This window comes from Ornithinibacillus caprae, assembly GCF_009728145.1.
In the GTDB taxonomy this organism is placed as follows: domain Bacteria; phylum Bacillota; class Bacilli; order Bacillales; family Amphibacillaceae; genus Ornithinibacillus; species Ornithinibacillus caprae.
Genome location: NZ_WOCA01000001.1, coordinates 1 through 57,671, shown reverse-complemented (window position 1 = coordinate 57,671; position 57,671 = coordinate 1). Strand labels below are relative to the sequence as shown.

Genomic DNA, 57,671 nt, shown 5'->3' with positions numbered 1-57,671 from the left:
CATAGGAGAGACTGACTCGTAAAGCAGACTTTGATCGCTCGATACCTAATCCACACGCTGTTACAATTCTACTTTCATCTAAATGCTTGGATGAACAAGCTGACTTAGTTGATATATAAATATCTTGCTCACCTAGAATGTGAATCATAACTTCAGGTTTGATCCCTGGAACAGAAAAGTTCATAATATGTAGAGCTCCATGTGGCGGAGAGTTAATTTCTACACCTTCTATTTTTTCTAGTTCTTCACGTAAATAGCGTTGTAAATTATATAGTTTATTTTTTTCATTTTTTTGGCGTTCTTGAATCAATCGTAATGCTTTAACCATTGCAACTGCCCCAGCTAAGTTTTCTGTACCTGACCGCACATTCCCCTCTTGCTCTCCACCATGAAATAATGGGAAGAGTTTCGTACGCTTACTCTTATATAATATCCCCGTTCCTTTCAGACCATTTATTTTATGTCCAGACATGGTACATAAATCAATGCCATACCTCTTAAGATCGACTGGTATTTTCCCTAATCCTTGGACATGATCTACATGAAAGAAGAGCTTAGGATACTTATTAGCAATCTCTCCTATTTTTTTAATTGGCTGTATGGTTCCTATTTCATTATTAACATGCATAATACTAATCAAGATCGTATCGTTACGAATTGATTTTTCTAATTCTTCAATAGATACAACACCATTCTGGTCTACAGGTAAATAGGTGATTTCAAATCCTAGTTGTTCTAAACTTTTGCATGCTTCATAAACGGAAGGATGTTCAATTTCAGAAGTAATAATATGTTTTCCTCTACCTTGATGCTGTAATGCTATTCCTTTAATAGCTATATTATTTCCTTCTGTACCACCGGATGTAAAAATAATTTCTTCTGGATCAACTTGTAGGATTTGAGCTGCTTGTTGCTTTGCCTTCAGTAATAATTTTTCCGTTTCTCCCCCAAGATGATGAATAGAAGAGGGATTAGCAAAGAACTTGTCTGAAACTTGTTGAAAGCTCTTTAATACTTCTGGATGTGGTTTCGTAGTTGCACTATTATCTAAATAGATCATCGATGATACTCCTCTCTTCTTATTATCTTAGCCTTTTTTACGAAATTTAGAAAACCTAGTGATTTCGTTGCATGATTGTAGCATAAATTGAAATATTAATCAGTGGTGGAGATCTTCATACCCACTTATACTTCGGGATTCCATTATATCCGGGATAAAAAATTGCTCAAAAATAGAAGGCTGTCTTTTGAAAAGATGTTATGCACTCTTTTCATAAGGCAGCCTTTGTATTTAGCATGTAAAGTCATTAAACCGAAGATAGAATCGTATTATTTTCCTCTATCCGCTTTAGTGCACCAGGCTCTACTTCCTCTATAGCTACAGCAGCCTGTTCTAAAGCTAATTCATATTCATAGGAACGGAATAAATTCTCCGCTTCTGCTAATTTTGCAGCAAGAAAAGGGTACTTACTCCGATATCTATTTGCGTATTGTATTACTTGTTCTGTTAAATAGGCCTGTTCAAGCATATTATCTGTTTGTTCCATTACATTGTCAATCATTGCTTTTGATTCAGCTAATGTCTTTTGTACTTCAGAAATATCCAGTGGTTGCTTTTCCAACGCTTCAAGTACACGATTACTTTTTTCTGTTGCTTCCTCCATTAAATCCCAAATAAAAGTTGGAACTCCGGGAATATTACTTTTCTTTAGTTTTCTAGATGCATGGTAAATTTGATCACGCATTTCTGATAGCTGTTCTTTTGCTTCTAATTCATCTTTACGTAAGTTAAAAATACTTGCTTTAAACTCCTCATGATCCTGTTGCAGTGATTCGAGTTGCTCAAATCCCTGATCTAATTGAGTTCTTAATTCCGAGTGAGCAACGTCTGAAACTAACCCATCTTTCAATTCCACAAATTGCTTTTTAAGTTGTGATATTGATTTGTCTAGGTTTAGATATTTTTCCATATCCTGATCATCAAAATAATACGTCTTTTTCAATTGCTCTACTTCATTTTTTGTTTCTTCAAAGGTAGAAGCTATTTGCTCTAATGACGTTTGATAGGTAGGGACTTTTGATTCCATATAACTTTTAGCAAGAGCTTCTTTTTCAAGAAGATGGTACATTTCTTGAATTCTTTCTTCTAACTCGGTAATCAAAGCTTTAGGTTCAGAAAAATCTCCTTTTTCGAGTTCTTTCACACTATCTATTAAACGCTCTTGGTACGAATGAATTTCTTTTTCAAATCCTAAATGTTCAATGCGATACCCGTCTTCCTTCATCTCTTTTAATCCTGCATATAGTTCATCCATTTGACCAGGAAGTTCATTTTTACATGCTTTATAAAGGGATGGAAATTCTTCTATTTGTTCATTTAATATTTCTAAATCTGCTTTTAATTTAGCAACTAACTCTTTTGCCTCTATGTAATTTCCTGAGTCAACTAGCTCATGGTACTGCATTAATTGTTCATCTAGTTCATCTAATTCAACCTCAAAACGCACTTCCGCTTTACCGTACTGATAACGATTATGTAAAAGCTGTTTTCGCATTGATTTAATTAATGGTTGAATGTGCTCTATTTCTTTTCTACTAGACTCCTCTGATTCCATTAATTCTTCTAACTCAAGCAGGATTTTTTCAATATCCTTTTCGATAGATTGTAAGATTTGATCTGCTTTACGGAGCGTTTTCTTAGCACTTGAAAACCGATAACGATCAGCAGACTCCTCTGCATCAAATAAATATTCTTCAATATCTGGTAATTCCTTTGTGAGTATAGACTCCCATCGCTCTTTCCACGATTCAAACCTTTCTTGTGTTTCACCGGACAAGTTTAAGTTCTTAATTCGCGAAAGTTCTGATGTGATATTTCGATTCATAATATCCATTTTCCAGCTTTCTTGGCGATCAACCTCATCATATACGCGCTTTCGTAAAATTAATCCAGCAATAATTAATGTAATAACAACTAATACAAATCCTATAATATATGCCATATAAAGCCCCCTAACTGAATCCCTAAATAAGAGGAAGATCCTTTTTTTCATAATATACTTTTTTAAATATACACATTTTAACTTTTTAATATTATAATCTCTATGATACCATGTAAAAGTCTTTTATGGCTAAAAAAAACAAATAAAAATGACGAAATATGTATTTTTTTGGTGTTGTTTCGAAGCCATTATTTCGTAAGTGGATTAGATGAAGTAGAATTACTACACAGTAGATGGAACGATGACAAAAAAATATAACTAAATATTAATTATGATTATTTATGCGCTATCTTGGTGTACTACATAATCTATCCAGTTATGAATTGTTTGGACATATTTATTTATAAATTGTGTATGGGAATAATCCCCAATCACTTGGTCCTTCCATTCATTATGTAAAATATAAGGTGTTACTAACATGCCCTTCAATTGCATTAATAAGAACTGACGGTCTAAATTGTTTTTCTTTTCATCTTTAATCGCATCCATAAAAGCCAGCCTTATTAAATAATTTTCCTTTGCTAAATAAGTAACAGCCATCTCCCTTACAAATACAGAATCCAAAGATAACTCTCGGTGGATAAAACAAGAAAGTTGGAGGTTACTTTGTTTGTACTGTATAATGGAGTATATTAATTTTTTCACCTTTTCTAACGGTGACATCGACTCTGAATGCTGCAAGGTTTCTTCCATTGTTTCCAAATAAGCTTCATAGTAATGGGTTACTGCATATTCTAACAATCCTTGTTTACCTTTGAAGTAATAACTTATTAAGGAAACATTCACAGAGGCTGCTTCTGCAATATCTCGGACCGATGTTCCATGAAAACCTTTCTGAAAAAATAATCTAGAAGCTGCATTAATAACTTTTTCTTTTGTAGGATTGTTTTTCATATTTTTCAACTCCTAGTCATGAGTTTTGATGTTGAATATGGATTACCCATCTATATCTTAAATACGACAAAGATGACAAATATCCTGCATTTTTTCATCGACAAATCTCTGCATTTTTGTCGAAATATAATTGATAGAGAGGGATACGTATGTTTCAAACAACAGGCTATTCTGGAAATAAAGTCCAGGATTATGAATTACTAATCAAGCAATTAACTTCTTTATTAGAAGGAGAGAACGACACAGTTGCCAATCTTTCCAATGCAGCTGCATTACTCAATCAATTTTTAGATGACGTTAACTGGGTTGGTTTTTATTTATGGAAAAACGATCAGTTAGTACTCGGTCCATTCCAAGGTTTACCTGCTTGTATTCGAATCCCGTATGGTAGAGGTGTTTGTGGGACAGCAATAAAAGAGCAAGCTACGCAACGAATTGAAAATGTTCATAACTTTCCGGGACATATAGCTTGTGATAGTGCTAGTCAGTCAGAAATAGTTGTGCCCATCGTTATACAAGATGAACCGTTTGGCGTACTTGATATTGATAGTCCAAAACTAAGTCGTTTTGATGAAACAGATCAGCTTTACTTAGAAAAATATGTTCAAGCATTAATAAAATTTCTTTAATCCGAGGCGGCTAAATTAACCGCCTTTACTCATGTATTACTGGTTCTTCTTCATCTTGGCTTTTCTTAACTACACAATTCTTTCCATAACTTTTTGCCTCATACAACGCCTTATCTGCACGGACAAAGAATCTCTTAGCAGTATCGTTACTTTTGTTTGACCATGAAGAAACACCTGCTGAAAGTGTGACGGACGGTGAAGTAAAATTTGCTACTTGTTTACTAATGACTCCTGCGATCTGTACGCCATCATTTAAAGTTGTATTTGGTAAATATATCGCTAATTCCTCTCCTCCCCATCTTGCTGCTACATCCTCATCTTCAATATTCGTTAAAATAATTTCTGCAATTTGTTTTATAACCTCATCGCCAATATAATGTCCATGTGTATCATTGACCTTTTTAAAATCATCAATATCAAATAAGATCAGTGTACCCATCTCACCAGTTTCCATATGATCGCGAATTTTCTCATCTAAATAACTTCTAGCATATAGCTTTGTTAAATAATCTGTATGGACAGCTTTTTCTAATTGTTCTTTTAAAATGGTATTCGCTAATGCTAGTGTTGAGTGTTGTACTAAAGACTGGATAAATTTAAAATTATCAAACGAAAAGAAGTAAGGTTGTTCATGCAAAATAATAACGATACCAGTTATCGTTCCAGAATGTTGCATGGGAACAGCCATAACTGAACGATAAGGAATGTTTAATTCACTTTGGAATTCTCCTGCAAAAATTGCATCCTTGGTCTTCAGCAACTGATCCCATAAGTATTTAAATAATGACCGACCTTCAATACTTTCAAAATAAGACGTACTTCCATCTAGAACCTCAAAGCTATGATTATTTTCTTTATTAACATAAATAAATCCTAGCTGTGACGCATGACAAATATTAATAATCTGATTTTTTACTACTTTCGTGATTTCCCTTAAATTCAAATTTGAATTTAATTGGTGTGTGATTTCGTTAATTAGTTTTAAATCCGCCACTAAATGCTTTGAGTCTTGATATAACGTGACATTTTCTATTGCTTTTCCAGCAGTATCAGCAAACCTTTTAATAAATTCAATATCAAAATCTGGAAATTCTACTATAGATGGAGTAATGATTTGTAACACGCCGTATATCCCTTGCTTCCCTTTCAAGGGAGCATACATATACGTTTTTTTGTCTAACAAACGATCTTCTATTTGAATTTCGCCACTGATAAAAGCTTGGGAACTTACTCGTTTGGTAGAATCATCACTATACTCCAATGCCTTAATAGGTAAGGAAGAATTATGATCATAATCTTGCGATAGCAATAAATAATGTGAAAATGTTGGATATATCTTTTTAATGGATTCTAAGATCTCTTTCAAAATTTTGTTTTTATCACTAGTAGAAAAAAATTGGGATGTACGTTCCAGTAAAAATTGTTCCTTCTTTTCCCTCTCCCCCATAATATTCATGTCATTTATTATATTAAGGACTTTTTCTGTTTCCGTCTTTATAATTGGTAAAACATCATCTTGAAGCTGACTCGTAGCATCGTTTTGTATTAGTAAAAAACATACTGGCCCAATTTTAGGTTGTAATGGAATCGTAGCATATGTAAGCGAAAGATCCTTTGTTTTTATGATATCATGATCTTGATGAAAGGTTTGACAGGTATTATTCATCATAGCTTCTTTGTAATAATGATCATGATCATTTATCTCGACTTTTATATAATTGTTCTTTTCATTCATTAATAAGAATGAATTATTCCAATGATTATATTTATAAAAACCAATATAAGAAACGTTTAATAAACGCTCTAACAAACTTGTTAATTCTGTATAAAATATCCACTCTTTTTCATCATGGGTATCTGTAAGTAATGTAAAATAACTACTTCTTATTTTTTCCGCTAGATTTTGAAATCTTTTCATATATATATCACCTATTATAGGAATTTCTAACTATTACTTTTATATTATATAATAAGAATGATATATTTCCTATCCCAATACAGAAGTTTTGGAAAATTTACATACTATATTCCACTAAATATGGAAAAACTAATCTTAGCTAGGTGATTATAGTAAAATACAGGAATATCTAAGAAAATCATTGACTTACATCTGTATAACTTATATACTAGTCTATGTGTAAAATAATAAGGTAGCCTATGTGAATCACCGCATGCCCCCATTATGTACCTCTTTTAAAGAGGTGTATCGTGTAACTCTCTGCTGCTGGAGCGATGGTACATGAATACATAATGGACATCGGAGGAGTCACGGTCGAGTTTTATTTTATGCAAATAAAATAAAAGGAGGAAATGTCCTATGGCACGATATACTGGATCTGTATGGAAAAAATCACGTCGTCTTGGCATTTCATTAACTGGAACTGGCAAAGAGCTAGATAAACGCCCATATGCTCCTGGGCAACATGGAGCAAACCAACGCAGAAAGATGTCTGAGTATGGTTTACAATTGCAAGAAAAACAAAAACTACGCTTTATGTACGGATTGAACGAACGTCAATTCCGTAACCTATTTGATAAAGCTGGTAAAATGAAAGGTGTTCATGGTGAAAACTTCATGATTCTTCTTGAATCTCGCCTTGATAACCTAGTTTACCGTTTAGGTCTTGCTCGTACTCGCAGACAAGCTCGTCAGTTAGTAAACCATGGTCATATTACAGTTGATGGTTCACGTGTTGATATCCCATCTTACCTTGTAAAGCCAGGTCAATCTATTGGTGTTCGTGAAAAGTCTAAAAATCTAGATATCATTAAAGAAGCAATCGAAGTAAACAACTTTGTTCCTGATTATGTATCATTCGATGAAAACAACTTAGAAGGAACTTTCACTCGTTTACCAGAGCGTTCTGAACTTCCAGCTGAAATTTCAGAACAACTTATCGTTGAGTTCTACTCTCGTTAATCTGCATTATTTGCAGGATAACACACACAACCCCTTGAAATGTTGTTATATCAACGTTTTAAGGGGTTTTTTATTTTTATTCAGTTTGCAAATTAATGCAAGTTAATGCACTAATTTGGGGCCAAATTGGGACCAAATTGGGACCAAAAAGGTTCTTTCCGAACCTGCAATGATGTCTCGTTTGCATGCAGGATATCATGTTGTAAGAGATGCCTGTACATCGCATTGCAAATCAACTGAAGCCAAGCATTCGCGCCATGCATAATCCAGTTAGCTAATGTTTGACGCGGGATAAATACGCCCAAGCGTTTCAGCTGCTTTTCCTGCCGGTACAGGGGCATGCTTTCTACATACTTCTACGACACCGTATATGCTATTGCTGATGGAGATGCCAAACTGCCTGGAAATACAGGAGTTGGCATTGACGCTGTTTTAATAGGTGTTTCGATTTCATTGCGTTCGCAATGACGGCAGCTATAGACGTGTCGAACATACTCTACGACTTTTACTTCGGCCGGTATAACTTTCAATTCTTTACGCACTTCCATGCTCATTTCGTGGAGTGAACCACCGCAGCACGAACAAATCTGTTCCTCTTCAGATAAACGATATTCAATCGTCTCTGTAGGCAGGTTTTCAAGTTTTTGTTTACGTTCTCCGCGCTGTTTTTTGCGTTTATATGTAATCGTTTCAACTGTTGGCTCTTCCACAGTTGAATCTGCCGTATCCTCAGCTTCATTGAAAAGGGATAGTTGGTCGGGATTGGTTTTCTCACTGGAAGAACCAAATCTCCGTTGTTGGCTTAGACGTAATTGCTCCTCATACCACTTTAGTTTTGCCTCCAATGCTTCCTTTTCCATTTCAAGCTTTTCATTGCGCTCTTTGTAATATTCAATTGTGTCTTGAGTTGTTTGCGCATTATTTTCCATAAAATTAGTATAATTGAGATAGGGGGAGGTGACTAACCTCCTTCCCCCTCAGACCACCGTACGTACGGTTCCGTATACGGCGGTTCCAGATTATGTCGAACGTAGAATTTCATATCTCAAAGTTAAACTCTTTAGCCCTTGTTTTCGCCAATAGGCGGTACCAAGGGTTTTGTGTAGAATTGGACTTTTGGCTACTCGCCAGTATCCTTTACGAGAGTTTCCCCATTCATAGGATTTTCCTCCCCCGCCTAGTTTGGTGAGATTTCGGACTCTCGTCCGAGGATTCTTCCATTCTTTCCACAGAATAATTCTCAACCTACGAGTTAACCATCCCTCAAGATTCTTTAATACAGTTGTTGTATCTATAAGTTGGTAGTATCCTATCCAACCAACAAGATACTGATTAAGTTTACGGATTCGATCTTCCATCTTCATAAATTTCTTCCTAGAAGTTATTTCCCTAACCCTTGCCTTAAACCTCTGTATTGATGTTTTCGATAATCTGACCTTAGGATGTTTCTTGTTCGAAGTAAAACTAAACCCCAGAAACTTTCGTTTCCAAGGTCGATCTACCGCACTCTTCTCACGGTTGACCTTTAGTTTTAACTTCTTCTCGATAAAGTTAGTTATTGCTTTCATTACCCTTTCGCCCGCTCTTTTCGACCGCACATAGATATTACAATCATCTGCATAACGAACAAACTTGTGTCCACGTTTCTCTAATTCTTTGTCCAATTCATCCAACGCAATGTTAGATAGTAATGGGTTCAAAGGACCTCCTTGCGGAGTCCCTTCGGTATTTGGCTGACAAGTCCCTGCTCTAATACTCCTGCTTGGAGATAACGGCGGATGAGTCGCAATAGTTTTGGGTCTTGTATGCGTTTATTGAGCGTCGACATCAATCGGTCATGATGAACTTTATCAAAGAACTTCTCTAAGTCCATATCGACTACCCATCGGTAACCTTCCTTAATGTAGTTGCGTGCTTTATTGACTGCATCATGTGCTCGTCTTTTTGGACGGAATCCATAGCTACATTCCGAAAAGGTGGGATCGTATACTTTTGTTAAAACTTGAGAGATTGCCTGTTGAATAAAACGGTCCGTTACTGTTGGGATTCCTAATTTTCTCTTCCCACCACCTGGTTTTTGGGATTTCGACTCGGCGAACGGGTTGAGGTTGATAGGTGCCCTCTAGTAACTGTTGTCTTATTAGGACCCAGTTCTCGTGAAGGTAAGGTCGTAGGGATTTTACGTCCATGCCATCCACTCCGTGGCTTCCTTTGTTTTTCCTTACTCGCTTTTCGGCAAGTAAGACATTTTCATTTGAGACGACTCGTTTCATTAACATCGATATTTCCTCCTGCGTAAGTCCCTTTCCTTCTTGTGTCATACATATTCTCCACCCTCTCTAATGTCCCCAGTACATTCATTACTTCCTCCACTAGATGAGGCATCTAACGTTTTCTGTTTCAATGAATGGTATGTACGCCAAGGCGTGACTCTCCATAATTGGTTCAGTCCTTCCCTAACATCTTAAGCTATTAAGTACTATGACCTCTGCTGACGTCTGTCGTTCAACGCACCCGTTTCGAGTACGCTTACCGTGTAGGCACGGCGTGCCGACAGATTCTCCCCGGGTAAGAGTACAGACTTTCCTTCCATGTCTCCGCCTCATTTACTCTGTGACATCTTCGGCAGTAAGGACTTTGTCTTGTTCGGCAGACTCATCCAGTGCCACCTAGCCTTGTATGAGATTCGTGTCCCTCGGAGCAGAAGTTTGCCGCCGACTGCCTTCAGCCATGGAGGTCACCCTTCATGACCTTGTCTTAAGCTACAGCTACTACTGCCTTCACTGTTCGAACTTTCACCCTAGAGTCTGTACCCATGCCGGGCACACCGAAAAAGAACCCGGTGTGCTTGTTTTTGGTCAATAGGCAGCCCATCTAACAGCCAACGCAGTTGGCGAGGACTGATATCCATTGGTGCTTGGTCCTCCGCAGATGGCCATTGAAAGGTACTACGTTCTAATCTGCGGTAATGCAACCAAACCCCATTGTGCTCCCACTGAAGGATTTTAAGCTTATCTCGCTTCCGATTACAGAAGACAAATAAGCAAGGAGAAAATGGATCAAGGTTGAAACATTCCTTTACAATGACTGCCAGACCATCTATAGATTTGCGAAGATCTGTACTGCCTCGCGCTAAATGAACACGTTCGTATCGTGTATTAATTATCATTGTTTATGCAGCACATGCACTACATCGGAAAGTAATGCCATATTAGTACCTGGGCGCACTTCAATAGAAAGTTGACCGACATGTATAAAAACGGATTGATCACTTATATGGCCTGTTGTCTCACTTTGCATGTCTACCGCAAGCCACTGTACTTCTGATTCAGAATCTATCTCATCTTCAAATCTACGAATCCAGTAATACATCTGATGATCTTTAACACCTTCTACCCGGCACCATTCAGCAACACTCAAGCCACTGGCTTTCCAGGCATCAAATCTTGCTTTCCATTCTATTCTTTTTTGAGCTTTCGTCATTGCATAACCTCCCGAAACTTTTTCTAAGAAGATTATCGAATGAATAGATTATCATATAAACGTGGGGACTATTTGACGCTTACGTTTATTTTCTACTTCTGTTACATCAAGCAGCCCATAAGGTGAAATGCAGTAACATTTTATATATTGAGCGACAAGAATGCGTTAAATCAAGGTTTTGTATATTTCCAATTTGTAACATCTTTAACGTAATTTAACGTTCTAAATTGCGTAAGCAAAATATTAGCATTTCAAAACTTATTAATTTACTATAATATTTCCCCGTATTTGGCATACCCAGTATTCCTTCTTCAAAAGTCGCTTTATTTCCCAAAGTACTTTGAAAGGTAATTACTCAAAACAATTTCTATAATGTGAAGAAATTTTATAGTTCTTGAAACTTAATAAAGCTATGTACAGTCTAATATATAGTTACAGTTAAAAACGGGGTGATACAAATTAGAAAACTAGTAATCAAAGCTCAGAGTGGAGATGTAGAATCTTTTTTAGAGTTATTTCAACTATATAAACATCAGCTATATAGGGTTGCATTTGTATATACGAAAAACAAGGAAGATTCCTTAGATGTTATACAAGAGACAGCTTATTGTGCATTTAAAAATATATCGACTTTAAAAAAACCAAAATTTTTTAAAACTTGGATTATCAGAATAACGATAAACTGTGCGTTAAATATATTAAAATCAAAGAAACATACAGTCCATTATGAAACTAATCATTTAGAAAACTTATCTTATGTAAATGAAGACGTCCCACTAAATATTTCAATAGAACAACTCCTATCGACATTAAATCATAAGGAAAAAACAGTTATCATTCTGAAATTTTATTTCGATTACACCTTTAAACAAATATCAGAAACCATGGAATTACCATCAGGATCTGTAAAGTCCTTATATTACCGTTCATTAGAAAAGTTAAGAAATAATGCGGAAAGGAAGGATTACTATGAAAAATAATGTCAAATCAGAGATTAATAAAATTGAAGTCCCCAAGCAATTAGATTCCTATATACAATCAGGCGTTGAATCTGCAACAAAGAATAGAGGTGAGCAAGTGAATAAAAAAATACGTTTATCTTTTGTCCAGATATTCAAAAATAAAAAAATTCTATATACCCTAGGTGCTGGAGCAATTGTTTTTATTTTATTACTCACTACACTGTTACAATCAAAAACGATGTTAGTATATGCTTCAGAAGTACCATTCATTTCAAGTATGTTTAATCTTAAACCGTTGCCTGAACAAATAATCGATGAATTAGAAGAAAAAGATTATTACACCGATAATATCGACATAAGCGTCCCTGTTTTCTCTGGAAAAGAAATACTCATTTCTCTAGGCGGGACATCGAATTATCAATATTCTATTATGGACGATATTAGAATAACAGTAGAAAGATTCCTACACAACAATCAGTATGATTCATTTACAGTCAATGTGCAACAACAAGATGACCAGGCATCCTATCACATTACAAATGCTCAACAAACGGAGAAAGAGAATATGGAACAGGAAATTAAAGGATTAGTATCTGAACTAAATATTGACATAGAACATGTCTTTGTAGAACCACTAGATAAATATATTTCAGTTACCGTTAATGCTTCTATTAACAATGAAAAAGAATTACAAGAATATGCTCAATCTATAAAAAAAGAATTACTGGATCATACAGATTTCAAAGAATATGAGTTCCATGTAACTGTATCCGGTCCTGAAGTATCTGTAGGAAATGATGGATCAACACTCAAGCCATTAACAGATTTAGACAAGAAGATTGGAGGTCTTGCAGGTATGTTAACAGGGAATGAAATGTATAAAGTTACTGGATTTTCTTATAAAGAAGACCCTCTTATATTTGAAATCAAAACTTCTGTAAGTTCATCCGAAGAGGAACATGGAATTTATCTTCAAAATGTAATTGGAGATTACTTTAACTCAACTAATGTTCCTCCAGTGATAGAAAAAGATTCATATCAACTTTATATATACAGTAAAGATGGAAAAAAGATAAATTAAACTACGATAATAATCCTCCTTGTTAGGAATCAGAAAATTACCAATTAAATTATCATCAAAGGGAACTATTTTTAACACGGAACCGTCTATATAATGAAAATATATAACAGGGAGGAATATGGATGATGAAAAAGTGGCTACTAGGATTATTTCTTATCGGATTTTTTGTAGTATCTTTAGAAGGGTTAAAAGTTTCAGCTGATGAATTAAACAACCATGACCCTGAAGATGATAAAGTTTTTGTAAAGACAGGTGAAAAAGTAATTCTAGAAGATGGAAAAACGTTTGTATTGGATAATGGAGTAGAAATTACTGCCAACAAGGTTACAGACAATAATAACAATGAGTTTAATAGTAAATCGATTGGTATTAATTCAACACCTCCAAATGGGCAGTGGGACTATATTGGTGGAAGTCTTTTTACAAACGAATCCCATATATTTCATTCAACGGGGGGAGATATTAGAATAGATATCTTTATAGATCATTTCCCTTCATCGTTAGCTATTCCCTACGTATTTCAGTTAAGAGAACAAGACACTTTTTCTAGTTATTTAGTTAAACAGATAGAAATTAAAGAACATAGAAGATGGGAAGTAAGTGTAAGAGGGTTGAATGATGGAAGTAATGGTAAATCTGAGCTTTTTTTACGTAAATTAACTTATCCGAGTAGAAGTGTTTACACAGAATGGTACGATTAATGACAAGATAGAAGATCAAAAGTATTATATTTTCCTCTTTAAAAAGTGCTATCTAAAAAGATAGTACTTTTATTTATACTGAGATGATAGAATATATATATGAAATAAACATTTTCAGCTACAAATTTGAATTTGGAACAAAATGGATAAGTATTTAAACAAGATATATTCTCATATAGATGATCAACATTTTCTACACTTATTGTAATAAAAATTTATACAAAATTGGTTAAAAGGGGATTATAACAAATTTCTCTCAGTGCATTCCCGTATATCTTCTACATTTAACTTATGTTTCGCACCCAATAAAACCACTAAAATAAGCATAAATAGTTTACAAAAAAACGCAAAAAACCGCAAGAACACAGGGTTTTTGGTATGATTAAGATACAACTTCAAATCAACCAAAAACGAGGTGTTATCATGCGGAAAAATGTAAACGAAATTCAAAATGTACTCAAAACTCATGGTTATTCCATTACTACGATTATAGGTAATGTGATGAAATCCTTCAAATTAAAATCACTGTGTCATCAGATTAAATTCAAGAAGGAAGATGGATATAGTGCGACAGAAATTCTTGCGCTCATAATCATGTTCCCATTGATGTTGCTAAACAGTGTCCCGCTCTCTATCGGAGTCAATTTGAGAATGTCACAACAATGAAAAAAGATGCCAGCTACCGAATGAAAAATAATGAAAAGATGTCCTGGGGAAGCCAGTTACTCGGCGTTGGTAAGAAAATTTAAATACTTGGCCAAGCCTCAAAAGGAAGTCTCTGACAACTCTGCGCTAATTGTTGATGATACCACGGATATTCGCGTGGGTAAAAAGATTGAAAATGTCTCGATGGTGCACGATCATGTGGGTAATAAGAAAGAAAGCAATCTAGGATTCAAAAATATAACATTAGGGTTCTTTGACGGGAAAAGATTCAATCCTTTAGACTTCAGTTTGCACATGGAGAAACGGTTAAAGCAAAGGAACGGAAAAAACAATATAAAAAGGTATGTGATCCTCGTACGCACGGAGCGAAACGCCGCAAGGAATGCAAAGTTGATAAAATCACTAATGCGTTAACTATGATCAAACGTACGGTGAAACATGGGTTTAGGGAAAAGTATGTGCTCGTGGACAGTTGGTTCAGTAGTGAAGGGTTTATCCAAGCCATTCGTGAGATTAAAGATCAATCCTTACACGTAGTATGTGAAGTAAGAAAAAGATAAACGAATGTATACGTACAATGCGACAAGGCCAACGCTAAGAAACTCTTGACTATGTTAAAAAAAGAACAAAAAGAAAAGCGCTGCCGTAAGCGAAATACTCTTAGTAAGAATCGATAAATAGGCTTGTCAAGTAAAGTGTGTAAGTTCAAATATACTTAAGCACTTTATCCTTCAATCGGTCATCAACTAATAACTGATTCATAGCCAGAGACCAATCCCGTATATGCCCACCTTCCCATTTTGTTTCTAATTCTTTTACTCGTAGGAATAGAACCTTTAAGAGAGCGTTCTCGTCTGGGAATGCTCCTTTTTTTGTGACTTTGCGGAAACTGGAGTGTATACTTTCTATCGCATTGGTAGTGTACATGATTTTTCGTACTGCACTTCCGTAATCAAAAAGCTGTTCAACGTGATCAAAATTCCGAATCCATACATCTATGGCACCAGGATAGGCAGACCATTGTTGTTTAAAGGATTCAAAAGCAGTATAGCAAGCCTTCATGTGCTCCATATACTTTTCTGAGCGATTTTGTAAATGCTTTATAGTCTTTACTAGGTACGTATTTTATGGAATTACGAATTAAATGAACAATGCATCGATTCACGATAATATCAGGGAAGATCGCACGAGCTCCATCTTCAAGACCAGATACTCCATCCATAGATAAAAAGAAGATGTCTTCTACTCCTCTAGCTTTGATTTCGTCAAAGATTTGCATCCATTTGTGCTTACTTTCTGTTTCATTCAACCATAAGCCAAGGATTCTTTATTTCCTTCCATGGTGTATCCTAAGATCGTATATACGGCATACTTTTTAGTTTCATATTGGTTTCTGATGGTTGTAAACATACAATCTACAAACACAAAAGTGTAACAATTACTTAAAGGACTGCTTTGCCAATCTTCTAATTCTGGTAATACATTATCAGTAATATTGGATATCATTTCATAAGATACAGAGAAGCCATAGATATCCTCTATTGCGGAGGAAATGTTCGTTGAGACATACCTCTGGCATACATACTCATTACTTTGTCTTCGATCGCAGAAACATCTTTTTGTCGCTTGGGAATAAGTTGCGTTTCAAAAGAACCATCACGATCACGAGGAACTTCTATTTCAACATCTCCAGTACTAGTTTTAACGGTTTTCTTGCCATATCCATTTCTTCTATTGCTAGTTTCTTTTTCTTCCTTATCATTTAATTCATAGCCCAAATGGTAATTCATTTCAACTTTTAACCATCGATTCAAACATCAGACCAAATGTGTCTTTTAATGCATTTTGCATATCCTCTACAGAACTTAGGTTGATACTGTTCAATAATCTTGTTAGCTAATTCTACGGAGTCAGGATCTCTTTTTAGCTTCCCCACTTAAAACACTCCTTTAGCTTTATATTTATTGTTTTACCAAATAAAAAAAACTGTGTAAGTAAGAAACCGTACGCATTTCTTACTTACACAGTTTATATTACACTCCCAAAATTACAAGGTAACCACTTAACTATTAAGCGATTCTATTTTTAATATCTGATCAAAAAATTTATATCTACGTTCTTCATCAGCCATAGTTTCAAAAATCTCCATTGTCGTTTCACCAATTTTTTCTAATTCTTCTTTTACAACCTAATTATTGCTATTGTTAGCAAAATATCTCGAGTAAACACTTATATTTCCAGCTACATGCGTTTCAAAATCAAATTGTGTTGCAGCATTTATAGACATTTCATTCTCTTCTTCTAAAGAATTTATCGTATGATTTATCCATTCATGTATAGAACTAAACTCTGGAATGAATTCATTTGCTAACTCTTCCGATTCTTTTACAAATATTCTTTTCACATACTAAATGTTCAAACTTATCTTAAAATTAAATTACTAATAAAAAATGCGCAAAAAAATGTTGTTTCATAATAGAAAGACAAGTATGGTGGAAATAAAAGGAATTTGCAGTACTTAATTTAACCGGGAAATTAGTTGTAGAATCTACATAGTTATCTTGCGAGAATAAAATTTTTTTTTGATAATAGCATTTGCTTAAATGTTCTAAAAAAAATGATTTATGAGAATCTTTTTTGATAACCTATCGTCTATAATTAAGAGATAGGAATAGGAGGAAGATAAATGAACGATCACGAACTCATACGTGAGATTCTTAGAGGTGATCAACTGGCTATTCAGGAATTGCACAGTCGATATGTCGATCATATTTTCTATTATATTTTCATACAGACGAATAGCTATCACGATTCAGAGGAACTGTTGCAGGATGTTTTCTTTAAAACAGCAAGACAACTTCACCAATTCGAAGGAAAATCATCTTTTAAGACGTGGATTTTTAAAATTGCCCGAAACGTCGTGATTGATTATTATCGAAAGAATAATAAAAGACAATATCCCATAACAATGGATCAAAACTTTATGGAGTGTATAGCTGGTAAGGATGAATCTGCTGAAAAAACAGTCCTCAGAAATTTACATATAGATGAAGTGATGCAAACACTTGATAAACTTCCAAAACACTATCAAACTGTTCTGCATTTGAGGTTTATTGAGGACTTTTCTATTAAGGAAACAGCTGAAATTATGGGGAAAACAATCCTTTCTGTGAAAGCTTTGCAAAACCGTGCAAGAAAGGCACTCTCTGAACAAATCAATCTGGAGGTGAGTAGTTGATGAATGAGCGTAAACAAAAAGATGATAAGTTATTCTACTTACTGATGAACAAGAAAAAAATGAAAGCTTCCAAAGAAGCACGTGATAAAAGTCTTCTTGTGTTTCAAGATGGGTTAAACGATCGAGCTGATTTGTCAAAAATGGGTTCAAAGCGTCGTAAATTTCTTCAAAAAGTCGTTGGTAGTTCTGCTGCTGTAGTTGTTGCTGGAATTGCTGGGTTGTTATTCCTTAGTACCGATAAATTAGAAGGGGATAGAGATGAGGGAAGGAATGCGGAGATCATCGAACAAGAAAATATTGATTCACAGCAGAATGAAGAAAGTACGGAAGAACATTCAAATGAAGAAAACTTGAATCTATTGCATAAAGTACTTAACAGACCTTCCTTTGACTTATCCGACATAAATGCGATGAAATCCAAAAGGATTTTTAATGAAATGTTAGCAGTTTATCTTCCAGATGGTTGGACGATCGAAGAAGAAGAAGGCGAACAAAAACATTCCATTCAAATGATTGGTAGTCAAGGGGAACGAATGAATCTCGTACTTTTTACTGAAGATTACTCCCAAGAAGTATTTGATGCTCAACTCCAAGAATTATCTGCTAATCTTACCAAAGCAGAAGAAATTTCTATTCCAGTAGAATTATTTGTAAGCTCCATTACAATGGATCATGAGATACCATTTCCCTACCCGAATGTATTTCCATTTGATATAGAGGGTGCAAAGTTATCGGCATTTTTTGATGAAGACAACAACAAGTTCAGGGAACTGTATATTTCTGAATTGTTTGGCTATCCGATGATCTATACTTCTGAATTGCCTCTTGATGATGTTGAAAGCTGGACGTTGCCTTTGAGCTTCTTTACTTATATGGAGATTGTCGATTCACCATTCACCATTCATGGTTCTGAAGGTGCTCTTCATCCTGAGTACAAGAGGCCAGTTGAAAAAAGCGTTGCTTTGAAAGTAGGTGCCTTTGGAGTACAGCAAATTGATGTGGAGTTGTATGGAAACAATGAATTAGGTATGAGTAGTTATCTTCCTAGCAATACTGACATTCAACGAATAGACCACGAATATTTTACAGAATGGCGTTTTACAGAACCAAATGTTTCAGAAAATAGCTTTTACTCATTTGGTAAGCTAAAGGATGGATTTCCTCTTGAGAAAGGAAAAGAAATCATGTTTGAAGCACTGAACATCGACCTTTCATATTATCAAGACCTTGATGGAGATGAACCTTACCATTTTTCCTATCAAAGTGGAATGGATGGAGAATTTATCGATGGTCATTTTCAACTATTTGAAATTTCGGGTGAGTGGTATTATCTGCAAAAACACGCTGACCGTAATGATTATAATGGTGGTGTATATATGGAAAGATTAGAAATGTTTATTGATTCTATCGAATGGTATTAATTGGTTTTCTAACCACCTATTAGGAAATATTTACAATCGAAGCTTTTGGGAATCCCAGAATAACCGAAAAAGGATGGGTCACCTTTATTTCCATCCTTTACTATTTCCATTCTATTGGCCATTTTCTAAACTTATGGATGGTTTTTAACAAACACCACAATACCCAGTGTATCTTTGTGTTGACAACACCTAGTCATACTTGCGCTACACAACATATATAAGGTATAAAATACGCTTAGTAAGTTAAAATTCCTCATTGTTATTTACACACAAAAAAGCCAACCAAAATTCGGTTGGCTTTTTCACCTATATTATTCTATAACCTGAAGTTCTTTTGGAAATTTAGTTAGCGTTTCATACCCATCTTTGGTAATGAGCACATCATCTTCAATTCGAACTCCTCCAATACCAGGAAGATAAATTCCTGGTTCAATGGTATAAACATTCCCCTCTTTAAGAATCCCGTCATTGAGATGACTCATGGATGGGAATTCATGTACATTAATTCCCATTCCGTGTCCAATTCGGTGAGGAAAGTATTCACCATATCCCGCTTCTGTTATAATATCGCGAGCAATCGTATCTAAATCACCGATCCTTGTACCAGGCTTACTTGCTTCTAAGGCAGCCATCTGAGCTTTAAGAACGGTATGATAGATTTCTTTTTGCTTTTCAGTTACAGATTTAAATGCAACAGTTCGTGTGATATCTGAGCAATATCCATCAAGAACAACACCTAAATCAAAAAGCACAAGATCTCCAGCTTTCAATTTTCGGTCTCCTGGATTTCCATGTGGATCACCAGCTTTCTCTCCGAATAATACCATCGTTGAAAACGACATCTCTCGAATTCCTTTTTTCTTCAGCTCAAACTCTATTTTTGCTAGTACCTCCATTTCGGTAATACCTTCTGTGAGTGCATCGACACCAACCTGTACACCGAAGTCTGCCATTTCCGTAGCACGTTTGATGACTTCAATCTCATTTTCATCCTTTACAACACGCATTTCATTTAATTTATCCTCCACAGAAATTACGTTTGCATCTGGGAAGAAGTTTAAAAATGCCTCACTACGTCCATAAGAAAGGATTTCTTTTTCGAGAGCTACGTTTTCAGCATTTTCAAGTTGTCTTTCTTCAATCGAAGCACGAATCATATCCCACGGATTTTCATGATCAGAATATCCAACTATTTCGTATTCCCAACCTGCAGCTTTTAATTGGTTTACCTCCATCGCAGGAAGAACAAAAAATGGTTGAGCCTGTTGGAATATAAAAATACCCATTAAACGTTCATGTGGATCCGTATAGAAGTTTGATAGATAATATACGTTTTCCGTTGAATTTAAAAATGCAGCCTCAATATTTTCGCTGTTCAGCCAATTCGTTAATCTTTCTAAACGTTCTTTCATGCCTACACTCTCCTTAATTTTTCTTTTGGGTTGCGAGTGATACTACAATAAGAACAATAATTGCAACTGGAACAGAAATAACGGAACTGTTTAGCTCAAATGGATTGTTCAGCACTAGCTCCCAGAGCAATGTTGTGATAACTCCAGCAACCATAGATGAAATACCACCAATTGCCGTTACACGTTTCCAGAAGAATACCGCTAAAATTGCCGGTGTAATCCCCGCACCATAAACGGTGTAAGAATACATTTGCACTTCTAATACCGTTGGGAAATAACTAATTAATAGATACGAAAATGCACCAAGCACGACGATGAATACTTTCGTCATAACTAATTGTTTTTTATCCGATGCATCTTTATTAATATACTTTCCATATATATCATACGTCATATTTGTTGCTGCGGAAAGTAAATAGGAATTTCCCGTTGTAATAATAAATGCTGCAGCAGCTGCAAGTAATATTCCACCGACTCCTAAAGGAAGTGCTAGTGTAGTTGCCATTAGTGCCATCCCAGGATCAATATCTGGAAAGATGGATCGAGAAGCAAATGCGATAATAGAAATTGCCGGCGAAATAAGTAGCATAACAAGTAACCAACTAAGCGCCGCTCGTTTGGATGACTTGTCTCCTTTTGACGCAGCTAATCGTTGATACATGTTTTGATCACTTAATAACAAGAATAAAGAAGGCAGTAAATAGCCCAGTAGTTGAATGGTTGTTAATCCACCAGTTGCAGTCATATGTGATTCTGGAACATTTGCAACGATGGAGTCCCAACCCCCTGCTACTGAAATAATGATCGGTACTGTAATTAATAAGCCACCAACCATTAAAAATCCACTGATTGCATCTGTTTGAGAAACAGAACGAAGTCCACCAATCATGGCTAGAAAAACAATTAAGACAGCTGCAATAACTGTACCAAGTTCAACACTCATTCCAGTTGTTAGGTTTAGAATAAATCCAAGACCTGTCATTTGATAAGAAACAATACCTACATAAGCTAAAATTACAATGACACTTGCTAAATTACGGGCTGAAGTACCATATTTAGCTTCAAGAATACCTGAAATAGTATACTTTCCAAATGCTCTAATTTTAGGTGCGATAACATATAGAACAAGAATACCAACTAATGTTGGAACCATTAACATAAGGGAAGGAATAATTCCAAAACTGTATGCTACCGATGTTTCACCACCTGAAATACTTCCACTACCTGTCCAGGTAGCAAGCAATGTACCCATTAAAACAAGTGGTCCTAAACTTTTACCCGCTAAGATAAAATCCTTACTATTTGAAACTTTTTTTGACATATAAATCCCTATACCAACCATAAGTACGGCATAGATCCCAATAAACCATAATAGCTGGGGATTTGCTTGTAATTCCATTTTATAGTCACTCCTGATGTAATTATTTCTACTTATTATTCCCCAAAAAAAGTCACGATTTCTATAAAAACAAAATCGTGACTTTTTGTATTTCACGGAATAGATTGTAGATTACAATTTGTCAACTATAAAAGCGTAACATACGTAAAAATGCTCCTCAAATAGGTTATACGTGCATATATGTACGTATACTAGCATTCATCTGCTTTAGCAAAATTCTAATCGCTCATTCGACAAAATACAGCAAAATACGGCTGGTTCCTGTCACTTGTCGAATTTACTAGCAAGTGACTGGAACCTTTAGTTTTAATATTGGATTAAGAAATACTTCTTCTTACCACGGCGGATAATGGTAAATCTATCTTCAATACGATCATCACTTGTCACAACATACTGCAAGTCTTTTTGTCTTTCTCCATTAATATAGATTGCACCATTTTTAATATCTTCTCTAGCTTGTCGTTTAGAAGAAGAGATGTTTGCATTTACTAAAAGATCCACTAGTCCAAGATCTTCTTTATCCGCCTCGTGCGTTGGTACATCTTTAAATCCTTGTTCAATATCGCTAGCAGATAATTGTTTCAGATCTCCACTAAACAATGAGTCAGATATTTTTTGAGCTTGCTCCAATGCTTCTTTACTATGCACCATAATTGTCATTTCTTCTGCTAATCGTTTTTGAGCCACTCTATTTTCTGGACGTTCATCCACTTCTTGCTGTAATGTATCTAATTCTTCTTCAGACATGAATGTAAAGTAACGTAAGAATTTCATTACATCACGGTCATCTGTATTAATCCAAAATTGATAGAATTCATATGGTGTTGTTTTTTCAGGGTCAAGCCATACTGCCCCACCTGCTGTTTTTCCAAACTTCGTACCATCTGCTTTTGTAATTAAAGGTACGGTTAAACCAAATACCTTTATTTCTTCATCTTCATTTTCTCTCGAACGACGAATCAATTCCATACCTGCCGTAATATTTCCCCATTGGTCGCTACCACCAATTTGCATGGTACAATTTTCTTGTTCGTAAAGCTTCTGGAAATCCAGAGATTGCAAGATCATATAACTGAATTCAGTAAAAGAAATCCCCTGTTCAATACGAGCAGAAACAGATTCCTTAGCTAGCATGTAATTTACACCAAAGTGCTTACCAGCATCTCGTAAGAAATCGATTACTGTCATGCTACCTAACCATTCATGGTTGTTACGAACAACTACTGATGTTGATTCCGAGTTTATATCTAAAAGACTTGAAATTTGTAGTTTTAATTTTTCACTGTACCCTTCTACAACTTCAGTAGTATTTAACGAACGTTCCGATGAGCGACCACTTGGGTCCCCTATCATTCCTGTTCCCCCACCAACTAATGCAATCGGTCGATGACCTGCAAGTTGAAATCGTTTCAACATTGTAATCGGTAGTAGGTGTCCAATGTGTAAACTGTCAGCGGTTGGATCAAATCCACAATATAGCGTTACTTGATTTTCTGCTAGATGCTTTTCTAATCCTACTCGATCTGTCGTTTGTTGAATTAACCCACGTTGTTCTAAATCCTGTAAAATATCCATTAATCCCACACTCCTCTTTTTTTAAATCCATTAAAAAAACTCGTTCCTCAATATAATAAGGGACGAGTTTAACACGCGGTACCACCCTTGTTGCAATATAATTGCCACTTTGGGGTTGTTAACGATGACTTCACCGTCCTTCTATAGAGTTTTTAACTCAATAGAAAGATGCTCCAGAGCGTATTTCGTCTGCAAATATGTACTAGCTCCCACCAACCGCTAGCTCTCTTGTAACAGGGATTTGCAACACTACTTAATTCCTTCGTCGCATGTATGTTCAATTATTCTATATACATACCATATATAAAATTAAATTGCAAGAATTTAGTGTTTATCTATACCCGCAGCAAAGCCCTTATGCTATAATTAATAATGGAATTTTTAGGAGGTATTATTGTGAATTTTAAAAATTTACTCCAGAAGTATAGTAAGAAGGTCAGTGAGTATTGGAAAACTGGAAAAGTCCAACGTACTTCAAGGATAACATATGATGTAGTATGGAACATTGTTTTGTTCTTCTTAATTATAGGGTTTATCGGCATGTTTTTTGGTGTAGGTGTAGGAGCAGGTTACTTTGCTTCCCTAGTTAAAGATGAGCCAATTCGTGCTTATGAAAGCATGGAAAAAGATATCTATAATTATGAAGAAACTTCCCGTTTGTACTTTGCTAATAATGTATATCTAGGAGACATTCGTTCTGATATACACAGGGAAGAAACCACATTAGATGAAATATCTGTGACCTTAAAAGATGCAGTAATTGCTACAGAAGATGAATATTTCGAAACGCATAATGGTATTGTTCCAAAAGCAATTGTACGTGCATTATTACAAGAGTTTACTAACTCAGATATGAAATCTGGTGGTAGTACACTAACACAGCAGTTAATCAAGAATCAAATTCTAACGAATGAAGTTTCATTTGAAAGAAAAGCAAAAGAAATTTTACTTGCACTTCGATTAGAGCGTTTCTTTGAAAAAGATGAGATCTTAGAGGCTTACTTAAATATCGTCCCTTACGGAAGAGATGCCTCTGGAAGAAATATCGCAGGAATTCAAACTGCTGCACAAGGGATTTTTGGGCTAAATGCTGATGAAGTTAACATTGCTCAAGCAGCTTATTTAGCGGGTCTACCCCAAAGTCCTTCTCAATACACCCCTTTTGCAAGTGGTGGTGGACTAAAAGATGAAGAAGGAATTCAACCTGGTTTAACTCGGATGAAAGTCGTACTACACAGAATGTACGAAATGGAATATATCACCGAAGAAGAATACCAAGAGGCTTTGGAATATGATATTACGGAAGATTTTGTTACAGATTATAAAACAAGAGATGAAAACTATCCACATGTACAGGATGAGTTAGTTCGAAGAGCAACTGACATTATTAAAGAAAAACTAGCTGAAGAAGACGGCTACTCATTAGAAGATCTAGAAGAAGATGATGAATTAAATCAGCAATTTGAAATGTTAGCAGAGAGAGATCTTCGTCAAAACGGATACCATATCCATTCAACAATTGATAAAAAAATCTATGATGCATTTCAAGAAATCGTCAAAAACTATAAGCATTATGGGCCAGATTGGACTGGACCTGTCAAAGACCCTATAACTGGAGAAGTTAAAGAAATAACGCAGCAAGTACAAGTATCTGGTTCGTTAATTGAGAATAATACAGGTAGAATTATTAGCTTTGTAGGTGGTCGTGATTTCAATGATGAAGACCAATATAACTATGCTACACAGGCATTAAGATCAAATGGTAGTACAATGAAACCATTGCTAGTGTATGCTCCAGCAATGGAAAAAGGAGTACTTCAACCCGGAACGCCTATAGCTGACGTGGAAATGACATATCCAGGTACTAATATTAAACCATCTAACTTTGATAGAAGTTTTCATGGTATTCTATCTACTCGTACGAACTTAGCAAATTCCTATAACATCCCGGCCATTAAAGGATATATAGAAATAATGAATGATAATCCTGTAGAAGAATACCTAGAAAAAATGGGCATTACTTCTTTAGACGAAAATGAATACGCTAATCCATCCCTTTCGATAGGTGGAACCACACGAGGTATTACTATTGAAGAAAACACAAATGCATACGCAACATTTGCCAATGGTGGAAAATTTGTCGATGCTTATATGATAGAAAAAATAACTACAAGTGATGGTGAAGTAATTTATGAACACGAACCAGAGCCAGTTGAAGTCTTTTCACCACAAACAAGTTATTTAACGCTTGATATGTTACGTGATGTAATTTCAAACGGTACTGGTAGTTATGTGAAGTCACAATTAAGCCACCCTGGAGTTGACTGGTATGGAAAGACAGGTACTTCCCAAGATCGTTGGGATATTCATTTTGTAGGGTCAAATCCAAATGTTACATTTAGTACGTGGCTAGGTTACAATATACCGCAACAGCAGTGTCTAGACTGTGATATGTATTATAGTCACAGAAATATGAAGCTTTGGGCAGAGTTAGTCAATACAGCTACAGAAATCAACCCTGAGTTAATGGCACCAAGCAATAGCTTTGAACGTCCAGATGGTATTGTATCTCGAAGCATTTGTGCAATTTCTGGAATGCTTCCATCTGATCTTTGTTCGGAAGCTGGGCTAGTAACCACTGACCTCTTTAATGCTAAATTTGTACCTACTGAGGTAGATGACAGCTTAATGCGTGGAGCTTATGTCATGGTTAATGGAAAGGCAGTTATTGCAGGGCCAAATACTCCAAAGGAATTTGTTGATGGAGATGGTCTGACATTTAACCCTGAATTCTTAAAACGAAATGGTTATGACAAACTAGGTGACATAACACAGCTATTCCCTAATGTGAACCGTAGTGCATGGGAGAAAATTAGTTTACCAAGTAATGATCTAGGATCCGAAATTCAAGATGATGGAAAAGCACCATCTGCCCCAACATCATTAAATAATTCTGGAAAAACATTATCTTGGAAAGCATCTAGTAGTAAAGATGTTGTCGGTTACCGAATATATCGTGCAGCAAATCCAGATGCAAAATTTGAATTGGTTGGAAGCACAGTTGAAACTGAATTTTCTATCCCTAGTAACAAGGCTGTTTATCACGTAAAAGCAGTTGATTACTTTGGAATGGAATCCTCTGCATCTAAAGAAATTGTTATCGGTGATTTTTCTGAACCAAAAGAAGAAGATAAAAAAGATAATGAGGAAGATAAAAGTTCAGGTAATAATGGGAAGAATAAAGATAACAAAGATAATAAAGATAATAAAGGAAACAATGACAACAGCGAACAAGATGAAGGAACAGAAGAACCACCTGATTCTGAAGATCAAGACGAAACCGGAGATAATAATTCTTAAAAAGAAGAGGCAATCGCCTCTTCTTTTTTTATTAACAGATAGGAATGTTTAAATCTTTCCTATTCCGCATAAGTCCAACTATGGCATCCGACATAAAGGCTTGGCAATTGCCAAGTTTTCTCATATATAATTTGACGATCTAGAAAAACACTAAAAATTTAGATGATTATCCTGTATAATACAGAGTAAGAGAGGTATAAGGATATTAGCTGGTGGTGAAATAATGAAACATGAAAAAACTTATAATGCAATAACGCAACACACAGAAAGTGGTCCTGTTATTATTGAAGGACCTCTTTCTTCAAACGAATTAAAACAATACAGTTTCCATGATCAGCTTATCGCTTTTCGTCCAGCATCGAAACAATTTGAAGCATTATTAGGGATTGCTGACTTACCAGAAGGACGAATTATCGTGGCAAGATCTGAGGATACCATTATTGGGTATGTAACCTATTTGCACCCTGACCCTTTGGAGCGATGGTCCGAATTCAATATGGATAACCTAATTGAACTAGGCGCAATTGAGGTGATTCCCTCCTTTCGAGGCGCAGGAGTTGCCTCTGGATTATTAAAAGTATCCATGATGGATGAGTACATGGAAAACTATATCGTAATCTCAACGGAATACTATTGGCATTGGGACCTAGATGGTACCCAACTAAGTATTTGGGATTACCGAAAAGTTATGGAAAAAATGATGGCTAGTGGTGGATTATTACCTGCCCCTACAGACGATCCAGAAATAATTTCCCATCCAGCTAATTGTTTAATGGTACGTATCGGTAAACATGTCGATGAAGAATCGATTAAACAGTTTGACACGTTGCGATTCTTACAAAGACATCGTTTTCGAAAAATGAGGGAGGGTTTGTAAATGTTAGTAGAAGAAATAATGAATACAGATGTTGTTACTTTATCACCAACTGCTTCTATTCGAGAAGCATTACATCTTTTGCAGAAACATAGAATACGCCATATCCCGATTGTTGATGATGATAATTACGTAGTTGGTATTGTCTCTGATCGCGATGTTCGAGATGCAAGCCCATCCATATTGGATAAAGATTCTGATCAACACGTTTTAGATAACGAAATACAAACGATTATGAGTCATCCAGTAGTCACGGTTCATCCACTCGATTTTGTAGAAGAGATTGCCCGTATTTTTTATGATGAAGAATTTGCTTCTGTTCCAGTTGTTCAAAACCATAAACTAGTTGGTATCGTGACAGAAAAAGATATGCTGTACACGTTAATTCAATTAACAGGAACGCATGTACAAGGATCGCAAATCGAAGTAAAAGTACCTCACGTTCCTGGTATGATACCTAAGGTTACTTCGATTTTTGGAGAACGTAATACCAATATCATATCCGTTTTAGTTTACCCTTACCAAAATGATCCGAATTACAAAATATTAGTATTCCGCATTCAAACCATGAACCCAAATCCTATCGTTCAGGACTTACGAGCTGCAGGATATGAATTAATGTGGCCAAATAATATACCGGAGCCTAAAATATGACCTGTAAATCTAGTTTTGTATATTCAGATGCACTATTAGACTATCACTTTCATTCGGATCACCCCTTCAACCAGAAAAGGGTTCTATTAACAAAAGAATTACTAGAAAGTACAGAACAGTTACATCAAGATGAAATGATAACTCCACGTAAAGCTACGGAACAAGAATTAGCTTTATTTCATGATCATGCCTATATAGATGCAGTAAAAAACGCTAGTAATGGAACATTACCAATTGAAAAAGGTTTAGAATTTGGATTAGGTACAGAAGATACGCCTATTTTCCCAGGTATGCATGATGCGGCATCTTACCTAGTTGGTGGTACATTAACAGCAGTTGAATCTGTTTTAGAAGATAAAACCGAGCATTCTCTTCATCTGGGTGGTGGCCTTCACCATGGGTTTAAGCGCAAAGCTTCTGGATTTTGCATATATAATGATGGCGCAGTTGCGATCAAGTATATTCGCAAACAATATGATCTAAAGGTTCTATATGTTGATACAGATGCTCACCATGGAGACGGAGTTCAATGGGCATTTTACGACGACCCTAATGTTTGTACATTTTCTATCCATGAAACAGGTCGTTATTTATTCCCTGGAACTGGCAATGTAAATGAACGTGGTATTAAAGAAGGTCATGGATATTCTTTTAATCTACCTATTGACGCATTTACGCAAGATGAATCGTTCTTACACATATTTGAATTCGCTTTCAAAGAGATTGTAGCCTCTTTCAAGCCAGATGTTATCGTTACTCAAAATGGAGCGGATGCACATGTTTTAGATCCATTAACCCATTTATGTGCAACCATGAAAATTTACGAGCGAATTCCTCAATTAGCTCATGAATTAGCCCATCAATATTGTAATGGTAGATGGATAGCGCTTGGTGGTGGAGGTTATGATATATGGAGAGTAGTTCCTCGTGCTTGGGGTCAAGTTTGGAATGTAATGAAAACAGGTTCCCCAGTAAAAGGAGATATACCAGTAGATTGGATTAACAAGTGGCAACCAGAAACGAAGGTAACACTACCAAGTTATTGGCATGACGATGAATCTATCATACCTAACATCCCTAGAAAGAGTGAAATTACTGATAAGAATGAAAAGGTTCTTATGAATTTACTTAAGTATACGAGGTCCTCTACGTAAAAGGAGTTGATCAATTGATCAACTCCTTCATTCTGCTTTGGATTCCAAAATAACAATTTCAACTCTTCTGTTTTTACTTCTATTTTCATCGCTATTATTTGGAACAACTGGTCTAGTCTCACCAAATCCAGTAATGGAAAACCGTGTTTGGTCTAACTCATTTTCATCAACCAAATAACGTACCACACTACTTGCTCTTGCACCAGATAATTCCCAGTTGGACGGATAACGATAGCTAGACACTGGTACGGTATCTGTATGCCCTTCAACCCTTATATGGTTAGGAATACTTGATAATAACGCTCCAACTTTATTTAAAAAAGGAACTGCTGTATCGATAATTTCCGCTTCACCAAAGTCAAATAAGATACTGTCTTGTAAAACAAGAACAACACCTTTTTCTGTTCGGCTAGCAGAGATCACATCATTTAAATCATTTTGATCTAAATAATTTTCTATATCCCCCATCAACTCTTGTAAGGAATCTTGTGCGCCTTCTTCCTCATCATCACGGTCCTGATCAGCATCAGAATCTTCATCTTCAACTAATGATGGTGTATCAAACTCATTGGAATTTTTTCCGCTTTCTTCATGACTCGTTTGTTCGGTCGGATTTTCCATTGGTACTGGTGACGGGTAAAAATCAAAAATCTTCTGGTTCCGAAAAGATTCAGAAACAGCTTCGAATTTTACCAAATCAATTTGTGACATCGAGAATAATAAAATGAAAAAGACAAGAATAAGCGTTACCATATCCGAATAGGTTACCATCCATTTAGGTGCACCCATTTTCTTACTTCTTTTTACTTCTCTACGCTTCATTGATTCTTTCCTCCACGAAATCGACAGTTGTATCAGTCTCTTCCTTCACATTTGAATCGTTAGAGAGAAATGCACTAAGCTTTTCTTCTAAAATTCGTGGATTTTGACCTGATTGTACACCAATTACACCTTCAATTATAATTTGCTTGATAAAGACTTCCTCTTCCGTTTTTATTTCTAGCTTACTCGCCATTGGAAGGAATACTAAATTAGCAAGCACTGTTCCATAAAGTGTTGTTAATAAGGCTACAGCCATATTTGGTCCAAGTGTAGCTGGATCCTGCAGACTATTTAACATTAAAACTAGTCCAACTAGTGTTCCGATCATTCCCCATGCTGGAGCATACTCTCCGCACTTTTCAATAATCATCCGTCCGCGATAGTGTCTTTCTTCCATTGCAGTTATTTCAGCATGCATTATATCATGAATAACTTCAGGTTCTATACCATCAACAGCCAGTAAAATACCTTTTTTTATAAAAGGATCCTCTACTTCTTCTAACTCATTTTCTAGCGCTAGAATCCCTTCTCTTCTTGCACGTTCCGATAAATTAATAAAAAGATTGATTAAACTTGGTAAACGTTGGTCATTTTGCCGAAATGCTTCTTTCAACACTCTATTCATTAACTTTATTTGTTCCATTCTAAAGTTAATAAATAGAGAGCCCACTAATCCGCCTATTACAACAAAAATCGAAGCAATATCTAAAAAAGAGGTTATTCCTTCCGTTCCACCTTTTGTAAGGATTGCAAGCATAATCATAATAAAACCCAGTGTAATGCCGATAGGAGTTAATAAATCTCGTTTTCTCATACTCTCTCTCCCCAAATTGTGTAGGATTCATTTTCGTACTATATATATCGGCAATAATCCTATTTTGTTGAGTTTCTTTCGACAATTCGATGTGGCAGAACTACTTTTTGTTCATCTACTTCTTCTTTATTCATGAATTTTGTAAGTAGACGCATAGCTACAGCACCAATATCATACATAGGCTGTACAATCGTAGATAATGTTGGTCGTACCATTGTTGCTAATCTTGTGTTATCAAATCCGAAGACTTCCAAATCATCTGGTACCTTATATCCTTTGTCCTGTGCTCCATGAATAACCCCCAATGCCATTTCATCTGATGCAACAAATATGGCAGACGGTTTTTCCTCTAATTGAAGTAATTTTTCTACAGATTCTATACCTGAATCATAGGAGTAATCACCTTGAATGATATATTCTTCTCTCATCTCTATCGCGGATTCCTTCAATGCTCGTAGATACCCTTGATATTTCAACTGATTAATAATCGTATCTTCTTGGCCAGAAATAAATGCTGGATGCTGATTATTCTTATCGATTAAGAATTTAGTAGCTTCAAATGCTGCTTCTTCATAATTTATATTTACGGAAGGAATGGAGTCTGATTCATCATACGTTGCTGCTAATACAACAGGAACCGAAGCGGTTGAAAATTGGTGTACATGCTCCTCCGTAATATTTCCACCCATAAAAATAATCCCATCTACTTGTTTTTCTAACATCGTATTAATTAACTGTAATTCTTTATCCTTATTTTGATCTGAATTACTTAAAATGATATTATACTTATACATTGTCGCAATATCCTCAATACCACGAGCTAATTCCGCAAAAAATATACTCGAAATATCTGGAATAATTGCCCCAACAGTGGTTGTTTTCTTACTTGCAAGACCACGCGCAACCGCATTTGGGCGGTAACCTAACCTTTCAATTGTAGCTAAAACCTTTTTTCTAGTTGTCGGCTTAACATTTGGATTTCCGTTTACCACGCGAGATACTGTTGCCATCGACACATTTGCTTCTCTCGCGACATCATATATTGTTATTGTCATCAAAAACTACCTCCTATTAAATACAACAATAATCGATCTCTTCTTTCATATATCATACTCTTATATACATAAAAACACAAAAAATACATAGCAATAGCTAATGCTAGACCTTATAATTACAGTATTTTCACGAATGGGAAATTACATACCTATCTAACTCATCCATAAAATCATTAAATGTCTGTATATCCATTTGCTGTGCAGAATCTGATAATGCTACTGCAGGATCCGGATGAACTTCAGCCATAACACCGTCAGCACCAACTGCTAAAGCAGCTTTCGCCATTGGTACAAGTAAATCTCTTCTCCCCGTTGAATGGGTTACATCTACCATTACTGGTAAATGGGTTTCTTGCTTAAGGATAGGAACTGCAGATATGTCTAAAGTATTTCTAGTTGCCTTTTCATAAGTTCTTATTCCTCTTTCACAAAGAATTATATTCCCATTACCTCTTGAGAAAATATATTCAGCAGCATTAATAAATTCAGAAATGGTGGCTGATAAACCACGTTTTAATAGTACTGGTTTATCCACATCTCCTGCTGCTTTTAATAGTTCAAAGTTCTGCATATTACGTGCCCCGATTTGAATAACATCGACATATTCTATCGCATTTTCGATATGTGCAGGATTAACAATTTCACTTACGACTGCTAGATCATATTCATCTGCAATTTGTCTTAAAATTTGTAATCCTTCCAAGCCAAGCCCCTGAAAATCATATGGAGATGTTCGCGGTTTAAAGGCTCCTCCACGTAGAAGTTTTATTCCTTTTTGCTTGACTGCTTTTGCAACTTCTGCAACTTGCTCATAGCTTTCAACCGCACAAGGTCCCATTACAAAGTGAGTTTTTCCATTCCCTATTTTCTCACCCTTAATATCAATTATCGTATCCTCTGGCTTCTTCTTACGGGATACAAGTAAAGCCTTTCGATGGTCAACCTCTTGTAACTCCAAACATGCTTTAAAAATCTCTTTAAATAAATGTTCAATCGTTTTATTATCAAATGGACCATTATTATGCTCTACAAGCTGATTCAGCATTTCTCTTTCTCGGATAGGATCAAATACCTTCATTCCCTGTTTATATTTAATCTGACCGATTTGCTGAACTGTTTCTGCACGTTTATTGATTAACTCTAGTAATTGTAAATTAATATTGTCCAATTGGGTTCTTAGCTGTTCCAAATCATTATGACTCATAATTACAGGCCTCCTGGATTGCTTGTTCACTCTTGAACTTATTGTATTATGTAATAATAATAGTATCTTTAATAGAAATAATTATAGCTAATAATTTTTCCTTTGTCATTAATAAGTTATAATAGAATAGATATACTTCCTAGGGGGAAAGCAGTGAGTTATGTTGAACGAATATATATTTGCCCTTGATATTGGCACAAGGTCTGTAACTGGAATTATTCTACAAAAAAATAATGAATCCTATACATTGGTTGATTATTGCATGAAAGAACATAAAGTTCGCTCGATGCATGATGGGCAAATCCATCATGTAGTTGAAGTAGCAAAAATTATAAAAGAAGTGAAAGAAACATTAGAACAAAAACATGGTGACATACATAAAGTTAGTGTTGCTGCTGCTGGTAGATCATTAAAAACCGTAGAATCTGAGGCTACCATTTCTTTAGAAAAGCAAACCATAACCGAAAAAGAAACCATTAAGCATTTAGAACTTAGTGCAGTTCACGCAGCTCAATTGAAGTTAGCGTCAGAAAAGTCTTCAAATGATTATTCGAATTATTATTGTGTTGGTTATTCGGTATTGCATTATAAGGTAGATGGGCAACAAATCGGTTCACTTATTGACCAAAGTGGTGATACAGCTACAGTAGAAATAATTGCTACCTTTTTGCCTAAAATTGTAGTTGAATCACTTCTTTCTGCATTAAACAGAGCAGACTTAGAAATGGAAGCATTAACCCTTGAACCTATTGCAGCTATTCATGTATTAATACCAGAATCCATGAGAAGATTAAATGTTGCGTTAGTAGACATTGGAGCAGGAACTAGTGATATAGCAATCACGAACCACGGAACTGTAGTCGCTTATGGAATGGTTCCAATAGCTGGAGATGAAATCACGGAGGCAATAAGTGATCATTATCTCCTTGATTATCCAATTGCTGAAAAAATTAAAAGACAAATCGTTAATGAAGGGCAAGCAATTGTTTCTGATATCTTAGGATTTGAAACAACCATTGACTATGACACATTAGCAAAAGATATTCAACCTAGTATAGAGAAGCTTGCTAATGCAATTACACAAGAAATATTTAACCTTAACGCTACTGCCCCAAAAGCTGTAATGCTGGTTGGCGGGGGAAGCCTAACACCTGAACTAACAACAGCACTTGCAAATAAACTCCAATTGCCTATTAATCGTGTAGCAGTTAGAGGAATTGATGCGATACAAATGTTAAATAAAACGGATAATTTACCAAGTGGTCCTGACTTTGTAACTCCTATCGGTATCGCAATAGTTGCTGAACAAAATCCAATACATTATATAACTGTACATGTAAACAAACAGGTAATAAGAATGTTTGAAATGAAGAAATTAACAGTTGGAGATTGTCTAGTCCAAGGTGGGATAGAAATTAACAAATTATACGGTAAGCCAGGTATGGCATCCATGATCACGCTAAATGGGAAAGAACTTACCCTTCCTGGAGAATTAGGTGGAGCACCTACTATTCTTTTAAATGAAGCTCCTGCGACCGTTGATACAATTGTTAAAAATGGAGATCACATTGTTATTGAACCGGGACTAGATGGACATGCAGCAAATGTAACACTTGCTCATCTAATTGAGGAATTACCATCCACAAATATTTTCTATAATAATAGATCATATGAGCTCAAAACAAAGGTTTTTGTTAATGGAGAACTGCGACCAAGTGATTACGTTGTGCAAGATAGAGACCGTATAGAGTTAAAGCAACCAAAAACTGTACATGATTTCTTAGAGATAATTGGAGAAGAAAAAGTCACATCCAGTAAAGAATTTACTATTTATCTAAATAATAAAAAAATGATGCTAGCAGAAGGTGAAAACCAAATTCTAATTAATAACAAGCGTACATCCGTTGATCACCAACTAAAACATAATGATCAATTAGTAATAACATCTAGTAGACTTGTGACGGTTAAAGATCTATTAGTTAATATAGAGAAGGAATATTGGGATACCATCACTGTTACGTTCAATGGACAACCCACACAAATGAAACAACCGAAACTTCACATTATAAAGGACGGAACGGAGTTAGAAGAAGATAGCACAATTAAGCCTGGAGATCATATTCAAGTAAAAAATCGTAAGCTTGAAGCTTTTATATTTCAGGATGTATTTCGTTATGTTGATATTGACTTAGCAAATATAGGGGCAAACTTTAAACTATATAAAAACAATCAGGAAGCTACCTTTTATGATACGGTACAAACTGGAGATCAATTAGAAATAAAGTAATCTTTTTAGAAAACTTGGCATCCGCCAGGCTTTTATGGTGGGCTTAGTTGCACTTATGAAGGATATGAAAGTTTATACTTTTCTATCTGCCAATAGAAAAACATGTACAAATCGATGTGATTTATGCATGTTTTTTATTATTGAAATTGTTAAGGATATTTGTTTGTGGTTTAGCCTCTCATGGACTGTTTCAGTGTTTTCTTAGTGCGGTTTGTCCGCGATAGCCTTCCTCATGGACTATTCCTGCGTTGTTTACTGCGTTTTGTCCGTGATAGACCCTTTCCTCATAGAAATAACAAAAAAGGCTTGATTCATCAAGCCTTTTTTAGTCTTTCTTTATTTGATTACTCTTTATTTAATTCTTCTGCTGCATCCTCAATTGCTTCTGCTACTTCGTTAACAGCTTCTAAAGCTTCGTCTTCTTTGCTTTTATTCTCATTTAATTTATTCTGAACATTTTTTGTAAGGTCCTGCGTTTTTTCAGAAACTGTTTGGGAAAGCTGAGATGTAGTTTCTGCAGCTCTTTGCTTCCATTCAGTTCCCTTTACATACGCTTTATCCTTCCATTCAGATCCCTTCACTTGAAGGTTGTCTTTCCATTCATCAGCACGATGTCTAACATTAACCGCACCTTGATTAATATCCCCGCGTAGCTCTCTACCTGATTTTGGAGCAAATAATAAGGCCAAACTTGCACCTACTGCTCCTCCAATTAATGTACCAATTAAAAAATCCTTGCTATTGATGTTATTATCACCCATAGCGATCCCTCCCATATTTATTTATTTCTATTTTTTCTCCATAAATCCATAATAGCAGCTCCCCATGTTACTGCTTGAGATGCTTTATCTTGGTTATGGTTAGCTGTACGTGAGATACTATTTGAAAACTGTCTTAGTGAATGATTAAAATCATTGACGGTTTCCCCAATACCTTTTACCCCATCAAACAAACCATCTAGCTTTGTTGCCTTCTGATTAATGTCATTAGCAAGCTGATTGGTTTTATTTAATAATTCCGTTGTTTCTGATGTTATACCTTGCATCTGCTTTTCAAGAGATCCCAACGTATCCGCAACATTGTTTAACGTTCTTTGTGATGCTTTCAATGTCATCGCTAAAAACACTACTAATACTGCAAAAGCAACAGCAGCAATAATAGCCGCTATGTATAATAGCCCTTCCATAATTAAATCATCCCTTCTGTTTACAATATAACTGGTCTTTAAATAAAATAGGGCTTGTACATGTTTTACCCTTTAGTTGACCATGTTAAACGTAGCAACTAGTTTTTAATATGAGTTAATTTTAGTTTTAGTATACCACTACTATAACGTGTTCTATTATTTATTTCGACAATTATGTATGAAAATCCTCTATTTTATTAGAAAACTTGGCATTCGCCATGCGTTTATGGTGAATACCTTCGTTACGCTGATGCAGGATAGGGACGTTTTTACTTTCCTATATTCAAAAAAAGAGTCTGTGTTGTACAGACTCTTTTACTAGAATTAGGCTTTATTTAATTTATTATTTTTTAATGTTTCTTCATAGGCTTGTTGGAACTTTTGAATATCTCCTGCTCCCATAAAGATTAACACACTATCTTCATATTCCTGCAGAACCTCCGTATTAGATAAATCTATCACGGAACTACTATCAATCAATTTCTGAAGATCATGTATAGTTAACTGACCATTGTCTTCTCTAGCAGATCCAAAAATATCACATAAATATACATGATCTGCTTTACTTAAACTATCAGCGAACTCTTGTAAAAAAGTTTTCGTACGTGTAAACGTATGTGGCTGAAAAATAGCTACGATTGATTTGTTCGGATATTTCTTATTAGCAGCTTGAATCGTAACCGTAATTTCTTTCGGGTGATGAGCATAATCATCGATTAGAATTTGATTTCCAGCTTTTTTCTCACTAAACCGACGCTTAACACCTTGGAATGTATAAAGATTTTTAATATCTTCAGACGGTATTCCTTCATAGTGACAAATTGCAATTACTGATAATGCATTTAGGACGCTATGGTCCCCGTGCATTGGAATTTTAAATGTATCATAATACGTATTACGTACAAATACATCAAATTCCGTACCATCTTCTGTTTCTTTTACATTTTGTGCTTGGAAATCATTAGACGGTAAAAATCCGTAATAAACAACGGGAACTTTCGCTTGGATTTTTTGAAGTTGTTCATCATCCCCGCAAGCAATAATCCCTTTTTTCACATTATCTGCCATCGATTGAAAGGCATCAAAAACATCGTTAATACTTGTAAAATAATCTGGATGATCAAAGTCAATATTGGTCATAATAGCATAGTCTGGTTCGTAGCTTAAAAAGTGGCGACGATATTCACATGCTTCAAATACAAAATATTTGCTATCCACATGCCCTTTACCTGTACCATCCCCAATCAAATAAGAGATTGGATAGGTTTCATTTAAGACATGGGCAAGCAAACCGGTAGTTGATGTTTTGCCATGGGCTCCAGTTACTGCAATACTCGTATATTGCTTTAACCATTCACCTAAAAATTCATGATATCGATAAAATCTTAATCCTTGTTCTTTTGCTTTTTTAATTTCAACATGATCATCTGAAAAAGCATTCCCCGCAATGATGGTTAAGTCATCTTTGATGTTATTCTCAGAAAAAGGGAGGATTGGAATATTTTTTTCTTCAAGTGCTTCCTGTGTAAAAAATCTTTTTTCTACATCCGACCCTTGAACAGTTTCACCAGAATCATGAAGTATTTGTGCTAGAGCACTCATTCCAGTTCCCTTGATACCAATGAAATGGTAAGTTGTCATATAAGAACCTCCATATTATGTGTAAGAAACACTTTGCATCTTTTTGCCATACACATGGCTGAGCTAAAATAGAAAGATAAAAATCAATCTTTCTCGTAATATAAATTTGTTTTACTACAAATTTTAAATATAACTATTTAAATATTATAGCAAAACCTAGTTCGTAGTAAAACATTTATTTTTTGTTTTGTTAGTTAGGATTACTTCATATATTCCACTTTTTCTAAGCGGGGATTTGGTCTATAACGTCTCCCATCTTTTGCCTCTGGTGTACCGTTTAATAACACATTATCTCCGGTAAACCCAATTTTCATAGTTAATAAACTTCTACCTACTCCGTACGTATCTACAGGAACACCTAAGTTTTCAAAATGACGAATTTTCTCTTCTGTAAATCCACCTGTAGCAACAATTTCCACGTGCTTATACCCCTCATCATCCAATGCATTACGTAATGCAAATACAAGCTCAGGATTAACCCCTCTTGGGTCAAATGTCCCCATTAAATGATGGTTTCTAAGAAAATATTTATCAACTAATGTTTTGGAAGTATCTATTCGTACACCTTTTAACTTATCACCAAAAGCTCGAGCTACTTTTAGAGAATCAGTGATGACATCATTATTATAATCAACCAGTGCTACTAAATCATCTTCAGGATACACTTCGTGATATGCACGAGTTGCTGCGACAACATCTCCTCGAAACATTTGAATCATGGCATGTGGCATGGTACCCATACCTTCTTTTCCCCACCATTCATTCATCGCATGTGTTGCTTGTGCAGTTGATCCACCAATGAACGCTGCATATCCATCACCAGCTTGTTGAGTATAGTGATCATCACGATCTCCCATAAAAATAACTGGCTTTTGTTTTCCAGATGTTCTCGCTGCTTTTACAACATTATATACATTAGTTGCGACTGATGTTCTTCTTGCTAAAATCCCATCAATAATACCTTCTAAAAAGCCAAAATTTTGATATGGGCCTGATACGGTTAACACGGATTCAAATGGACTAATTTTATCCCCATCCTTAAGGGAATGAATTTCCAGTTTTTTTGGGTCTTTTGCAAAAGTATGTACTAATGCAATTGCTTCATCGGTTCCACACAATACGGCATCTTGCTTTTGGAAAAATTGCATCGTAACATTATTTTCTGGAAGTTTCTTTTCTACTATTTCCTTTGTCTTTAAAAAATAGACTGCTGAAAACCAACCATCCCTTATCCGCTCATCAAACTTAAACGTTTTATTCGTCAATCGATCTATTTTACCCTTTAGTTTTTGTTCTATTTCTTTCATCAGTGGTTCTCCTTTGATTCATATTTACAATAAATCACTTTATATATTGTACCATATATAGTAAAACTTCAAACTTAGAGGTACTAACCTCTTCCAAAAATATGTCTCTTGTTTATTTCTTATAGAAAAATCTATTGTACGTCATTAATTTGGGATGCAGTAATTAAAATATCCCTTGGTTTGCTACCATTTTGTCCGGATATTATTCCTTTACTTTCTAGAGTATCAATTAGACGCGCAGCACGATTATAGCCGATTTTAAAGTGTCGTTGCAATAAGGAAGTGCTAGCACTATTTTGTTCTAATATGAACTGAATTACTTCTTGTAACAATTCATCCTCTTCTTCATCAACCGTCATTTGTTGTAGTAAGGAATCCTGTTCAAACAGGTAATCTGGTTCTGCTATTTTACGAGCGTAACTTGTAACCCTTTCGATTTCATCGTCTGAAACAAACGGCCCCTGAATTCGCACACTCTTACCAGCACCATTTTCGATAAAAAGCATATCTCCTTTGCCGAGAAGTTTCTCAGCCCCACTAGTATCAATAATCGTTCGAGAGTCAATTTGAGATGATACACTAAATGCAATTCTAGTAGGTATATTTGCTTTAATTAATCCCGTAATTACATCTACAGACGGTCGCTGTGTAGCAAGTAATAAGTGGATTCCACACGCTCTTGCTTTTTGAGCAATTCGACAAATTGCATCCTCTACATCTTGAGGAGATACCATCATTAGATCAGCTAACTCATCTATCACGATAACAATATACGGCATCTTTTCATGGTTTCGGTTCTCTTTTTTCATTTTTTGATTAAACCGTTCAATGTCTCTAACACCTTCATGAACAAATTGATCGTATCTTTCTTCCATTTCACTTACTGCCCATTTTAAAGCAGCGGTTGCCGCCTTTACGTCAGTTATTACTGGCGATACGAGATGAGGGATGCCGTTATATGGTGCAAGTTCCACCATCTTTGGATCGATTAATAGAAACTTAACATCCTCATAGCTAGCTTTATAGATTAAACTAATTAAAAATGTATTAATACATACACTTTTTCCAGAGCCTGTTGCACCAGCAATTAACCCATGTGGCATTTTTTGGATGTTTGTTACAATTGGTGAACCTTCAATGCTTAGGCCTAGTGCTATAGTCAATGGAGAAGCGCTATCTTTAAAGGTATTGGATTCTACAATATCTTGCAAGCTTACCATTTGAGCTTTTGGATTTGGCACTTCAATTCCAACAGTATTTTTTCCTGGGATAGGTGCTTCAATCCGAATATCTCGTGCAGCCATATTTAATTTTAGATCATCACTTAAATTTTTAATTTTACTTACTTTTACACCAAGTTCCGGTTGAATTTCAAATCTAGTAACCGATGGTCCTTGAGTTGCATGTACAACTCTTGCTTTAACGTTAAAATATTTTAATGTCTTCTCTAGTAATTCTTGTTGTTCCTTGACCCACAAATCATTTGATTTATTTTCTGTTCGAGAATCATCTAAAAGATGAACAGGCAATGGTTGTCTCATAGATTGATTTACCTGCTGATCTTCAACTTGCTTCGTAGGTTGTGAATCTTGGTTTAGATTAGTGGAAACCTTATTTTGGTTATGCTTTTGTTTGTCAAATAAATTTTTTTTATCTCTCGGAGTCATTAAAACATTATATGGTACAGATTGATTGCTTTTACGCTCAGTATGTAGATCCCTTACATTTCTTCGTGGTCTATCTAGTTTATTTGTCTTCTCCTTTTTTGTTTGTGAACTCTGCTCTTCAATACGTGACAGTCTGTTCGTTGATTGATTATCTTCTGTTTCCTTTTCATTGCTATTGATCTGCTGCAGACGATTATCAGCAGGGGCTTCTTGGTGATTAGAAACGATAGTTTCAACCGGCTTTTCATCATTGATGTTTTCTGTCTTATTTTCTTCAACTCTATCCTCTTTTTTTCTCACAAAAGCGGGTACGTTCTCTACTTCTTTTTGTTTTCGAGGTTTAAAGCCGTATATTGGCGACGGCACTTCACTTGCTTGAAACGGTCTTTTCGTTTCTTTATTTTCTTGCGGTGTAAAACTAGTATCTAGACTATTCGATATCTGAATCGGTTCACGACTAGCTCTCCGTTTAAAAGCAGGTACTTCCGTCTGTTCTCTTCTTTTCGTCTGATTCGGGATTACTGGAAAATGAAAAGAATCACTCTTTGGATATTGGTATACCATTTTAGCTTCGATGTTAGGTATTTCTTCTTCATTCTTAGGTTGTTTGATGGTTTCAGTATCTTCTACTTCTACTTCTTCCCATATGAAATTTTGAATTTTTTTCTTCCATTTATCCCACATGTATTTCACTCATTTCTTTTCAGTCATTACTTAATTGTATTGTATCAGTTTTTTCGTTGTTTTGTATGTTAAATTCCATTGTAAAGACAGTCTGTTTTCAGAGAGAGTTTCTCGCATTATACAAATTACTTTTCTTAACGAATAATTGGTGTAAAATGAAATTAACTGTGTAGAGGGTACTCACAATACTCTTATTTTTATTATGCGCTACAGTGTATTTTTGGAGCGGTGTTGCGAGTACCTTCCTAGTTTTCAACATTACCGAAAGAGCCTAAAGAAAACAACCCATGTCTTATTAGACATAGGTTGCATCAACTATTAAAAAGGCTGCCCTACGGAGTAAGAATCATCTAGAACATAAATACCTTTTTCTTTCGGTGCATTTGGTAATCCCAATTCTTTTTGTGAACAAATCATTCCGTTAGATGGTACTCCTCTTAATTCGGTTGGCTTAATTTTCAACCCACTTGGCATCGTTGCGCCAACTTTTGCAACAACTACCTTTTGTCCTTGGTCCACGTTAGGAGCACCACAAACTATTTGCAGCATTTCATTGCCAACATCTACTTTACAAACACTTAACTTATCTGCATTTTCATGTTGTGTTTTTTCCATTACATATCCTACAACAAATTTCGGACTTAAATCGAAATCTAATGAATCGTTTAAATGATGCTCTTGGAAGAGATTCTTTATTTCATTAAGTAAGTCTTCTGTCAATGTTATCTTTCCAGTAGTTGGTAAGTTAAAATAAGTTGAGGCAGAGAATATGTTATAACCCAATACCTCATCCTTATTCGTTATTTTTGTAATAGGACCTATTGTTTCGTGGTTAATTTCTTCTCTATTTCCTTCTTTAATCGGAATGATTAGTACATCACCAATTCCTTTTGGGTTGTAAAATACATCCATCTAAATCACTCTTTCTTATAAATTTTCTTAGTCATCTTTCGGTCGATTTTTCGCAAGGATAAATATTGGTGTCAATTTTTTATCTTCATACACAAATGCAAGGGAAGTAATCGGAATTCTACCTTCCGCAAAAAATTTCATCGTCATCTGTGCTAATATATCATAACCTGTTTTATTTTGAATGTCAGCTAATATGAGAACATCCTGGTGAGGAACTGCTACAGCTAATTCTCCCTTGCACTTGGCTTTCATCGCTTCTAAAAATGTATCATTTAAAATACGACTTGCATCATATCCATCCTGCTTAGCGATAAAGTAAAAATCGTTATCTGCTACTTTATCCAATTTATAATCATAGGAAAGAGACCGAACATTAAAGGTTGCAATTTCATCAAGATGTTCTGTTGTCCACCCCTCCTGCTCTAGCATCGGTTCATCAATCAAACGATAGGACTTTCCTAAATCAAGCGCATAAAATACTCTTGTTTCAGCAGTATGATCTTTAAAAACCAATTTTGAACCTGCTTTTGTTTCGGTTGGAAAGGAAGTCGAGCGAATGGCAGGAAAAATTTGCTTTTCCATTCCTTCTAGTTGATACGTTTGATGCATAATCTTCAAGGATTCTGTTATATGTCCAACAAGTTCATCAATTGCTTCGTCCCCACGTTCATTATATTTAGCTATAATATTAGGCAATTGAATCGTAACACCCTGTTTAGAATCTTTCCATTCAATTCGGAAAGTATCTTTATCTCGATTAAAGGAAGTATGGAAGCTTGCACCTGAGAGATGCTCCTCCAATAACTTCTTCATCTTTATACTAGTCATTTTCATTGTATATCCTCCTAGTTCAACAAAACCTTATGGAGTAAATTTCATAAGCAAACTATATAGTATAGAAAACTTATATTGCAGCATAAGAAAGCTATACTCCCTTATCTACCTAAACACTCCCTAATACTATCATATCGATGATTTAAGCTTGTTTCAATCATTAAAGGCTACCCTTTTCAGGATAGCCTCTATTTTACTACATTTCATTCGATTCTAGGATAGAACGAGCAATTTTCATTACTTCTTCTGTATCTTGCTCAATTTTAGATTTTGTAGTAAGGGTTGTTATTTTAACTCCGCCAATTCCCACTTGTAATTCATAATCTTTTTCATCTGTAGGGGTTACACGGACATACCCAAACTTATCTTGATCCTCATATGACTCAAATAATATTGCTTCATCATTATTGGCATTATTAAAATTAAGCTGACTAGTAGGTTCTTCAAATTTATTGTAGAAAACAATATAGGTTTGATCGTCATTATGTAAAATAACGTTGTTTTCATCTTCATCTTCAACATCTAGACCATCCGGAAGATAAAATGAAAAGCTGGCTGAATGATAATTAGCTTCCACTTCAGATTCTTCATGAAACGCATTTTCAGCAACTAAATTAACATCTTCAACAATAGAATCATCTGATTCATAACTATAAATTGTTATCCCTATAATAAACAAAGCTAATAAAGCGATAACAATGATTGTTGCATTCTTCAATGTTTTTCCCCCTACCAATAGTCCTTAATACCCTATTACTATATTACTATAACCAAATATTTTCAAGCAAACCGTCCGATACCAAATACTTTGAATTATATTAAATATTAGATATGATAAACATAAGATTACATTTTGGAGGGATTTCCATGGAATTAACTGTCTATTTAGCTGGACAAATACATGATGACTGGCGTGAAAATTTAAAGCAGAAAGCTAGTGAGAAAAATCTTCCCTTACAGTTTGTTACACCTCAAACAAACCATGACCGATCCGATCAAATTGGTGAAGACATTCTTGGAAAACAGCCTAATAACCTATATCGTGACGATGCAGCATCTAGTATTAATAACTTTAGAACACAAGTACTCATGCAAAAATCTGACGTAGTCATTGCTTTATTTGGTGAAAAATATAAACAATGGAATACAGCAATGGACGCTAGCGCAGCAATCACGATGAATAAACCTACTATCATTGTTAGGCCAGAATCTTTAATCCATCCTTTAAAAGAGCTTTCTAACAAAGCAACAGTAACTGTCGAAACAGTTGATCAGGCATTAGATGTCCTTGCATATATTTATGAATAACAGTAGCAGCGGTAATTCCGCTGCTTTTATTTCCATGTAATCGCAGTAAGACCCCAAACGATTGAAGATTGACTTTATTTTTCCCAATGCTCCCTTTGCCCTCTTAATAAAAGTACAACATGCTTAAACATTTCCTGTCTTGATACGAGATCGTTTGTGAAAATACCTATCGCACCTTCTTTATGCCTAACTCCATTACGTTTAGCATACCTGTCCATAATATCTCCTAATTCCACACCTGATGTTAATTCATCATTGATTTCTTTGGGTAACAAAATTCTCGCTCCACTAGCTGTATAGATTTCATTTGTAGATGTAACCAAGGCACCCCAATTACAAAGAAATAATTGATTTTCAACATACATCACACCACCCTCTAGTCCAATACCCACTGAACCTGGAGCAGATTGTGCACACTGGGTTGCACGATTAATAGCACCGATTCGTGTTTCCTCATCGGAAAAAGGTTGTGATGATACATCAGATGGTACACTCAATGACTTTACCTCATTGTTTGGAAATACGTCTTTAACAGCTTGTACTTTGGTGGGATTTTTGGACCCAACTATTATTTTCATAACAACACTCCTAACACCACTGTTTCCATGTATCTTTTACCAATCGCACTTATGTTAGATAGGAAAGTTTTCCTATCTGCCAAAAAAAGAACTGCTACCAAAAGATAGCAGCTATACCAATATTATTGTTTTCTAATATGATCTACTGCATTCTGATCCGTTGACTTCACAAGTTTAACGAGTAACTCTTTCGCTGCTTGGTAATCATCCACATGAATGATGGAAGCAGAAGTATGAATGTAACGTGAGCAAATTCCTACTACTGCTGACGGTACACCATCATTAGAAATATGTACTTGCCCTGCATCGGTTCCTCCCTGTGAAATAAAGTATTGATAAGGGATATCATTTGATTCTGCAGTATCTAGAATGAATTCACGCATTCCTCGATGTGTAATCATCGAGCGATCATAAATACGTAATAAAGCACCTTTACCCAACTGACCAAATTCCTTATCATCCGTCATATCATTAGCAGGAGAAGCATCTAAAGCAAAAAATATGTCTGGTTTAATCATATTAGCGGCAACTTTAGCACCACGCAAACCAACTTCCTCTTGAACAGTAGCACCAGAATATAACTGATTAGGTATTGTTTCATTTTGTAACTCTTTTAATAATTCAATAGAGATACCACATCCATAACGATTATCCCAAGCCTTAGCTAGGATCTTTTTGTTATTCGCCATCGGTGTAAATTCAGAAACCGGAAGTATTGCTTGACCTGGTTTAATTCCTATCTTTTCGGCATCCTCTTTATCGTCAGCACCAATATCAATTAACATATTTTTTATATCCATTGGCTTCTTACGTTGCTCATCAGTTAAATTATGAGGCGGAATAGAACTTATAACACCAACTACAGGACCATTGTCTGTCATCACTTGAACTCGTTGAGCAAGCAACACTTGACTCCACCATCCACCTAACGTTTGAAAGCGGATTAATCCTCTTTTTGTAATTTGTGTAACCATAAACCCTACTTCATCCATATGACCTGCAACCATTACTTTTGGTCCGTTACCATTTTTCACACCAAATACTCCACCAAGATTGTCTTGGATTACCTCATCAGAATACCTCTCTAACTCACCTTTCATAAACGCCCGTACTGGATGTTCATTACCTGGTGCCCCTTGTAGTTCTGTTAACGTCTTAAATAAATTTAATGTGTCTTGATTCATTACAATCCCTCCAGTTATCTCTATGTAATATATTTAGTATAACGAAAGAAATACATTCTTTCCACAATTCAAACATACACTACACTATTATTTTCTAAAATATATCTTTTAAGGTATACTAAAGAAGAAAAAGTAAGCGGTCGCAGATTTAGATAATATCAAGCAAGAGGTGAAATGTATGGGAATGAGAAGAGCAGTTTTAGCTGCTGGATTAGGAGTTGCCGTTGGTTACTTAGCAAAGCAACAAATGGATCGTTATCAAAAAGTAACACCAGAAAAAGCATTAAAATTAGCGAAAGAAACATTTAAAAAACAAGGCCCCATAAGTGGTTCATGGATTTACATGAAGCCAGAGGATGTAGTGAAGAATGGACTTTCGTACACTGCTTATCGTGGTGGAATTACCCGTAGTATAGACGGCAAAAATAAACAATATGAATTTTTAATAGATGTTGAATCGGGTGCCGTTATAGACGCATTTGAAACTGCTTAAAAAAATAGCTGCTACAAAGCAGCTATTTTTTATATTCATATCTTTTTCGCTCTATTTCAGAATTCTTCTCGCCTTTATCGTTAAATTGAATCGCACGATAATATGCGTCATGATAAAATGTGTACCAAGCATTTTTCCGATATCCAATATCCATCCATTTTTCTTTTTGATGAACCGAAGTAACCGGATAGTCATCATAAGCTAATGCCCATAACTTATTTTGATGTGCGTGAGTAGGCATTAAGTCTGCCATATGAATGAAACATTCATCATCTTGCTCAAAAACGATAATACTATGTCCATCACTATGACCTCCAGTATGGATCATTTTTAGACCTGGAAGAATTTCCAATTCATTTTCAAATGTCTCTACTTGATTGACAACAGGCTTCCAATTCATTTCCCAATATGTATTAACTGACCTAATATTAGGGTGTTGCATTTCGTTCCATTCTACTGCCGAGGTATAAATCGTTGCTTTAGGAAAAATAGGTACAAAGTCTTCATTTTCCAGCCTTGTTAGTCCACATGCGTGATCAAAATGTAAATGCGTCATTAATATATGATCGATATCATCTACCGTTAGATTTAGCTTAGCTAATGAAGTTTCGATCGAAGACTGTTCCAAAACACCAAAATTACGGATTTGTTTTTCGGATAATTTACCATGTCCAATACCTGAATCAATTAACATGTTCTTCCCGTCTATTTGAAGTAGAATTGGGTCTGTTCGTAATTCAATCTGATTTTTCTCATTCACAGGATATTTTTTACTCCATAATGCTTTTGGAACAACCCCAAACATTGCTCCGCCGTCTAAAAAATTTACTCCTCCATTAAGCCATGTTAATGTTGCACGTCCAACTTGTAGTTTCTCCATGATTATAATCCCCCTTTATAAATAGTTTATCTAAACTACCATTCATCTGCAAACGCTACCATTTATTTATTGGAGTAGCAGATTCTTATTTGAGATTACGTGAATTATCACATCGCTGAATAATATGAGGGATATGCTGATAAAATTCAATAACTGATGAATTAATACCCGTATCTGCCGAATTAACAATCAACGCTAGCGTATAAGAAAGCAAATCCACGTAAAAGTTAATGCCATTCAATATCTATTCCCATTCAAAAAGCATCCACCCTATACAAAAAAAAGAACCTTAGCTTAGGTTCTTTCATTAAATCTTGCTCTACAACGGTATATGGGCTGACCCTTGGCAGAAAACTTTTCTTCATACTCTGTCATGACATTTTCCGGGTCTTCGATCACATGTAGATCTAAATTAACTTCATTTAAAAGTATTCCAAAATTAGAAAAGCTAACTAATGAATACTCAAACAGTCCACGATTATCTGTTTTAAATATCAATTCTCCATTAGAATTCAATACTCTACGATAATCGGCAAGAAAGGTATGATACGTTAACCTTCTCTTCTCATGACGATTCTTTGGCCATGGATCAGAAAAATTTAAATAAATTGTTTCTACTTCATTTTCCTCAAAAATATCGGTAATGTTTTCAGCATTTTCATTTATCAGAACTATATTTTCTTGTTCAGACTCCATTACTTTTTGTGCCGCTGACACAATAACGCTTTTAGCTAATTCAATTCCGATAAAATTGATACTTGGATATTGCTTAGCCATACCAGCTATAAATTGTCCTTTTCCTGTTCCAATTTCTATATGAATAGGATTATTATTATCAAATAACTGATTCCATTTTCCTTTATAATCTTTTGCATTTGGTATGACAAGATCCTGGTGGTCCCTTAGAAAATCGTCAGCCCATGGTTTATTACGTTGCCGCAAAACGTGCACCTCTTTCAAAATTACTTGTACATATTTTTTATTTAAACATCGAATACTATTCTCAGAGGTGAGAATTGTATGTCGTTAAATGTAAACAATCAATTAACATTATTATTAGATTTATTAGATGAACAGCAAAAAGAATGCTGTGCAGAAGTATCTGAATACCAACAAATTAAGCGATTAGTTAAGTCTATGATGGCAAATAACAGCATCACGGATGAGCAGCTATTACAATTACTACCAGAAATTTATAATTATGGTAGACAGGGTGAAAGTGTTCAAAATATGGCAGAGCATATTACATCAAATCAAGAAAACCTAAACCAATGGATTAGTGCAATAGAACACTCTAAATTAGAGTAGAAATATTATAATTTAATTCTTTTAGATTGGTTAAGCGTTCTTTTACTTTGTGTTGCTCGTTTCGTTCATGATGCCATGCTAAAAATTGAAGAGAATCAAGGATTAGATACCAATACATTCGCTTTAATAATTTTTCATCTTTCTTCACACCGTATTTTTCCAACCATTCATCCCATTTGTCTGTTGGGATATACCACTGTAATATCATTCCATAATCGGTTATAGGATCAGCTATCATCGCATTATCCCAATCGATTAGATATAACTGTCCATCATTCGTTAATAACATATTATGGTGGTTTAAATCACCATGACATACCACTTGTTTTTGTTCTCTTGTAACGGGTAAAAGTTCTTGTAAATAAGCAAGAGCTTTTTGAACCTCTTCATGTTGTTCTATTAAGTGATCTGCCAATAATCGCTCTTTTATTTCAGTATAATGACCGTCCGAAGTTATTGGTTTTTTTCCTAATCGTAATAGCATATGAAGCAATTCAGAGGAATGATGGATTTTATGCAGTAAATCAGCAACACGACTATGTTGCATTTCTTCTGGCCATAATTCTCTTCCCTCAAGCCATTCTTGTGCAGTGATAACATCACCATTCTCCATTCTTTTTGTCCAAACTAACTTTGGAACAATACCTTCAGCTGACAAAACAGCCAAGAAGGGTGATGAATTTCTTTTTAGGAATAGACGCCTATCATCTTTTTCGGCAACATATGCATCACCAGTCAGTCCACCTGCCGGCATTACATTCCATTCCTTTCCTAATACCTTTTTAAACCATTCCACCATGCATTCCTCAAATCTTTCAAGTTCATTTTCTACATACAAACTTCTTCTATTTCATTTCTTTACTTTGTTACTATTAAATTACAAACATGTTAATAGATTAACGAAAAAATGAGCGTTTTGCAAGATACCAAATCTGTTTTCTGCTAACTACTTGCTCCTAATATTTGAATAGGAGGTATGTCTTTTGTGATGGTACATGATTTACATTGACTAGTTTGCCCATCTACTTGAAACTCTATCGTTTTATCTGTAGTTATTTTTATTTTTGTCGCCTCGAGAAGATCTACTTCCTTGAAGCTAGTGTGTTTACCTGTGAATACGGTCATGAATAACGCAAGAATCTTCCACTTAGAAATTTGTTGAACAACTAATACAGGAAATCTACTTGGTTGTATTGTTGCACTAGGTATAATTTTCATACCTCCACCATAATAGGCGTGATTAGCAATCGTAACCATCCAACAGTTGTGAATCGTCTGTGCTTCCCCATTTACTTCTAACTCTAATGTAAATGGTTTAAATCGAAATAATACATGAATAAGTGCAATAACATAACTAATCATACCGATATGAAAAATATTTAAAAATTTCTTATACCAGGACTGGTTTGCCTTTTTTGCTATTTCAGCATCAAAACCGAACCCTATACTATTAACAAATACTCTCCTAGCAGAATCATCTACACTATAGCTTCCCAGCCAATACGCTTTGGAATAATTTCCTTTAACTATGTCCTGAAGTATTTCTACTGGATTTACCTTAATGGACAAACCTCTTGCAAAATCATTCCCTGATCCGCCTGGTATAAACGCTACCGGAAGTGACAGGTCTTGAATTCCATTCATTACTTCATGTAACGTGCCGTCACCACCGATTACTATAATAGCCTGTAAGTTTACTAGGTTTTGTTTAGAAAGCTGCTGCGCAATATTTTCAGCATGCCCTTCATACTCTGTAACATAGTAACTACTTTGCAATTCTTGATAGAGTTTACTATTTTGTATCTTATTAAAAATACGCCTTCCTCTACCATGACCTGCCATTAAATTAACAATGAAGATATACATAGAAATTATTCCTCTCCAACTATTGTAAAGGATTGATCATCCTCTTCCCATTCAGGTCGTTTTACAGAAGAAGACTGACAATGATTTAATAGTTGCTCAGCAGCTTTTAATTGTTGATTTTTTAATGGAGAAACCAACGTACGTTTTGTCTCAAACCATTTTTCATAAGAAAATTTATCAATAATATTTGTATTGTATGGCTCAGAAACGAAGTCAATCCTATTAGTACGCGAAAGTACTGTTTTAGTAACCGAAAAGGAAATATCATATTTACTTAAAATACTGTTGATGATTTTTTCCGAACGTTTTAAAGCAATTAACGGACTAAGAAACTTAGACTCAGACCTTTCATGCCGTTTTGTCCATGTTCTCTCATCTTTAACGGTGTAAACTGTATTTCGGTCATCTTCTAACAAATAGATGATCTCTATTCCAACTGGACTGATCAATACAATTTCACCGTCAACCGGGGCATTCTTGATATTGAATATTGGATAATACATTACTAAATACGTATCAGGAAAACGTTGAAGAAAATACTGTAATGTTGCATCTTTATAATATTTTTGATCCATAAAAGATACATTCGAAATCGTAGAAGTAGCCCACTTAAGTTGAAACGGATATATTTTATCAAGAAAATAATATTTTAATTCCGTTTCTGTATGAGGAAGTTCTTGCTGAACAGGATCTTCAGATTCTGGCTCACTTTCCTGACTTCGCTTCATAAAAGACTTCCATTTCGAAAAACGAGTTACTTTTTCTTCCTCATCATCTACATGCTGCTGATTTTCTTGATTTGACCAGATATAGTAAAGCTTATTCCAGTTTTCCTGTTTTAATCGGATATATTGACTAGGGTAACGATAGATATTCCATTCGTACCTTGAAATATAGTTTTGTAGCTTGATTAATTGTGCCAAATTATTCTCCCCCATCCAATGAAAAAGTGTTTACAATTTTATATTTAGGACTATTTGATGGGTATATTTGATAGATGACAATAGTGTCTACCACTAGATCAAACTGTTGATCGGAAAAGTTATTTTTGATTACATTTATATCGGTACTTGGACCATCCCATTTTTTTGCTAACGTTATATGGGGACGGTATGGGCGATTCTCTGCTGTAAAGCCAACTTCTTTTGCACATGCTTCAACCCTCTGTTGTAGTTCCAATAAAGCAACAGTTTTAACCACGTCAGCCCATAAAACTCTTGGTTTATCTGATTTACCAAATGTACCAACGGAATGAACTTTTGTATAAAATGGAGGCATAGAATGTACTGATTGTAACTTTTCTTGAAGCTTTTTTAACTTCGTTTCTTCTACAGCACCAAGAAATTTTAATGTGATGTGTAAATCCTCCACATGTGGCCATTGCTTATAGGTTAAATGCTGTTTTAGCTCCACCTGCCATGCTGCCAGTTCTTCTTTTAAATCGTTTGGAAGTGGAATAGCTATAAAATAATGCGGTGTAGACATATTTTTACCCCTAACATCAATTTATTTTAAGGATTGGCAATAAGAAAGTTCATCTTTAGATAATTCCCTGTATTTCCCAAGTGATAAGGAGGGATCTAAAACTAGTTCCCCCATCCCTAATCGTTTTAAATAAACAACCTCTTTATTCACAGCTTTAAACATTCGCTTCACTTGATGAAACTTTCCTTCTGTAATCTTGATTTCAACCTCTGAAACAGAATCGCTTTTAATAATGTTGAGTATGGCTGGTTTGGTCATATACCCGTCCTCTAAAGAAATACCTTGCTTAAATGTCTGTATATCCTCTTCTGTTACATTTCCCTGTATTTTTGCATAATATGTTTTGTACACATCTTTTTTGGGAGATAGTAGTTGATGTGCAAGTTGCCCATCATTCGTAAGCAATAATAAGCCTTCTGTATCTTTATCTAATCTGCCAACTGGAAATGGGTTATAATGTTGAATTTCTGGTGTTAATAAATCAACAACCGTTTTTTCCCTAATATCTTCTGTCGCAGAAATGTATCCAGGTGGCTTGTTCATCATAATATAAATATATTTCTTATATTCTACAACATCATTACTTACCTTTACGGTATCTTTTTCTGGATCAACCTTCATACTTCCATCTTTCGCTAAACTATCATTCACCGTTACTTGTTTCTTTTTTAACAATCCTTTTACATCCTTACGACTACCATATCCCATGTTGGCTAATAATTTATCTAAACGCACCAGATCACCTCTTACCACCTAAATATTTTATCTAGAATTCGAACGCGATCCCCTAATATTCGTTCAAGTAAAGTCGATTTATAAGCAAACCATAAATAAACCAACCCTCCACCTAATACAGAAATAATTAACATAACTAATGAACCCCATCTTGTCGAATCATAAGGGATAAATAATCCGAAAAATGTCTTTAATAGCCATATTGTAACTGCCATGATCATGATAAATATTCCTATCAATAGCGTACGTTTATAAATATCTTTAAATGAAAATTGGATCACTGACTTAATGCGCCATAAGTTTATTAAAACAGAGGTTCCAACAGCTAAAGCTGTCCCAATGATTGCTCCAGTTGCACCGAAAAGATAGATAAGCTGAATATTTAGTAATATTTTGATCAGTAAACCAGTAAATAAACTAATCACCGCAAATCGCTGTTGATTAATCCCTTGCAAAATGGCCCCGGTTACACTATATAAAGCAAATAAAATAGCAACTGGTGCGTATGCTTTTAACAGTGGTCCAGTAATATCAATATTATTAATATTATATAGTGATGCATATGCTTCATTTGAAAGCATAGATAACCCTATTGCAGCAGGGATTACAAGAACTAAAATAATCTGAATGGCTTGATTTATTTGTTGATTTACCATCGCCATATTTTTTTGTGTAAAAGAATTGGTGATTGCGGGAATAATAGCGAGTGACAACCCAGTAGCAAGTGTTACTGGAATGATCACCAATTTATGACCATAAAGGTTAATAGCTGAGTAGGCAATATCCCAAATATTTCCTTGCCCAATCGTAACCATTGCCCGTTCAAATGTAAATTGGTCAGTTAATTGATAAAATGGTATAGCTAACCCGACTAATACAAAAGGTCCAGCGTATCGAAATAATTCTGAAACCATATCCTTCTGTGAAATATGATTCGTATAACGCTGCTCCTGTATTCGTTTATGAATGTGTTTCTTTCGTTTATTCCAAAATCCCCAAAGAATAGCTAACGCAGCCATTGCACCTATAAAGGCAGCAAACGTAGACAGTCCAACTGCAGTAGTAATAGAACCATCGAATACATGGATAACTAGGAAAGAAGCACCTAATAAAAATATGATACGTACAATTTGCTCGATAACTTGTGACACAGCTGTTGGTCCCATCGACTCATGCCCTTGGAAAAACCCCCGAAAGATACTCATGATAGGAATAATGAGTAAAGCAAAACTAACCATACGGATCACGTAGGCAACATCAGATGCAGTTATTCCACTATCGGATGCATCACTTAATTGTAAGTTAGCTAAAGTTTCTGCACTAAAGAATAAGATAAGGAACGCTAATATCCCTGTAACTGCCATTACTTTCATTCCAGTTCTGAACATTTGCATTCCTGTTTTATAATCACCTAATGAATTGTATTTAGAAACAAACTTTGATACTGCCAATGGAATCCCAACAGTTGATAAACTGATAAAAATAGTATAAGGAGTATAGGCAAAATTATATAATGTCCCACCTGTTTCTCCAACAAGTCCGTGGAAAGGAATTACATAAATCATCCCTAAAAATTTCGATAAGAAGGATGCTGCTGTTAATAACATAGCACCTCTAACAATATTTGAATTCGACATCTTTTCACCTGCATCTACAAATTAAATTACATCATTGTTATTTTATCACACAACACCTTATTCGGATATTGTTTCGTTACGTATATCTAGAAAGATTCTTCAAGAAAATTTGAGAATTTATTCATCTAAGTGGTAAGATACTAGGGAAAGGAATGAATACAAATTGACATATGACGTAATTGTTATTGGTGGTGGACCATCTGGATTAATGGCATCCATTGCTGCTGCAGAACACGGTGCTAAAACCATGTTAATTGAAAAAGGACGTAAATTAGGAAAAAAATTAGCTATTTCAGGTGGTGGAAGATGTAATGTAACGAATCGACTGCCTGAGGATGAAGTAATCAAACATATTCCTGGCAATGGCAGATTTTTATATAGTGCTTTTTCTGTATTTAATAATCTTGATATTATTGATTTTTTTGAAGGAATGGGAGTCCAGCTAAAAGAAGAAGACTATGGTCGAATGTTTCCGGTATCAAATTCAGCTAAAACAGTCGTAAATGCTCTTATTAACAAAATGGACGAGCTTGGCGTTCATGTTAAATTAAATACGCCAGTAAAAGCTGTTCATTATGATTCGGATTTTCATACTGTAATCTTACAAAGTGAGGAAAAAATAGAAACCAACTCTATTGTAATTGCTGTAGGTGGAAAAGCAGTCCCACATACCGGTTCAACTGGAGACGGTTATCCGTGGGCAAAAAAAGCAGGACACACAATCACTGAGCTTTATCCTACAGAGGTTGCTCTAACCTCTAATGAAGCATTTATAAAAGACAAAAGCCTACAGGGTCTTTCATTACGCGACATTTCCTTATCTGTTTTAAACAAAAAAAATAAGGCAATGATTACACATCGTATGGATATGATTTTCACGCATTTTGGAATATCTGGGCCAGCAGTACTTCGTTGCTCTCAATTTGTTGTAAAGGAGTTAATGAAGGGACGAGAAAGAGTGCCTATGCATCTAGATGCTCTACCTGACAAACGAGAGGATCAACTAATTCAGGAGATTCTTCAACTAGTAGACGATTCACCTAAAAAATCATTTAAAAACTTAGTAAAGGGAATTGTTCCAGATCGCTTACTTACATTTCTTTTAACAAAAAATAATGTTAGCGAAGATCAAAAAGCAGCAAATATTTCTAAAGAGATTATTCGTAACTTCGTATCAGATATTAAAAATTTCACTTTTTATGTAAATGGTTCCTTGCCTTTAGAAAAAGCTTTTGTAACTGGTGGAGGAGTATCCATAAAGGAAATAGTCCCCAATACGATGCAGTCAAAATTAATGGATCGTTTGTATTTTTGTGGAGAAATATTAGATATTCATGGATATACGGGTGGCTACAATATTACGTCTGCATTAGTTACTGGCAGATTAGCTGGTATGAATGCTGCTTTTGAAGCTTCTGCATATTCTACAACTACCACATAAGTTGGATTTAATTCTTGGTATATGATTCCTAGCATGTTTTCAGTAAAATGAGTTAACCTACTAGTGTCTGGGGGCATCATAAGAGAAAGGGTTGATTTCGAATGCAGGGAAACAATAACAACATGTGGTTACCACTTATTGCTTCTGTTGGTGTAGGTGCAGCAACGTATTATACGATGACAAGAAACAACTCAAATATTGGTCAAACTATTTCTAAGATGGCACCACTTGTGTCTCAAATTAGTGGTGGGAATACCGGAAACAGTGGTCAAAACGGAATGAGCTAACAGACAGTATAGATAGATAATTAAACGCGAAAGGGTGCCCTTTCGCGTTTTTTATAGGGTGTTTTTAATAGCTAGTTACTTTCTCGGTTGTTGACTCATAATTTTTATAGCACGTTTGCTCCCACACTTATTTTATCGAGTGCTATAACACAGCTACCGAAGAAATGCACCAACTTAATTTCGAGTTACTGCATATTTTATATCAATAACAATAATGTACAAAAAAACCAAGATACAGGAAGTATCTTGGTTTTTGGTTGCCTGGCGGCGTCCTACTCTCGCAGGGGCAAAGCCCCAACTACCATCGGCGCTGAGAAGCTTAACTTCTGTGTTCGGCATGGGAACAGGTGTGACCTTCTCGCTATCGCTACCAGGCCTACAGGATGTAGGTCGTTCGGTGTTGTTCACAGGACGTGAACGGTTTTAACCGAACCTCCTTGAACGCTTTACAATGAGGGTTTGTACCCTAAAAACTAAATAAGAGATAACAACGAATCAATATAGTGTTAGTTAAGTCCTCGATCGATTAGTATCCGTCAGCTCCACGTGTCACCACGCTTCCACCTCGGACCTATCAACCTCATAGTCTCTGAGGGATCTTACTCACTCGAAGTGATGGGAAGTCTCATCT

49 protein-coding genes, 2 rRNA genes, 3 pseudogenes and 1 other annotated feature (1 of these 55 running past the window's edge) are annotated in these 57,671 nt (G+C 35.4%); of the genes and pseudogenes, 17 read left to right on the top strand and 37 right to left on the bottom strand.

Going from position 1 to position 57,671, the window contains the following annotated elements:
* The 3 genes from GMD78_RS00280 to refZ all read right to left on the bottom strand — a co-directional run.
* On the bottom strand, nucleotides 1-1,060 hold the 5' portion of the coding sequence (locus GMD78_RS00280; RefSeq protein WP_155666007.1) for a cysteine desulfurase family protein. It extends 80 nt beyond the left edge of the window; 1,060 of the gene's 1,140 nt are visible here — the first part of the coding sequence; its start codon is at nucleotides 1,058-1,060; the stop codon falls past the left edge of the window.
* A 247-nt stretch (nucleotides 1,061-1,307) separates the two neighbouring features.
* Nucleotides 1,308-3,002, bottom strand: a complete 1,695-nt coding sequence (gene ezrA, locus GMD78_RS00275; protein WP_155666005.1) for a septation ring formation regulator EzrA — start codon at nucleotides 3,000-3,002, stop codon at nucleotides 1,308-1,310.
* A gap of 279 nt (nucleotides 3,003-3,281) precedes the next feature.
* The gene (gene refZ / locus GMD78_RS00270; RefSeq protein ID WP_155666003.1) at nucleotides 3,282-3,896 is read right to left on the bottom strand and encodes a forespore capture DNA-binding protein RefZ; all 615 of its coding nucleotides are present in this window, start codon (nucleotides 3,894-3,896) and stop codon (nucleotides 3,282-3,284) included.
* A 149-nt stretch (nucleotides 3,897-4,045) separates the two neighbouring features.
* Between refZ and GMD78_RS00265 the strand changes: the two genes are divergently transcribed.
* Complete coding sequence (locus tag GMD78_RS00265) at nucleotides 4,046-4,525, top strand: GAF domain-containing protein (protein ID WP_155666001.1); 480 nt, start codon at nucleotides 4,046-4,048, stop codon at nucleotides 4,523-4,525.
* A gap of 25 nt (nucleotides 4,526-4,550) precedes the next feature.
* On the opposite strand, the gene GMD78_RS00260 is transcribed toward GMD78_RS00265, so the two are convergent.
* The gene (locus tag GMD78_RS00260) at nucleotides 4,551-6,443 is read right to left on the bottom strand and encodes a sensor domain-containing diguanylate cyclase (RefSeq protein ID WP_155665999.1); all 1,893 of its coding nucleotides are present in this window, start codon (nucleotides 6,441-6,443) and stop codon (nucleotides 4,551-4,553) included.
* A gap of 399 nt (nucleotides 6,444-6,842) precedes the next feature.
* Here GMD78_RS00260 and rpsD point away from each other — a divergent pair, with 399 nt between their 5' ends.
* Complete coding sequence (gene rpsD / locus GMD78_RS00255; protein WP_155665998.1) at nucleotides 6,843-7,445, top strand: 30S ribosomal protein S4; 603 nt, start codon at nucleotides 6,843-6,845, stop codon at nucleotides 7,443-7,445.
* Between the two features lie 149 nt (nucleotides 7,446-7,594).
* On the opposite strand, the pseudogene GMD78_RS00250 reads toward rpsD, so the two are convergent.
* The 4 genes and pseudogenes from GMD78_RS00250 to tnpA all read right to left on the bottom strand — a co-directional run.
* A pseudogene (locus GMD78_RS00250) lies at nucleotides 7,595-8,374 on the bottom strand (transposase); the annotation flags it as partial.
* Nucleotides 8,375-8,464: 90 nt separating this feature from the next.
* Nucleotides 8,465-9,724 (bottom strand): annotated as a pseudogene (gene ltrA / locus GMD78_RS00245) (group II intron reverse transcriptase/maturase).
* Between the two features lie 521 nt (nucleotides 9,725-10,245).
* Entirely contained in the window at nucleotides 10,246-10,614 is a 369-nt protein-coding gene (tnpB, locus tag GMD78_RS00240) for an IS66 family insertion sequence element accessory protein TnpB (RefSeq protein WP_155665996.1), read from the bottom strand.
* Nucleotides 10,611-10,928, bottom strand: a complete 318-nt coding sequence (gene tnpA, locus GMD78_RS00235; RefSeq protein WP_155665994.1) for an IS66 family insertion sequence element accessory protein TnpA — start codon at nucleotides 10,926-10,928, stop codon at nucleotides 10,611-10,613. The genes tnpB and tnpA overlap by 4 nt, the downstream gene beginning before the upstream one ends.
* A 449-nt stretch (nucleotides 10,929-11,377) precedes the next feature.
* Between tnpA and GMD78_RS00230 the strand changes: the two genes are divergently transcribed.
* The 3 genes from GMD78_RS00230 (at nucleotide 11,378) to GMD78_RS00220 (ending at nucleotide 13,672) form a co-directional block, all read left to right on the top strand.
* Nucleotides 11,378-11,908 (top strand): sigma-70 family RNA polymerase sigma factor, encoded by a 531-nt coding sequence (locus tag GMD78_RS00230; protein ID WP_343042035.1) that lies wholly within the window; start codon nucleotides 11,378-11,380, stop codon nucleotides 11,906-11,908.
* Entirely contained in the window at nucleotides 11,898-12,971 is a 1,074-nt protein-coding gene (locus GMD78_RS00225; RefSeq protein WP_155665992.1) for a DUF4179 domain-containing protein, read from the top strand. Before GMD78_RS00230 ends, GMD78_RS00225 begins: the two co-directional genes overlap by 11 nt.
* 122 nt (nucleotides 12,972-13,093) lie before the next feature.
* The gene (locus tag GMD78_RS00220; protein WP_155665990.1) at nucleotides 13,094-13,672 is read left to right on the top strand and encodes a hypothetical protein; all 579 of its coding nucleotides are present in this window, start codon (nucleotides 13,094-13,096) and stop codon (nucleotides 13,670-13,672) included.
* A gap of 1,371 nt (nucleotides 13,673-15,043) precedes the next feature.
* On the opposite strand, the pseudogene GMD78_RS00205 reads toward GMD78_RS00220, so the two are convergent.
* Nucleotides 15,044-16,274 (bottom strand): annotated as a pseudogene (locus GMD78_RS00205) (IS256 family transposase).
* Nucleotides 16,275-16,526: 252 nt separating this feature from the next.
* Nucleotides 16,527-16,742 (bottom strand): hypothetical protein, encoded by a 216-nt coding sequence (locus GMD78_RS00200; protein ID WP_155665984.1) that lies wholly within the window; start codon nucleotides 16,740-16,742, stop codon nucleotides 16,527-16,529.
* Nucleotides 16,743-17,024: 282 nt separating this feature from the next.
* Here GMD78_RS00200 and GMD78_RS00195 point away from each other — a divergent pair, with 282 nt between their 5' ends.
* Together GMD78_RS00195 and GMD78_RS00190 are read left to right on the top strand one after the other, a co-directional pair.
* Nucleotides 17,025-17,576 (top strand): RNA polymerase sigma factor, encoded by a 552-nt coding sequence (locus GMD78_RS00195; protein ID WP_155665983.1) that lies wholly within the window; start codon nucleotides 17,025-17,027, stop codon nucleotides 17,574-17,576.
* Nucleotides 17,576-18,997, top strand: coding sequence for a hypothetical protein (locus GMD78_RS00190; RefSeq protein ID WP_155665981.1), 1,422 nt, complete (start codon nucleotides 17,576-17,578; stop codon nucleotides 18,995-18,997). Before GMD78_RS00195 ends, GMD78_RS00190 begins: the two co-directional genes overlap by 1 nt.
* Before the next feature lie 311 nt (nucleotides 18,998-19,308).
* Here GMD78_RS00190 and GMD78_RS00185 read toward each other — a convergent pair whose 3' ends face one another.
* The 3 genes from GMD78_RS00185 to tyrS all read right to left on the bottom strand — a co-directional run bounded on the left by GMD78_RS00185 (nucleotide 19,309) and on the right by tyrS (nucleotide 23,383).
* Nucleotides 19,309-20,409, bottom strand: coding sequence for a M24 family metallopeptidase (locus tag GMD78_RS00185; RefSeq protein ID WP_155665979.1), 1,101 nt, complete (start codon nucleotides 20,407-20,409; stop codon nucleotides 19,309-19,311).
* A 13-nt stretch (nucleotides 20,410-20,422) separates the two neighbouring features.
* Entirely contained in the window at nucleotides 20,423-21,808 is a 1,386-nt protein-coding gene (locus tag GMD78_RS00180) for a sodium:solute symporter family protein (protein WP_155665977.1), read from the bottom strand.
* Nucleotides 21,809-22,114: 306 nt separating this feature from the next.
* Nucleotides 22,115-23,383: a tyrosine--tRNA ligase gene (tyrS, locus tag GMD78_RS00175; protein ID WP_155665975.1), complete on the bottom strand. Its 1,269-nt coding sequence runs from the start codon at nucleotides 23,381-23,383 to the stop codon at nucleotides 22,115-22,117.
* Between the two features lie 55 nt (nucleotides 23,384-23,438).
* Nucleotides 23,439-23,658 (bottom strand) — a binding site (T-box leader).
* A gap of 121 nt (nucleotides 23,659-23,779) precedes the next feature.
* On the opposite strand from tyrS, the gene GMD78_RS00170 reads away from it, so the two are divergent.
* From GMD78_RS00170 to GMD78_RS00155, 4 genes are all read left to right on the top strand, one after another.
* On the top strand, nucleotides 23,780-26,743 hold the full coding sequence (locus GMD78_RS00170) for a transglycosylase domain-containing protein (RefSeq protein ID WP_343042034.1): 2,964 nt from the start codon (nucleotides 23,780-23,782) through the stop codon (nucleotides 26,741-26,743).
* 223 nt (nucleotides 26,744-26,966) lie between these two features.
* The gene (locus GMD78_RS00165; RefSeq protein WP_155665970.1) at nucleotides 26,967-27,620 is read left to right on the top strand and encodes a GNAT family N-acetyltransferase; all 654 of its coding nucleotides are present in this window, start codon (nucleotides 26,967-26,969) and stop codon (nucleotides 27,618-27,620) included.
* Entirely contained in the window at nucleotides 27,621-28,271 is a 651-nt protein-coding gene (locus GMD78_RS00160; RefSeq protein ID WP_155665968.1) for an acetoin utilization AcuB family protein, read from the top strand.
* Entirely contained in the window at nucleotides 28,268-29,425 is a 1,158-nt protein-coding gene (locus GMD78_RS00155) for an acetoin utilization protein AcuC (RefSeq protein WP_155665966.1), read from the top strand. The genes GMD78_RS00160 and GMD78_RS00155 overlap by 4 nt, the downstream gene beginning before the upstream one ends.
* Nucleotides 29,426-29,452: 27 nt before the next feature.
* On the opposite strand, the gene motS is transcribed toward GMD78_RS00155, so the two are convergent.
* The 4 genes from motS to GMD78_RS00135 form a co-directional block, all read right to left on the bottom strand.
* Complete coding sequence (gene motS / locus GMD78_RS00150) at nucleotides 29,453-30,247, bottom strand: flagellar motor protein MotS (RefSeq protein WP_155665964.1); 795 nt, start codon at nucleotides 30,245-30,247, stop codon at nucleotides 29,453-29,455.
* Complete coding sequence (gene motP, locus GMD78_RS00145; RefSeq protein WP_155665962.1) at nucleotides 30,237-31,061, bottom strand: flagellar motor protein MotP; 825 nt, start codon at nucleotides 31,059-31,061, stop codon at nucleotides 30,237-30,239. Before motP ends, motS begins: the two co-directional genes overlap by 11 nt.
* 59 nt (nucleotides 31,062-31,120) lie before the next feature.
* Nucleotides 31,121-32,116, bottom strand: a complete 996-nt coding sequence (gene ccpA / locus GMD78_RS00140; RefSeq protein ID WP_155665960.1) for a catabolite control protein A — start codon at nucleotides 32,114-32,116, stop codon at nucleotides 31,121-31,123.
* Nucleotides 32,117-32,243: 127 nt separating this feature from the next.
* Nucleotides 32,244-33,320 carry a bifunctional 3-deoxy-7-phosphoheptulonate synthase/chorismate mutase gene (locus tag GMD78_RS00135; RefSeq protein ID WP_155665958.1) on the bottom strand — a complete coding sequence of 359 codons (1,077 nt, stop codon included), beginning with the start codon at nucleotides 33,318-33,320 and terminating at the stop codon, nucleotides 32,244-32,246.
* A 160-nt stretch (nucleotides 33,321-33,480) separates the two neighbouring features.
* Here GMD78_RS00135 and GMD78_RS00130 point away from each other — a divergent pair, with 160 nt between their 5' ends.
* Nucleotides 33,481-35,607, top strand: coding sequence for a cell division protein FtsA (locus GMD78_RS00130; RefSeq protein WP_155665956.1), 2,127 nt, complete (start codon nucleotides 33,481-33,483; stop codon nucleotides 35,605-35,607).
* A 344-nt stretch (nucleotides 35,608-35,951) separates the two neighbouring features.
* Here the strand turns inward: GMD78_RS00130 and GMD78_RS00125 are convergent, their stop codons facing one another.
* The 8 genes from GMD78_RS00125 to GMD78_RS00090 form a co-directional block, all read right to left on the bottom strand.
* Nucleotides 35,952-36,368 (bottom strand): YtxH domain-containing protein, encoded by a 417-nt coding sequence (locus tag GMD78_RS00125; RefSeq protein ID WP_155665954.1) that lies wholly within the window; start codon nucleotides 36,366-36,368, stop codon nucleotides 35,952-35,954.
* Between the two features lie 17 nt (nucleotides 36,369-36,385).
* Complete coding sequence (locus tag GMD78_RS00120) at nucleotides 36,386-36,793, bottom strand: DUF948 domain-containing protein (protein ID WP_155665952.1); 408 nt, start codon at nucleotides 36,791-36,793, stop codon at nucleotides 36,386-36,388.
* Between the two features lie 324 nt (nucleotides 36,794-37,117).
* Nucleotides 37,118-38,434: a UDP-N-acetylmuramate--L-alanine ligase gene (gene murC / locus GMD78_RS00115; protein ID WP_155665949.1), complete on the bottom strand. Its 1,317-nt coding sequence runs from the start codon at nucleotides 38,432-38,434 to the stop codon at nucleotides 37,118-37,120.
* A gap of 200 nt (nucleotides 38,435-38,634) precedes the next feature.
* Nucleotides 38,635-39,741, bottom strand: coding sequence for a nicotinate phosphoribosyltransferase (locus GMD78_RS00110; protein WP_155665948.1), 1,107 nt, complete (start codon nucleotides 39,739-39,741; stop codon nucleotides 38,635-38,637).
* Between the two features lie 131 nt (nucleotides 39,742-39,872).
* The gene (locus GMD78_RS00105; RefSeq protein WP_155665946.1) at nucleotides 39,873-42,092 is read right to left on the bottom strand and encodes a DNA translocase FtsK; all 2,220 of its coding nucleotides are present in this window, start codon (nucleotides 42,090-42,092) and stop codon (nucleotides 39,873-39,875) included.
* Nucleotides 42,093-42,410: 318 nt separating this feature from the next.
* Entirely contained in the window at nucleotides 42,411-43,004 is a 594-nt protein-coding gene (gene ytpR / locus GMD78_RS00100) for a YtpR family tRNA-binding protein (RefSeq protein ID WP_155665944.1), read from the bottom strand.
* Nucleotides 43,005-43,031: 27 nt separating this feature from the next.
* Nucleotides 43,032-43,838: a DUF1444 domain-containing protein gene (locus tag GMD78_RS00095; RefSeq protein ID WP_155665942.1), complete on the bottom strand. Its 807-nt coding sequence runs from the start codon at nucleotides 43,836-43,838 to the stop codon at nucleotides 43,032-43,034.
* A 196-nt stretch (nucleotides 43,839-44,034) separates the two neighbouring features.
* On the bottom strand, nucleotides 44,035-44,556 hold the full coding sequence (locus GMD78_RS00090) for a hypothetical protein (RefSeq protein ID WP_155665940.1): 522 nt from the start codon (nucleotides 44,554-44,556) through the stop codon (nucleotides 44,035-44,037).
* A 149-nt stretch (nucleotides 44,557-44,705) separates the two neighbouring features.
* Here GMD78_RS00090 and GMD78_RS00085 point away from each other — a divergent pair, with 149 nt between their 5' ends.
* Nucleotides 44,706-45,146 (top strand): YtoQ family protein, encoded by a 441-nt coding sequence (locus tag GMD78_RS00085; protein WP_155665938.1) that lies wholly within the window; start codon nucleotides 44,706-44,708, stop codon nucleotides 45,144-45,146.
* A gap of 74 nt (nucleotides 45,147-45,220) precedes the next feature.
* On the opposite strand, the gene GMD78_RS00080 is transcribed toward GMD78_RS00085, so the two are convergent.
* Together GMD78_RS00080 and GMD78_RS00075 are read right to left on the bottom strand one after the other, a co-directional pair.
* Nucleotides 45,221-45,724 carry a DUF84 family protein gene (locus GMD78_RS00080; protein ID WP_155665936.1) on the bottom strand — a complete coding sequence of 168 codons (504 nt, stop codon included), beginning with the start codon at nucleotides 45,722-45,724 and terminating at the stop codon, nucleotides 45,221-45,223.
* 122 nt (nucleotides 45,725-45,846) lie between these two features.
* On the bottom strand, nucleotides 45,847-46,908 hold the full coding sequence (locus GMD78_RS00075) for a M42 family metallopeptidase (protein WP_155665934.1): 1,062 nt from the start codon (nucleotides 46,906-46,908) through the stop codon (nucleotides 45,847-45,849).
* Nucleotides 46,909-47,086: 178 nt separating this feature from the next.
* Between GMD78_RS00075 and GMD78_RS00070 the strand changes: the two genes are divergently transcribed.
* Nucleotides 47,087-47,401: a PepSY domain-containing protein gene (locus GMD78_RS00070; RefSeq protein WP_155665932.1), complete on the top strand. Its 315-nt coding sequence runs from the start codon at nucleotides 47,087-47,089 to the stop codon at nucleotides 47,399-47,401.
* A gap of 22 nt (nucleotides 47,402-47,423) precedes the next feature.
* On the opposite strand, the gene GMD78_RS00065 is transcribed toward GMD78_RS00070, so the two are convergent.
* Both GMD78_RS00065 and trmB read right to left on the bottom strand, forming a co-directional pair.
* Nucleotides 47,424-48,281, bottom strand: a complete 858-nt coding sequence (locus tag GMD78_RS00065; protein ID WP_155665930.1) for a YtnP family quorum-quenching lactonase — start codon at nucleotides 48,279-48,281, stop codon at nucleotides 47,424-47,426.
* Nucleotides 48,282-48,575: 294 nt separating this feature from the next.
* Complete coding sequence (trmB, locus tag GMD78_RS00060) at nucleotides 48,576-49,223, bottom strand: tRNA (guanosine(46)-N7)-methyltransferase TrmB (RefSeq protein ID WP_155665928.1); 648 nt, start codon at nucleotides 49,221-49,223, stop codon at nucleotides 48,576-48,578.
* A 78-nt stretch (nucleotides 49,224-49,301) separates the two neighbouring features.
* Between trmB and GMD78_RS00055 the strand changes: the two genes are divergently transcribed.
* Nucleotides 49,302-49,589: a YtzH-like family protein gene (locus tag GMD78_RS00055; RefSeq protein WP_155665926.1), complete on the top strand. Its 288-nt coding sequence runs from the start codon at nucleotides 49,302-49,304 to the stop codon at nucleotides 49,587-49,589.
* Here the strand turns inward: GMD78_RS00055 and GMD78_RS00050 are convergent.
* The 6 genes from GMD78_RS00050 to GMD78_RS00025 form a co-directional block, all read right to left on the bottom strand.
* Nucleotides 49,576-50,388 (bottom strand): phosphotransferase family protein, encoded by an 813-nt coding sequence (locus GMD78_RS00050; RefSeq protein ID WP_155665924.1) that lies wholly within the window; start codon nucleotides 50,386-50,388, stop codon nucleotides 49,576-49,578. The two genes, GMD78_RS00055 and GMD78_RS00050, sit on opposite strands and share 14 nt — an antisense overlap.
* A gap of 143 nt (nucleotides 50,389-50,531) precedes the next feature.
* Nucleotides 50,532-51,455 (bottom strand): diacylglycerol/lipid kinase family protein, encoded by a 924-nt coding sequence (locus tag GMD78_RS00045; protein ID WP_155665922.1) that lies wholly within the window; start codon nucleotides 51,453-51,455, stop codon nucleotides 50,532-50,534.
* Between the two features lie 5 nt (nucleotides 51,456-51,460).
* Entirely contained in the window at nucleotides 51,461-52,378 is a 918-nt protein-coding gene (locus tag GMD78_RS00040; protein WP_155665920.1) for an NERD domain-containing protein, read from the bottom strand.
* Nucleotide 52,379: 1 nt separating this feature from the next.
* Nucleotides 52,380-52,940: an RNA 2',3'-cyclic phosphodiesterase gene (thpR, locus tag GMD78_RS00035; protein ID WP_155665918.1), complete on the bottom strand. Its 561-nt coding sequence runs from the start codon at nucleotides 52,938-52,940 to the stop codon at nucleotides 52,380-52,382.
* Nucleotides 52,941-52,961: 21 nt separating this feature from the next.
* Entirely contained in the window at nucleotides 52,962-53,675 is a 714-nt protein-coding gene (locus GMD78_RS00030; RefSeq protein WP_343042032.1) for a pseudouridine synthase, read from the bottom strand.
* Between the two features lie 11 nt (nucleotides 53,676-53,686).
* Nucleotides 53,687-55,312 (bottom strand): putative polysaccharide biosynthesis protein, encoded by a 1,626-nt coding sequence (locus GMD78_RS00025; protein ID WP_155665916.1) that lies wholly within the window; start codon nucleotides 55,310-55,312, stop codon nucleotides 53,687-53,689.
* 163 nt (nucleotides 55,313-55,475) lie between these two features.
* On the opposite strand from GMD78_RS00025, the gene GMD78_RS00020 reads away from it, so the two are divergent.
* Together GMD78_RS00020 and GMD78_RS00015 are read left to right on the top strand one after the other, a co-directional pair.
* A complete protein-coding gene (locus GMD78_RS00020; protein WP_155665914.1) occupies nucleotides 55,476-56,753 on the top strand; it encodes a BaiN/RdsA family NAD(P)/FAD-dependent oxidoreductase in 1,278 nt (425 codons plus the stop codon).
* Nucleotides 56,754-56,854: 101 nt separating this feature from the next.
* Entirely contained in the window at nucleotides 56,855-57,040 is a 186-nt protein-coding gene (locus GMD78_RS00015; protein ID WP_155665912.1) for a hypothetical protein, read from the top strand.
* Nucleotides 57,041-57,299: 259 nt separating this feature from the next.
* On the opposite strand, the gene rrf is transcribed toward GMD78_RS00015, so the two are convergent.
* A 5S ribosomal RNA gene (gene rrf / locus GMD78_RS00010) occupies nucleotides 57,300-57,415 on the bottom strand.
* 131 nt (nucleotides 57,416-57,546) lie between these two features.
* A 23S ribosomal RNA gene (locus GMD78_RS00005) occupies nucleotides 57,547-57,671 on the bottom strand; the annotation flags it as partial.

Coding starts and splice junctions, on each gene's coding strand:
- GMD78_RS00190 (WP_155665981.1), top strand. CDS start 17,576: ATGAATGAGCGTAAACAAAAAGATGATAAGTTATTCTACTTACTGATG.
- GMD78_RS00105 (WP_155665946.1), bottom strand. CDS start 42,092: ATGTGGGATAAATGGAAGAAAAAAATTCAAAATTTCATATGGGAAGAA.
- GMD78_RS00260 (WP_155665999.1), bottom strand. CDS start 6,443: ATGAAAAGATTTCAAAATCTAGCGGAAAAAATAAGAAGTAGTTATTTT.
- tnpB (WP_155665996.1), bottom strand. CDS start 10,614: ATGATAATTAATACACGATACGAACGTGTTCATTTAGCGCGAGGCAGT.
- GMD78_RS00070 (WP_155665932.1), top strand. CDS start 47,087: ATGGGAATGAGAAGAGCAGTTTTAGCTGCTGGATTAGGAGTTGCCGTT.
- ytpR (WP_155665944.1), bottom strand. CDS start 43,004: ATGGATGTATTTTACAACCCAAAAGGAATTGGTGATGTACTAATCATT.
- GMD78_RS00155 (WP_155665966.1), top strand. CDS start 28,268: ATGACCTGTAAATCTAGTTTTGTATATTCAGATGCACTATTAGACTAT.
- GMD78_RS00120 (WP_155665952.1), bottom strand. CDS start 36,793: ATGGAAGGGCTATTATACATAGCGGCTATTATTGCTGCTGTTGCTTTT.
- thpR (WP_155665918.1), bottom strand. CDS start 52,940: ATGTCTACACCGCATTATTTTATAGCTATTCCACTTCCAAACGATTTA.
- GMD78_RS00130 (WP_155665956.1), top strand. CDS start 33,481: ATGTTGAACGAATATATATTTGCCCTTGATATTGGCACAAGGTCTGTA.
- GMD78_RS00055 (WP_155665926.1), top strand. CDS start 49,302: ATGTCGTTAAATGTAAACAATCAATTAACATTATTATTAGATTTATTA.
- motS (WP_155665964.1), bottom strand. CDS start 30,247: ATGAAGCGTAGAGAAGTAAAAAGAAGTAAGAAAATGGGTGCACCTAAA.
- GMD78_RS00225 (WP_155665992.1), top strand. CDS start 11,898: ATGAAAAATAATGTCAAATCAGAGATTAATAAAATTGAAGTCCCCAAG.
- GMD78_RS00095 (WP_155665942.1), bottom strand. CDS start 43,838: ATGAAAATGACTAGTATAAAGATGAAGAAGTTATTGGAGGAGCATCTC.
- GMD78_RS00125 (WP_155665954.1), bottom strand. CDS start 36,368: ATGGGTGATAATAACATCAATAGCAAGGATTTTTTAATTGGTACATTA.
- ccpA (WP_155665960.1), bottom strand. CDS start 32,116: ATGACAATAACAATATATGATGTCGCGAGAGAAGCAAATGTGTCGATG.
- GMD78_RS00195 (WP_155665983.1), top strand. CDS start 17,025: ATGAACGATCACGAACTCATACGTGAGATTCTTAGAGGTGATCAACTG.
- GMD78_RS00025 (WP_155665916.1), bottom strand. CDS start 55,312: ATGTCGAATTCAAATATTGTTAGAGGTGCTATGTTATTAACAGCAGCA.
- GMD78_RS00165 (WP_155665970.1), top strand. CDS start 26,967: ATGAAACATGAAAAAACTTATAATGCAATAACGCAACACACAGAAAGT.
- GMD78_RS00050 (WP_155665924.1), bottom strand. CDS start 50,388: ATGGTGGAATGGTTTAAAAAGGTATTAGGAAAGGAATGGAATGTAATG.
- GMD78_RS00220 (WP_155665990.1), top strand. CDS start 13,094: ATGATGAAAAAGTGGCTACTAGGATTATTTCTTATCGGATTTTTTGTA.
- GMD78_RS00045 (WP_155665922.1), bottom strand. CDS start 51,455: ATGTATATCTTCATTGTTAATTTAATGGCAGGTCATGGTAGAGGAAGG.
- GMD78_RS00180 (WP_155665977.1), bottom strand. CDS start 21,808: ATGGAATTACAAGCAAATCCCCAGCTATTATGGTTTATTGGGATCTAT.
- ezrA (WP_155666005.1), bottom strand. CDS start 3,002: ATGGCATATATTATAGGATTTGTATTAGTTGTTATTACATTAATTATT.
- GMD78_RS00015 (WP_155665912.1), top strand. CDS start 56,855: ATGCAGGGAAACAATAACAACATGTGGTTACCACTTATTGCTTCTGTT.
- tnpA (WP_155665994.1), bottom strand. CDS start 10,928: ATGACGAAAGCTCAAAAAAGAATAGAATGGAAAGCAAGATTTGATGCC.
- GMD78_RS00065 (WP_155665930.1), bottom strand. CDS start 48,281: ATGGAGAAACTACAAGTTGGACGTGCAACATTAACATGGCTTAATGGA.
- GMD78_RS00160 (WP_155665968.1), top strand. CDS start 27,621: ATGTTAGTAGAAGAAATAATGAATACAGATGTTGTTACTTTATCACCA.
- refZ (WP_155666003.1), bottom strand. CDS start 3,896: ATGAAAAACAATCCTACAAAAGAAAAAGTTATTAATGCAGCTTCTAGA.
- tyrS (WP_155665975.1), bottom strand. CDS start 23,383: ATGGATATTTTACAGGATTTAGAACAACGTGGGTTAATTCAACAAACG.
- GMD78_RS00080 (WP_155665936.1), bottom strand. CDS start 45,724: ATGAAAATAATAGTTGGGTCCAAAAATCCCACCAAAGTACAAGCTGTT.
- murC (WP_155665949.1), bottom strand. CDS start 38,434: ATGACAACTTACCATTTCATTGGTATCAAGGGAACTGGAATGAGTGCT.
- GMD78_RS00075 (WP_155665934.1), bottom strand. CDS start 46,908: ATGAATCAAGACACATTAAATTTATTTAAGACGTTAACAGAACTACAA.
- GMD78_RS00135 (WP_155665958.1), bottom strand. CDS start 33,320: ATGAGTCATAATGATTTGGAACAGCTAAGAACCCAATTGGACAATATT.
- GMD78_RS00185 (WP_155665979.1), bottom strand. CDS start 20,409: ATGAAAGAACGTTTAGAAAGATTAACGAATTGGCTGAACAGCGAAAAT.
- rpsD (WP_155665998.1), top strand. CDS start 6,843: ATGGCACGATATACTGGATCTGTATGGAAAAAATCACGTCGTCTTGGC.
- GMD78_RS00265 (WP_155666001.1), top strand. CDS start 4,046: ATGTTTCAAACAACAGGCTATTCTGGAAATAAAGTCCAGGATTATGAA.
- motP (WP_155665962.1), bottom strand. CDS start 31,061: ATGAGAAAACGAGATTTATTAACTCCTATCGGCATTACACTGGGTTTT.
- GMD78_RS00085 (WP_155665938.1), top strand. CDS start 44,706: ATGGAATTAACTGTCTATTTAGCTGGACAAATACATGATGACTGGCGT.
- GMD78_RS00110 (WP_155665948.1), bottom strand. CDS start 39,741: ATGAAAGAAATAGAACAAAAACTAAAGGGTAAAATAGATCGATTGACG.